The 57,671-nt window shown below is 72.0% G+C and carries 45 protein-coding genes (1 of these 45 running past the window's edge); 25 read left to right on the top strand and 20 right to left on the bottom strand.

The window, feature by feature from the left end; translation table 11 throughout:
* Nucleotides 1-637 carry the final stretch of a C39 family peptidase gene (locus tag ABT170_RS30880; RefSeq protein WP_351872825.1) on the top strand. It extends 734 nt beyond the left edge of the window, so only the last 637 of its 1,371 coding nucleotides appear in the window; its start codon lies off the left edge, out of view; its stop codon occupies nt 635-637.
* Between the two features lie 114 nt (nt 638-751).
* Here the strand turns inward: ABT170_RS30880 and ABT170_RS30875 are convergent, their stop codons facing one another.
* From ABT170_RS30875 to ABT170_RS30850, 6 genes are all read right to left on the bottom strand, one after another.
* Nucleotides 752-1,369, bottom strand: a complete 618-nt coding sequence (locus ABT170_RS30875; protein ID WP_329941004.1) for a hypothetical protein — start codon at nt 1,367-1,369, stop codon at nt 752-754.
* 172 nt (nt 1,370-1,541) lie between these two features.
* Complete coding sequence (locus ABT170_RS30870; protein WP_329941005.1) at nt 1,542-1,811, bottom strand: hypothetical protein; 270 nt, start codon at nt 1,809-1,811, stop codon at nt 1,542-1,544.
* A gap of 257 nt (nt 1,812-2,068) precedes the next feature.
* Nucleotides 2,069-2,815 carry an SDR family oxidoreductase gene (locus tag ABT170_RS30865; protein ID WP_351872821.1) on the bottom strand — a complete coding sequence of 249 codons (747 nt, stop codon included), beginning with the start codon at nt 2,813-2,815 and terminating at the stop codon, nt 2,069-2,071.
* A 212-nt stretch (nt 2,816-3,027) separates the two neighbouring features.
* Nucleotides 3,028-3,924: an RNA polymerase sigma-70 factor gene (locus tag ABT170_RS30860; protein WP_351872818.1), complete on the bottom strand. Its 897-nt coding sequence runs from the start codon at nt 3,922-3,924 to the stop codon at nt 3,028-3,030.
* Between the two features lie 362 nt (nt 3,925-4,286).
* Nucleotides 4,287-5,009 (bottom strand): VOC family protein, encoded by a 723-nt coding sequence (locus ABT170_RS30855; protein ID WP_329941008.1) that lies wholly within the window; start codon nt 5,007-5,009, stop codon nt 4,287-4,289.
* 274 nt (nt 5,010-5,283) lie between these two features.
* A complete protein-coding gene (locus ABT170_RS30850) occupies nt 5,284-5,757 on the bottom strand; it encodes a carboxymuconolactone decarboxylase family protein (RefSeq protein WP_329941009.1) in 474 nt (157 codons plus the stop codon).
* A gap of 306 nt (nt 5,758-6,063) precedes the next feature.
* Between ABT170_RS30850 and ABT170_RS30845 the strand changes: the two genes are divergently transcribed.
* From ABT170_RS30845 to ABT170_RS30825, 5 genes are all read left to right on the top strand, one after another.
* Nucleotides 6,064-6,837 (top strand): sigma-70 family RNA polymerase sigma factor, encoded by a 774-nt coding sequence (locus tag ABT170_RS30845; RefSeq protein ID WP_351872814.1) that lies wholly within the window; start codon nt 6,064-6,066, stop codon nt 6,835-6,837.
* A gap of 85 nt (nt 6,838-6,922) precedes the next feature.
* Complete coding sequence (locus ABT170_RS30840; RefSeq protein ID WP_329941011.1) at nt 6,923-9,682, top strand: helix-turn-helix transcriptional regulator; 2,760 nt, start codon at nt 6,923-6,925, stop codon at nt 9,680-9,682.
* 597 nt (nt 9,683-10,279) lie between these two features.
* Nucleotides 10,280-10,708, top strand: coding sequence for a hypothetical protein (locus ABT170_RS30835; RefSeq protein WP_351872811.1), 429 nt, complete (start codon nt 10,280-10,282; stop codon nt 10,706-10,708).
* 183 nt (nt 10,709-10,891) lie between these two features.
* On the top strand, nt 10,892-11,266 hold the full coding sequence (locus ABT170_RS30830) for a hypothetical protein (RefSeq protein ID WP_351872808.1): 375 nt from the start codon (nt 10,892-10,894) through the stop codon (nt 11,264-11,266).
* A 597-nt stretch (nt 11,267-11,863) separates the two neighbouring features.
* On the top strand, nt 11,864-12,580 hold the full coding sequence (locus ABT170_RS30825; RefSeq protein ID WP_351872805.1) for a hypothetical protein: 717 nt from the start codon (nt 11,864-11,866) through the stop codon (nt 12,578-12,580).
* Nucleotides 12,581-12,750: 170 nt separating this feature from the next.
* On the opposite strand, the gene ABT170_RS30820 is transcribed toward ABT170_RS30825, so the two are convergent.
* Nucleotides 12,751-14,022, bottom strand: a complete 1,272-nt coding sequence (locus ABT170_RS30820; protein WP_329941015.1) for a glycoside hydrolase family 18 protein — start codon at nt 14,020-14,022, stop codon at nt 12,751-12,753.
* Nucleotides 14,023-14,414: 392 nt separating this feature from the next.
* Between ABT170_RS30820 and ABT170_RS30815 the strand changes: the two genes are divergently transcribed.
* The gene (locus ABT170_RS30815) at nt 14,415-15,587 is read left to right on the top strand and encodes an acyl-CoA dehydrogenase family protein (RefSeq protein ID WP_329941016.1); all 1,173 of its coding nucleotides are present in this window, start codon (nt 14,415-14,417) and stop codon (nt 15,585-15,587) included.
* Nucleotides 15,588-15,907: 320 nt separating this feature from the next.
* Here ABT170_RS30815 and ABT170_RS30810 read toward each other — a convergent pair whose 3' ends face one another.
* The gene (locus ABT170_RS30810) at nt 15,908-16,306 is read right to left on the bottom strand and encodes a hypothetical protein (protein ID WP_329941017.1); all 399 of its coding nucleotides are present in this window, start codon (nt 16,304-16,306) and stop codon (nt 15,908-15,910) included.
* 202 nt (nt 16,307-16,508) lie between these two features.
* Between ABT170_RS30810 and ABT170_RS30805 the strand changes: the two genes are divergently transcribed.
* The 4 genes from ABT170_RS30805 (at nt 16,509) to fxsA (ending at nt 20,697) form a co-directional block, all read left to right on the top strand.
* Nucleotides 16,509-16,949, top strand: a complete 441-nt coding sequence (locus ABT170_RS30805) for an Lrp/AsnC family transcriptional regulator (protein ID WP_018490165.1) — start codon at nt 16,509-16,511, stop codon at nt 16,947-16,949.
* A gap of 70 nt (nt 16,950-17,019) precedes the next feature.
* Complete coding sequence (locus ABT170_RS30800; protein ID WP_351872800.1) at nt 17,020-18,666, top strand: amidohydrolase; 1,647 nt, start codon at nt 17,020-17,022, stop codon at nt 18,664-18,666.
* A 564-nt stretch (nt 18,667-19,230) separates the two neighbouring features.
* Nucleotides 19,231-19,998, top strand: a complete 768-nt coding sequence (locus ABT170_RS30795; protein ID WP_329941019.1) for a polyprenol monophosphomannose synthase — start codon at nt 19,231-19,233, stop codon at nt 19,996-19,998.
* Between the two features lie 96 nt (nt 19,999-20,094).
* Nucleotides 20,095-20,697, top strand: a complete 603-nt coding sequence (gene fxsA, locus ABT170_RS30790; RefSeq protein WP_329941020.1) for an FxsA family membrane protein — start codon at nt 20,095-20,097, stop codon at nt 20,695-20,697.
* 144 nt (nt 20,698-20,841) lie between these two features.
* Here the strand turns inward: fxsA and ABT170_RS30785 are convergent, their stop codons facing one another.
* The 4 genes from ABT170_RS30785 to yczE all read right to left on the bottom strand — a co-directional run bounded on the left by ABT170_RS30785 (nt 20,842) and on the right by yczE (nt 24,332).
* Complete coding sequence (locus tag ABT170_RS30785) at nt 20,842-21,216, bottom strand: RNA polymerase-binding protein RbpA (RefSeq protein WP_003959706.1); 375 nt, start codon at nt 21,214-21,216, stop codon at nt 20,842-20,844.
* Between the two features lie 263 nt (nt 21,217-21,479).
* Complete coding sequence (locus ABT170_RS30780) at nt 21,480-22,856, bottom strand: MFS transporter (protein ID WP_329941021.1); 1,377 nt, start codon at nt 22,854-22,856, stop codon at nt 21,480-21,482.
* 46 nt (nt 22,857-22,902) lie between these two features.
* Nucleotides 22,903-23,667 (bottom strand): glycerophosphodiester phosphodiesterase family protein, encoded by a 765-nt coding sequence (locus tag ABT170_RS30775; RefSeq protein WP_329941022.1) that lies wholly within the window; start codon nt 23,665-23,667, stop codon nt 22,903-22,905.
* Nucleotides 23,664-24,332, bottom strand: a complete 669-nt coding sequence (yczE, locus tag ABT170_RS30770; protein ID WP_329941023.1) for a membrane protein YczE — start codon at nt 24,330-24,332, stop codon at nt 23,664-23,666. Before yczE ends, ABT170_RS30775 begins: the two co-directional genes overlap by 4 nt.
* Nucleotides 24,333-24,435: 103 nt before the next feature.
* Here yczE and ABT170_RS30765 point away from each other — a divergent pair, with 103 nt between their 5' ends.
* The gene (locus ABT170_RS30765; protein ID WP_329941024.1) at nt 24,436-25,935 is read left to right on the top strand and encodes an SCO1417 family PLP biosynthesis transcription factor; all 1,500 of its coding nucleotides are present in this window, start codon (nt 24,436-24,438) and stop codon (nt 25,933-25,935) included.
* An 86-nt stretch (nt 25,936-26,021) separates the two neighbouring features.
* Here the strand turns inward: ABT170_RS30765 and ABT170_RS30760 are convergent, their stop codons facing one another.
* Nucleotides 26,022-27,830 (bottom strand): hypothetical protein, encoded by a 1,809-nt coding sequence (locus tag ABT170_RS30760; RefSeq protein WP_351872793.1) that lies wholly within the window; start codon nt 27,828-27,830, stop codon nt 26,022-26,024.
* Between the two features lie 38 nt (nt 27,831-27,868).
* Nucleotides 27,869-28,063, bottom strand: a complete 195-nt coding sequence (locus tag ABT170_RS30755) for a hypothetical protein (RefSeq protein ID WP_073722514.1) — start codon at nt 28,061-28,063, stop codon at nt 27,869-27,871.
* Nucleotides 28,064-28,374: 311 nt separating this feature from the next.
* Here ABT170_RS30755 and ABT170_RS30750 point away from each other — a divergent pair, with 311 nt between their 5' ends.
* From ABT170_RS30750 to ABT170_RS30725, 6 genes are all read left to right on the top strand, one after another.
* Entirely contained in the window at nt 28,375-28,767 is a 393-nt protein-coding gene (locus ABT170_RS30750; RefSeq protein ID WP_329941026.1) for an ankyrin repeat domain-containing protein, read from the top strand.
* 264 nt (nt 28,768-29,031) lie between these two features.
* Entirely contained in the window at nt 29,032-30,450 is a 1,419-nt protein-coding gene (locus tag ABT170_RS30745; protein ID WP_329941027.1) for a HEAT repeat domain-containing protein, read from the top strand.
* A 163-nt stretch (nt 30,451-30,613) separates the two neighbouring features.
* Complete coding sequence (locus ABT170_RS30740; protein ID WP_351872788.1) at nt 30,614-34,276, top strand: hydantoinase B/oxoprolinase family protein; 3,663 nt, start codon at nt 30,614-30,616, stop codon at nt 34,274-34,276.
* 187 nt (nt 34,277-34,463) lie between these two features.
* Complete coding sequence (locus ABT170_RS30735) at nt 34,464-35,990, top strand: hypothetical protein (RefSeq protein WP_351872785.1); 1,527 nt, start codon at nt 34,464-34,466, stop codon at nt 35,988-35,990.
* Between the two features lie 124 nt (nt 35,991-36,114).
* The gene (locus tag ABT170_RS30730; protein WP_329941030.1) at nt 36,115-37,044 is read left to right on the top strand and encodes a hypothetical protein; all 930 of its coding nucleotides are present in this window, start codon (nt 36,115-36,117) and stop codon (nt 37,042-37,044) included.
* Nucleotides 37,045-37,142: 98 nt separating this feature from the next.
* Nucleotides 37,143-41,957 carry a hypothetical protein gene (locus ABT170_RS30725; protein WP_329941031.1) on the top strand — a complete coding sequence of 1,605 codons (4,815 nt, stop codon included), beginning with the start codon at nt 37,143-37,145 and terminating at the stop codon, nt 41,955-41,957.
* A 143-nt stretch (nt 41,958-42,100) separates the two neighbouring features.
* Here ABT170_RS30725 and ABT170_RS30720 read toward each other — a convergent pair whose 3' ends face one another.
* Nucleotides 42,101-42,451, bottom strand: a complete 351-nt coding sequence (locus ABT170_RS30720) for a hypothetical protein (RefSeq protein ID WP_329941032.1) — start codon at nt 42,449-42,451, stop codon at nt 42,101-42,103.
* Between the two features lie 619 nt (nt 42,452-43,070).
* On the opposite strand from ABT170_RS30720, the gene ABT170_RS30715 reads away from it, so the two are divergent.
* The 4 genes from ABT170_RS30715 to ABT170_RS30700 are packed head-to-tail and all read left to right on the top strand — an operon-like array spanning nt 43,071 to nt 47,375.
* Nucleotides 43,071-45,902 carry a sensor histidine kinase gene (locus tag ABT170_RS30715; RefSeq protein ID WP_351872780.1) on the top strand — a complete coding sequence of 944 codons (2,832 nt, stop codon included), beginning with the start codon at nt 43,071-43,073 and terminating at the stop codon, nt 45,900-45,902.
* Entirely contained in the window at nt 45,899-46,342 is a 444-nt protein-coding gene (locus ABT170_RS30710) for a roadblock/LC7 domain-containing protein (protein WP_266929098.1), read from the top strand. Before ABT170_RS30715 ends, ABT170_RS30710 begins: the two co-directional genes overlap by 4 nt.
* Nucleotides 46,343-46,351: 9 nt before the next feature.
* Nucleotides 46,352-46,789 (top strand): DUF742 domain-containing protein, encoded by a 438-nt coding sequence (locus ABT170_RS30705; protein ID WP_329941034.1) that lies wholly within the window; start codon nt 46,352-46,354, stop codon nt 46,787-46,789.
* Nucleotides 46,770-47,375 (top strand): GTP-binding protein, encoded by a 606-nt coding sequence (locus ABT170_RS30700; protein WP_329941035.1) that lies wholly within the window; start codon nt 46,770-46,772, stop codon nt 47,373-47,375. The genes ABT170_RS30705 and ABT170_RS30700 overlap by 20 nt, the downstream gene beginning before the upstream one ends.
* A 159-nt stretch (nt 47,376-47,534) precedes the next feature.
* Here ABT170_RS30700 and ABT170_RS30695 read toward each other — a convergent pair whose 3' ends face one another.
* Both ABT170_RS30695 and ABT170_RS30690 read right to left on the bottom strand, forming a co-directional pair.
* Nucleotides 47,535-47,882, bottom strand: coding sequence for an Mpo1-like protein (locus ABT170_RS30695; protein WP_329941036.1), 348 nt, complete (start codon nt 47,880-47,882; stop codon nt 47,535-47,537).
* Between the two features lie 127 nt (nt 47,883-48,009).
* The gene (locus tag ABT170_RS30690; protein WP_351872775.1) at nt 48,010-48,816 is read right to left on the bottom strand and encodes a M15 family metallopeptidase; all 807 of its coding nucleotides are present in this window, start codon (nt 48,814-48,816) and stop codon (nt 48,010-48,012) included.
* A 60-nt stretch (nt 48,817-48,876) separates the two neighbouring features.
* On the opposite strand from ABT170_RS30690, the gene ABT170_RS30685 reads away from it, so the two are divergent.
* Nucleotides 48,877-49,437, top strand: coding sequence for an NUDIX domain-containing protein (locus ABT170_RS30685; RefSeq protein WP_329941038.1), 561 nt, complete (start codon nt 48,877-48,879; stop codon nt 49,435-49,437).
* Here the strand turns inward: ABT170_RS30685 and ABT170_RS30680 are convergent.
* Nucleotides 49,428-51,824, bottom strand: coding sequence for a glycoside hydrolase family 31 protein (locus tag ABT170_RS30680; RefSeq protein ID WP_351872771.1), 2,397 nt, complete (start codon nt 51,822-51,824; stop codon nt 49,428-49,430). The two genes, ABT170_RS30685 and ABT170_RS30680, sit on opposite strands and share 10 nt — an antisense overlap.
* A 219-nt stretch (nt 51,825-52,043) precedes the next feature.
* Between ABT170_RS30680 and ABT170_RS30675 the strand changes: the two genes are divergently transcribed.
* On the top strand, nt 52,044-54,020 hold the full coding sequence (locus ABT170_RS30675) for an acetoacetate--CoA ligase (RefSeq protein ID WP_351872768.1): 1,977 nt from the start codon (nt 52,044-52,046) through the stop codon (nt 54,018-54,020).
* A gap of 65 nt (nt 54,021-54,085) precedes the next feature.
* Complete coding sequence (locus ABT170_RS30670) at nt 54,086-54,976, top strand: DUF8829 domain-containing protein (RefSeq protein ID WP_351872765.1); 891 nt, start codon at nt 54,086-54,088, stop codon at nt 54,974-54,976.
* 97 nt (nt 54,977-55,073) lie between these two features.
* On the opposite strand, the gene ptsP is transcribed toward ABT170_RS30670, so the two are convergent.
* Nucleotides 55,074-56,744, bottom strand: a complete 1,671-nt coding sequence (ptsP, locus tag ABT170_RS30665) for a phosphoenolpyruvate--protein phosphotransferase (protein WP_329941042.1) — start codon at nt 56,742-56,744, stop codon at nt 55,074-55,076.
* Nucleotides 56,745-56,819: 75 nt separating this feature from the next.
* Nucleotides 56,820-57,269, bottom strand: a complete 450-nt coding sequence (locus ABT170_RS30660; protein WP_329941043.1) for a PTS sugar transporter subunit IIA — start codon at nt 57,267-57,269, stop codon at nt 56,820-56,822.
* Nucleotides 57,270-57,671: the final 402 nt, after the last annotated feature.

The raw sequence follows: 57,671 nt of genomic DNA, 5'->3' as shown, positions 1-57,671 counted from the left end.
GCGCTATTCGCAGAACGTCCACGTGGGCGAGTACCCCGAGTACGACAACGGCGGTGAGGCGTGGTGCAGCCCCACCTCCTCGCAGATGATCATCGAGTACTGGGGGCGCAGGGCCACGGCGGAGGACCTCGCGTGGGTGAAGCCGGGCCTCGCCGACCCTCAGATCTGTCACGCGGCCCGGTACACCTTCGACTACCAGTACGAGGGGTGCGGCAACTGGCCCTTCAACGCCGCCTACGCCGCCACGTACCGGGACATGAGCGCGGCCGTCACGCGGCTCGGCTCGCTGACCGATGTGGAGCGGCTGGTCCGCGTGGGCATCCCCGTCATCACCTCCCAGTCCTTCCTCAAGGAGGAACTGACCGGGGCGGGTTACGGGACCTCGGGCCATCTGATGACGGTGATCGGCTTCACCGAGCAGGGCGACGTCGTCGCCAACGACCCCGCCTCGCCCGACAACCCAGCCGTTCGCCGCGTCTACCTGCGCCGTGAATGGGAGAACATCTGGCTGCGCACCAAGCGCTACGACGCGAACGGCAAGGTCAGAAGCGGTACGGGAGGGGTCTGCTACGTCTACTGGCCCGCCAGGCCGACGCCGGGGCAGCGCCGGGTTCTGAAGTCGCTCGGCCTGCTGTGAGCCGCCCCGGCCGGGGCCCCGCCACCCCGGCCGCGGCGGCTCGCCCGCTCCCCGCCTCGCAGCCGGTGTGTGACACGGTGTGGTGCGGGATCGAGCAGTGTGATCGTCAGGTACCTAGACGCCGCGGTACAGGCCGCGGCCCGTGCGGCGGACCCGGGAGGTGCCGACCAAGCGGTCGAGGGTGCTTCGGACGGCGTTGATGCTGGAGCTGTCCGTGGCGCGGCCGAGCGCCGCGGCGACATCGCGCGCCCGTACCTCGACCTCGCCGACGCCGGCGAAGTACTCCAGGATCTGCTCGGTGAGCCTGCCGTACTGCTTCTGCCCGCCCGCATCGTGGGGGGAGGACACCGGCGCCGGGCCGTGTTCCCCGGGGGCTGCCGGGGATTCGGCCTCCTGACCGGGGCCGGGGCCAGTGCCGGGGCTCGGGTGTCCGGCCGTCGGCGGGGTGCCGGCCGGAAGCACCGCGGGCGACCGCGACGGGGGTTCCACGTGTGCAAAGGCCCCGGTCGTGTGGCCGGGGGCGGCGCCGGCGGTGCCGGAAGGTGCCGGTCCGGCGGGGGACATCAGGGTCTGAAGGGCGCCGAGAGCCCGCTGGACGGAGCTGAGATGGGCGACGACCGCGGCGAGTTCCCGCTCCAGTGCCTGCTTCTGGATCATCAGACGGGCGAGGTCCTCCTGCAGGCTCTCCGCGGTGACCTCGATGTCATGTGCCCTGTGGGTTACGGAGACCATGTGTTCCTCTCGTCCTCGACCCGTTTGTGGCCGCATCCGCGCCCGGCGTCCCCCGACATGTTGTCCGGTTCCCACGTGGGGTACTGCCGGACATCATATGCGGGTACACCCTCGCGTCGACGAGAGACCGAGGCGCCCCCACGGCGCTCCGCGCACGCCTCCTCCCGGTTCTTCACGACGTGGCCGGCCCGCCGCTCCGTGAAGGTGTCGGCGGCACGCTCCGTGGAGGCAGGGGCTCCGGGGAGGGGCTCGGCGACGGGAGCGCGTTCTCGGAGCTGACGGCCCGCAGCCGGTGCAGGGTGTCGGACACGGACTGCATCTGCACGTTGAGCAGAGCGAGCGACCGGCGCAGGTCGGTGATCCGGGACTGGAGCGAGAAGGCCTCCGCGGCCAGGGACTGCGCGGTGGCCGCGACGGCGAGTGGGGTTTCGGAGCGTTTCACAGGGGGCGGCCTTTCCGCGTGCACGGGAAACACATGGCGTGGGAGCCGGCCGGATGCCCGTACGGGCCGGTGCGGAATGCCGTGGCCGCATAGCCGAGTACGGGACAGCCTTGAGCCGCTCTCCTCGTGCGCTGGATGTCGAAGGGGGGAATTCGAGAATGGGCCGGTCGGGAATGCGCCGCGATGGCTTCCGTACGGTGAAAGGGGACCGGCCGCCGAGGCCGGGATGGCCCTGCGGCCAGGACCACCCCGGGGGCTCACGCCTGCCGGGCGGACCAGTCGGTGAAGCGGCTGCCGGTGATCTGCGCGTCGGGGCCGGGCAGGAGCGTGGTCTCCCCGAGCGCGGCGCCGAAGTACGTGGCCTGAGGATCCGTCACCACGGTGCGCGGGTCGTTCCTCGCGGCGAGGGTCTCGCGGATGAGCTCGTCCAGCCGGAACGTGTCGGGGCCCGCCACCTCCACCGTGCCGCCGACAGGAGTGCCGACAGCCGTGCGGCCCACGGCGGCGGCCACGTCGTCGGAGTGGACGGGCGTGATCCTGACCGGGGCCAGACGCACGGTGTCCCCGTCCGTCGCCGCGTCGGCGATGCCCTTCATGAACTCGAAGAACTGTGTGGCGTGGACGATGGAGTACGGAATCCCGGACGCCTTGATCAGCTCTTCCTGCGCCTGCTTGGCGCGGAAGTACCCGCTCTCCCGCAGGTGCTCGGTGCCGACCACCGACAGAGCGACGTGGTGGACCACACCGGCCTCGGCCTCGGCCTTGAGGAGGTTGGCGGTCGAGGTACGGAAGAACTCCATGACGGCGTCGTCCTCGAACGAGGGGGAGTTCGACACATCGACCACGACCTGGGCGCCCTCAAGAACCTCGGCGAGGCCCTCACCGGTCAGCGTGTTGACACCGGTGCCGGGCGCGGCCGGCACCGCCTGGTGGCCCTCGTCGCCGAGCCGGGCGACCAGCTTCGAGCCGATGAGCCCGGTACCGCCGATGACGACAACCTTCATGTGGGGAATCCTCTCGGGAGATTCTCTGGACGCGCCCGCGCGCTCTGAGATCTGTCCGCGCTTCGGCATCGACTTCTTTCCGACTTCATCGAGTAAAGACCGGAGGGCCCCTGTGTTTGTGACAGGCGCCCGGAGGAATCCCCGGACTTTCTTCTCCGTCAGGCGGGTGGGCCCGGGGAATGCGGCGGATATCCAGACGCCAGGACGAGCGCTCAGCCGTTCAGGGACGCCACAAAGGGCGACAGCTTCGCGGGGTTCATGACCCACATGATCCGGTCGATCCCCTCCGCGGACACATCCACGGACAGCAGGGCCACGGCGTCCCCGGCAGAGGAGACGAGCACGGCCGGCCGACCGTTGGCCTCCGCCCACCGCAGCTCCGTGCGGGGCCAGAAGCGCGGCGCGAACGCCACGAGGTACTTGGCGACGCGCGTACGTCCGAGTACCGGGATCCGAGAAGCGCCGCGCACCCCACCACCGTCGGAGTAGCTGACGACGTCCGCGGCGAGGACCTGTTCGAGCACCGTCAGATTCCCGGTCCGTGCGGCGTCCAGGAACACCGTGAGCAGGCGCCGGTGGTCGGCGGAGCTGACCTGCTTCCGGCGCTCGGCGGCCAGGTGCTTGCGTGCCCGGCTGACCAGCTGGCGGGTGTTGGCTTCGGATGTCTCAAGGATGTCCGCGACCAGCCGGTAGGGGTACGCGAAGGCCTCGCGCAGGACATAGGCGGCCCGTTCCACCGGGTTCAGCTTTTCGAGGAGCAGCAGGACGGCCAGTTCCAGGGCTTCGGCCCGCTCCGCCCCCACCTGGGGGTCCACGCTGGTGTCGACCGGCTCGGGCAGCCACGGACCCGGGTAGGACTCCCGCCGTACCCGGGCGGACCGGGCGACGTTGATGGCCAGACGTGTGGTGACGGTGGTCAGGAAGGCCGCCGGTTCGAGGACCTGCGCCCGGTCGGCCCCCTGCCAGCGCAGCCAGGCGTCCTGCACGATGTCCTCGGCCTCCGCCGCGCTGCCGAGCATGCGGTAGGCGATGCCGAACAGCTGTGGGCGCACGGCGAGGAAGTCCTCCGTCGCCCGGTCGAGGGAGGTGTCGTCGTCGCCCGTGTGCATGGTCGCTCCGTTCCCGCTTGATCGTCCTCATGCTACAAACCGGCGGAGCGGGGCGTCGGTTCAGCCGGGCGGACCCGGAGCGGCGAGGTCGGTCACTCACCCCGCCTCAAGGCTGTCCGGTCATCCTCGGCGGGTCACCACTGATGAGCGGTCATGGAAGCGCGACCGGGCAGCCGACAGGCCGCCCGGCCCATGACGGACCGGTCTCGGTCCGCCCGGCCCACGACGGACCCGCGGAAGGCGCACACCGTGTCCGGCGGCCCGGCGGCCCGGCAGCGCGGCAGCCCGGCAGCGCACAGGCGCGGAACCGGTCACCGATTCCTGCACGCCGTCATGGCCACAGCCATCGCGGCGAGGCCTTGCTACCGGGAACCCCGTACGGAGAACTCGTTGCCGTCGGGGTCGAGCATGAGCACCCGGTCTCCGTCGCCCCCGCCGATGCCGGTGCGCGTCGCGCCGAGCGAGACCAGACGGTCGATCTCCGTCTCCCGGTCGGCGTCGGCCGGGAGCGCCAGCTCGAAGTACAGCCTGTTCGTGCCCGTCTTCGGCGCCACCGGAGGACCACCCCACGTGATCTTCGTACCGCCGTCCGGCGATTGGATCGCGGTCTCCTGGTCCTGGTCCCAGACCAGCGGCCACCGCAGTGCCTCGCTCCAGAAGTAACCGACCTCCTGCGTGCCGTCGCAGGCCAGTGCTCCGATGAAGCCGGTGTCGGCGAGGAACCTGTTGCCCGCCTCGATCACGCAGAACTCGTTGCCGTCCGGGTCGGCGAGCACCACATGCCCTTCTTCCGGGAGTTGCCCCACGTCGATGTGTCTCCCGCCGAGCTCCAGCACCCTGGCCACCGTCTCCCGCTGATTCTCCGGGGAGGTGCTCGTCAGGTCGAAGTGCGCCCGGTTCTGGCCCGTCTTCGGCTCCTGGCTCGGCAGGAACCGAAGACGGAACCCGGAGGCCTCGGGGGGCAGGATCGCGGCGTCCTCGTCCGGACCGTCGGCCAACTCCCAGCCGAGGACCCCGGACCAGAATCGTGCCAGGCCCGCCGGCCGGGTCGCGTTGAAGCAGATCGCGAACAGTTGACTGGTCATACCCCGTGTGTCTCCGATTCCCTGACGGCGGTTGCGGCGCCCGCCGCCCCGCGGGCGCAGCCTAGAGGCGGCCGTGCGCGCCCGCATCCGGGTTTCCGCCGTGCGGGGAGCGAGGTCCTCCGCATCACGATGATCGTGCGCCTCGGTGGCAGAAAGAGTGTGACACCGTGTGAATTGGAGGGGGAGGCGGTCAGCGGTGGGCCACGTGCCTCCCGTTTCCCGCCGCAGTCCCGGGCGGGAGGCGGGAGGCACGTGTTCGGCGGTGCCGGGCGACTCAGCCGAACTGGCCGGGCTGATAGCTCCCGGCGGGCTGCTGGTTGATGACGTTGATGCGGTTGTAGGCGTTGATGACGGCGATGAGGGAGATCAGCGCGGCCAGCTGGTCCTCGTCGAAGTGCTTGGCGGCGTTCGCCCAGGCCTCGTCGGTGACGCCGCCGGCGGCGTCGGCGAGCCGGGTGCCCTGCTCCGCCAGTTCCAGCGCGGCGCGTTCGGCGTCGGTGAAGACCGTGGCCTCACGCCAGGCGGCCACCAGGTGGAGACGCTGGACGGACTCGCCCGCGTGGGCGGCGTCCTTGGTGTGCATGTCGGTGCAGAAGCCGCAGCCGTTGATCTGGCTCGCGCGGATCTTCACCAGCTCCTGTGTCGCGTGCGGCAGCGTGGAGTCCGAGACCACCTTGCCGGCCGAATTGATGTGCTTCAGGACCTTGGCCCCCAGCGCATTGCCGAAGTAGTCGAGACGGGCATCCATGGTGTGCTCCTCGCCGTAGTGCGGATTCGCACTATTGACCTGGCCGACCCCTGAACTGTGACAGGACACGCGATGTGACCCGCGGCACATTTGGCGCGTGTCCGCCCCGCCTCGGGGCCCGTGCCCCTTCCCCGTGCCCGGGACCCGGACGACGGGGCCGTGCTGTCGCCCGGGGGTACACCCGGGTTTCCACGGGCGCGCCCGGCACCCGCTCCGGACGACGGTGGCCGGGTCACCGAGCCGGGCCTCGGCGCACGACGAAACCGGCCCCGGCGGTCCAGACCACCAGGAGTGGGGAAGAACGTCATGCACTTGTCCAGCATCGACGTCGTGCCGGAGCCAGGCGCGTCGAGCGTGGGTACGACCGGGAACGCGACGACGACCACCGTTCGTCCGGGGCCCGAGACGGCGGTGCACTTCGAGAGCGTCCGGCCCCTGCTGTTCGGGATCGCCTACCGGACGCTGGGCCGTGCCGCCGACGCCGAGGACGTCGTCCAGGACGTGTGGGTCCGCTGGCAGGGCGCTGACCGGGCACGGGTGCGGGACCGGGTCGCGTTCCTCGTGACCATCACGACCCGGGTCGCGCTCAACGCGGCCACCTCGGCCCGCGCCCGTCACGAGGTCAGTGTCGGCGGCTGGGGTCCGGAACGCGGGCTGGTCTCCGTCGATCCGGTGGGGGAGGCCGAACGCGGGGAGTCGCTCGCGTGCGCGGTCCGGCTGATGATGGAGCGGCTGTCCCCCGTCGAACGTGCCGTGTACGTACTGCGCGAGGCATTCGAGTATCCGTTCCGCGAGATCGCCGACATGCTCGGGCTCAGCGAGGCCAACGCGCGGCAACTGGCGGTCAGGGCACGCAAGCGTCTCGCCGAGCCCCGGCACAGCCCGGTCGGTCCGGCGGAGCGGGACCGGCTGCTCGAAGCCTTCCTCGAAGCGGCGCGATCCGGCGACATGGCGCACCTCATCGACCTGCTCCGGGAGCTCGGTCCCCCTCCGCACCCTGGGCGATCCCCCCGGGCAACCGTGCGTTCAGCGGCAGTTGACGGGGCATCGGCGGCCTCCGACGGTGGCCGTCCCGGCTGATTGCCCGGGTCGCGCGCCCTGGTGCATGATGTGGACGACCCGAGTTGATCAGGGTCTGGCCCTCTGACCTGCGCGGTGGTGGTGGATGTCGAGCAGCGCTCCTCGGCGCGGGCTGCGTGGCCGGCGTAGCGAGTGCGGGGCGCTGGATCAGGTGGTCGCCGACGCCGGGGCGGGCAGGAGCCAGGTGCTGGTGCTGCGCGGCGAGCCAGGGGTCGGCAAGTCCGCGTTGATGGAGTACCTGGTGGGGAGCGCGGCGGGATTCCGGATCCTGCGGGCCACCGGCGTCGAGTCCGAGATGGAGCTGGCCTTCGCCGGGTTGCACCAGCTGTGCATGCCGATGATGGGGCACCTCGACCGCCTTCCCGGCCCGCAGCGCGATGCCCTGGCCATCGCGTTCGGTCTGAGCGCGGGAAACGCGCCGGACCGATTCCTGGTCGGGCTGGCCGTGCTCAGCCTGCTGGCCCAGGAGGCGGAGGAGCGGCCGCTCGTCTGCGTCGTGGACGACGCCCAGTGGCTCGATCTGGTCTCCGCGCAGACACTGGCCTTCGTCGCGCGCCGGCTGCTCGCGGAGCGGGTGGCGTTGGTGTTCGCGGTGCGTGCGTCGACACCTGCCCCGGGCGATGACCCCTTGGCGGCGCTGAGGGAGCTGGTGGTCCGGGGACTGCGCGACGACGACGCCCGGGCGCTCTTGGACTCGGTGGTCCCCGGGCGGCTCGACGAGCACGTACGGGACCGGATCGTCGCCGAGACCCGCGGCAACCCGCTGGCGCTGCTGGAGCTGACGCGGGGGCTGACCGCGGCAGAGCTGGCCGGCGGGTTCGGGCGCCCCGACGCACGGCCGCTGGCGAGTCAGATCGAGCAGCGTTTCCTGCGGCGCATCGGCTCGCTCCCGGACGCGGCGCGACGGCTGCTGCTGGCGGCAGCCGCCGAGCCGGTGGGGGACGTGCCGTTGTTGAGGCGGGTGGCCGAGCGGCTCGACATCGGTGCGGACGCCGCAGGAGCGGCCGAGGCGGCGGGCCTGATCGAGTTCGGTGCGCGGGTGCGGTTCCGGCACCCGCTGGTGCGCTCGGCGGCGTATCGCGCGGCCGACCCCGGAGAACGCCGGGACGTGCACCGCGCGCTGGCCGAGGCGACCGCTCCCGAGTTCGACTCCGACCGCCGTGCCTGGCACCGGGCCCACGCGGCGGCCGAACCCGACGAGGCCGTGGCCGACGAGCTGGAGCGGTCAGCCGGCCGGGCCCAGGCCCGCGGCGGAATCGCGGCGGCGGCCGCGTTCCTGAGACGGGCGACCGAGCTGACGCCGGATCCGGCCAGACGTGGAGCCAGGGCGGCGGCCGCCGCGCAGGCCACCTTCGACGCCGGGGCCCCCGACGCGGCACTCGAACTCCTCGCCGCCGCGGAGATGAGCCCGTTGGGAGAGGTCCAGCACACGCGGCTGGCCCGGCTCCGCGCCCAGATCGTCTTCGCGCGCAGGCGCGGCGGTGAGGCCCTGCCCCTGCTGCTCGACGCGGCCGGCCGGCTGGAACGGATCGACGACGGGCAGGCCCGTGAGGCCTATCTCGAAGCGGTCGGAGCAGCGGTCTTCGCCGGTCGCCTCCACGGGCGCATCGGAGTGCGGGAGGTGGCCGAGGCCGCCCGCGCCGCACCGCGCGGACCACAGCCTCCGCGCCCGGCGGACGTACTGCTCGACGGCCTGACGACGCGGTTCGCCGACGGGTACGTCCATGGCGCCTCGCCGCTGAAGCCCGCGCTGCGGGCGTTCCGGCGGGCCGCCGGACGCGACGAGGACGACGCCATGCGCTGGCTCTGGCTGACGTGGCTGGTCGCCGGCGACATGTGGGACGACGAGGCCTGGCATGAACTGACCACGCATGCGGTCCGGGCGGCTCGCGCGACCGGCGCGCTCAACTTCCTTCCCCTGGCCCTCGCCTACCGGGCCGCCGTCCACGTACACGCCGGAGAGTTCGACCTTGCCTCGGCGCTGATCAACGAGTCCGACAACATCACGGAGGTGACGGGCAATTCGCCCCTCGGCTACCCCTCGCTGCTGCTCGTGGCCTGGCGTGGTGAGGCCCGGGCGGCGGAGCTGATCCAGGCCGGCGCCCGGGACGCTGCCGCCTGGGGGGAAGGCCGGGCGATCGGCCTGTCCCACCATCTGCTCGCGGTGCTGTACAACGGGCTCGGCCGGTACCAGGAGGCCCTGGTCAGCGCGGAACGGGCGGGGGAGTACGAGGATCTGGCGGTCGTCGGGTTCTCCCTCGTCGAACTCGTCGAGGCGGGTGCTCGCGGCGATGCCCCCGATGCCGCCGAGGCGGCCCTGCGCCGGCTCGTGGAACGGGCGGAGGCCAGCGGCACGGACTGGGCCCTGGGCGTTCTGGCCCGGTCCAGGGCGCTGCTCGGCGACGGCCGGACCGCCGACCTGCTCTACCGCGAGGCCATCGAGCGTCTCGAACGCAGCCGGGTCGCCGTCGACCTCGCCCGCACCCATCTGGTGTACGGCGAGTGGCTTCGTCGCGAGAACAGGCGCCTCGACGCGCGCGAGCACCTGCGCACCGCCTACGAGATGCTGCGCGGTTTCGGCGCACGGGCCTTCGCCGAGCGCGCCCGTCGCGAACTCCTGGCCACCGGCGAGTCGGTACGGCAACGCGCGGCCGACATCCGGGAGGCGCTGACCACGCAGGAAGCCCAGATCGCCCGACTGGCCGCCGAGGGCAGGACGAACTCGGAGATAGGTGCCGAGCTGTTCATCAGCCCGCGCACGGTGGAATGGCACCTGCACAAGGTGTTCACCAAGCTTGAGGTCAACTCGCGGAACAAGCTTCGCGGAGCGCTGGCCCGCGCCTGACGGCCGGGAGTTCTCCCGACGGCCCGGCCCGCGGTGGACAACCGGCCCTGTCCCAGGGCGTCTTCCCCTCCACACGGCATCTTCCATCCCTCCTGTCCCACCTCTCCTGGGCTCGATCCGGGGTCGTGCGGGTCCCGGGCGGTGCGGCGAGCGGGAGCGTGTACGGCACAGCCCCGCACCAGGATTGACCGGACAGCCGGGGGAGTTGTGACAGGGCGGCCGGAAGGGCGTTCGTTCCCGCACCGATGAGCAGCCCGTGGCCCGCGGAACGAGCCCCCGCCGAACCACTGTTGACCCTGGCGCGGCCCCGCATCCGTATGTATGGTGTGACAACGTGTCACAGTGAAGGTTCGTCAGTGACGGCGTGAGGTATGCCGTCGACGGGGCCGGCCGCGCTTGGGGCGGAGGCGGTCGGTGGGGCGGGGGATCGATACTTCCCGTTTCGGCCGAGAATTCCCGTTTCGTGAGATCCGCTCGCGGCATACGCGATTGCCGCGCCCCATGGGCAGGCACTTCCCTCTTCCTCGTCCGGTTCGCCCCAGTGGCACTACGCACGCGTTCTCGAATGTCATCCCTCTCCCAAGGAGAAAAGCGTCCATGAAAAAGATCGCTTCAGCCGTGGCTGCCGTGTGCCTGACCGCGACGGTCGGCGTGGCGGCTCCGCTCCTGTCCGCGGCGCCCGCCTCGGCGGCGTCCGGGTCGGTGAACGGCCCGAGCGGCACGGCTGCCTGTTCGCACGTCTGGCTCTACTCGCAGCAGAACTACGGCGGCACCCAGTTCTTCCACGACTGCAATCAGAAGGAGATCCAGGGGTACCCGACGTCCGTCAACTCTCTCATCTACAACGGTTCGGGGAAGCTCTGCGGAATCAGTAGGGACGGAAAGCAGAAGTACGCCTTCATGAACGGCTCCTACGGCTACATCGGGACGCCCTTCACGGACAGCAACCCGATGAGGGCGAGCGCCTGGAGCGGCATCAGGATCGGCGTCGATCCCACGGGGACCCCGCTCTTCCTTGAGTGCTAGGGGCTGTCCCGCCAGGAATTGCGGGACAGCCCTTAGGGGCGGTCGGCGATAAATTCGCACGGCCCGCCCAGGAATCCGAAACCGGTGCGGTCTCCTCGCTCCCGGCGGACAGGATCGCGAGCCCCTGTCCGCCGGGAGGAACTGTCCGTACCGGACCTTCCGCAGGACCCGGAGAGGAACCTCATGAAGCGTCTTTTTTCCGCTGTCGCCCTCGCCATTCTTCCGTTGTCCGGTCTGGCGGTCGCGGGAGTGGCTGCGGTGCCGGCCCAGGCGAATGAATCCGCCGCACTCGCCGACTACGCGTATCTCTACGCGCAGCAGAACTACGGTGGAGAGCAATGGGAGAAGTGGACGAAGTACAACAGCATTCTGAGCACCGGAACGCCGGTCAACTCCGTGATCAACCACACCGGCAAGGACCTGTGCGGCTTCAACGACCGCAACCATGGCATCAACTACCGCTTCTGGAAGGGCGGTGCCTGGTCCTACGTCGGAAGCCCGTTCAGCGGTTCGAGCCCCCTCATGTGGGTGAACTGGGCCAATGTGAACGGTTGCTGAGAAGACACGGCTGACGTAGCAGGGGTCGCAGACCTCGTTACGCCTCCGAAGGTGCCGTGAAAGCCACCTGGTTGCCTCGTGCTTCTGCTTGAGAGACGGCAGCCAGGTGGCTCTGCCCGGTTCGTGGGAGTGCCGGCAGGTTCTCCTGCGAAGGAAACGCGGGATCGTATTTCCGCATCCGTCATCCACATCAGTATGGTGGTTCTCTTGACTCGCGAACACCGAAACACATTTCCCGAGCGCACATCGAAGGAGCCCGCACGGGGTTCCAGAGGACGAGTGGTCGCGCTTTCGGTCACGTTGGCGCTGGGACTGTCCGCCGCCATGATTTCCGCCATGACGGCAAGCGGATCCTCCGAGAGGCCGGTATCGGGGGATCTGATGAAAGATACGCTGCGGTCCCTGCTTCCCGGGGGAAGCGTTTCCCAGGTATCCGGATCGGGTCTTTCGGAGTCACTCGCACCGTCCGCCGGCGCGGTTTTCGATGACGGGCGCGACAGATCGATCGTCGAGGTGACGGTGTCGCGCCTGCCTCGTTCCGCCCGGCGCGTCGCGGCCGAATGCCCCCTGCGCTCGTACAGCCCGTACGACCATTGTGTGAGAAAGAGTGTCGATGGTCAGCACACCCTGGTCGTCAACCAGGGTTACGCCGACCCGTTCGAGCCCAGTGGGGCCAAGCAATGGTCCGCGCGACTGCTGTCCCGGGACGGGGTGCTGGTGTCCGTCGTGCAGAGTGACGCATCAGCCGAAAAGGCGGACTCAACTCGTCGCCCCGCACTGCCATTGACGATCGATCAGCTCTCGGACATCGCCACGTCCAAGCAGTGGGAGCCCGTCAAGGCGGCAGTGCCGCAGGCGCCGTCTCCTCCCGAACCGCCCAGCACCGGAAGGATGGCCAAGCGGGAAATCCTCCGCAATCTGGAGAAGCTGATTCCGGGGAACCTCCGGATCTCGCATCAGGAGGGCAGCCGCACAGGCTATGCCGACGTCACGGTGGATGACGGACGGGGCGAGTCCCTGCTGGCCGTGAGCGTCCAGCAGTGGAAGCCCGGACGAAAGGAACTGCTGCCCTTGTTCAGCGAGGGGAAGAGCCTTCCGGGCGGTGGGAGGATCGTGACCCGCAGGGCCCCCCTGCGGAGCCACCCCGACATCGTGCAGTGGGATGTGGACGTCCTCTACGACGACGGACGCAGGGTGCTGGTCTCGGAGCTGAACAGTGCGTCCTTCGGGACCCCGGTCACACGCGCGGCCCCTGTCCTTCCCATGGAGCAGATCGAGTCGATCGCTCTCGCGACGGTGTGGCGCGGAAACTGACGTGTTCGCCCGATGCCGGCCGGACGACCGCCGGACGACCGCCGGACGACCGCCGGCCGGACGACGACCGCAGGCGCCCGGCACCCACACCCGTCCCGGGCTGAACCCTGCACGGCGAAGGGGCGGGGAGCCCGTTCGGCTCCCCGCCCCTCACACCCGGTCCGCGGCTGTCAGTCGATCGCCTTGATCAGCTCGCCGTCGGTGGTGTCACCGCTCAGTTCCCAGAAGAAGGTGCCGCCCAGGCCCTGCTGGTTCTTGTAGTCCATCTTCGAGGCGATGGTCGCCGGGGTGTCGTAGCTCCACCAGTTGGTTCCGCAGTGGGCGTACGCGGTTCCGGCTACGGTGCCCGTCGCCGGGCAGCTGCTCTTGAGGACCTTGTAGTCCTCGATGCCCGCCTCGTACGTGCCCGCCGCCGCTCCGGTGGCCGTACCGCCCGGCTCGGACTGGGTGACCCCGGTCCAGCCGCGGCCGTAGAAGCCGATCCCGAGCAGCAGCTTCTCGGACGGGATACCGAGGCCCTTGAGCTTGGAGATCGCGGCGTCGGTGTTGAAGCCCTCCTGCGGAATGCCGGTGTAGGAGGTCAGCGGGGAGTGCGGAGCCGTCGGACCCTTGGCCTCCCAGGCGCCGAAGAAGTCGTACGTCATCGGGTTGTACCAGTCGAGGTACTTCGCCGCTCCCGCGTAGTCCACCGCGTCGATCTTGCCGCCGTCCGAGCCGTCGGCGGTGATCGCGGAGGTGACCAGGTTGCCGGTGCCGAACTTGGCGCGCAGCGCGGACAGCAGGTTGCCATAGGCGTCACGGCCGCTGGTGTCGCAGGTCAGGCCGCAGGCGTTGGGGTACTCCCAGTCGATGTCGATGCCGTCGAAGACATCGGCCCAGCGGGGGTCCTCGACCAGGTTGTAGCAGGACTCGGCGAACGCGGCGGGGTTCTTCGCCGCGTCGCCGAAGCCGCCCGACCAGGTCCAGCCGCCGAACGACCAGAGGATCTTGAGGTCGGGGTGGAGCTTCTTCAGCTTGCGCAGCTGGTTGAAGTTGCCGCGCAGGTCCTGGTCCCAGGTGTCGGCGACACCGTCGACGGACTGGTCCGCGGTGTAGGCCTTCTCGTAGTCGGCGTAGGAGTCGCCGATCGCGCACCTGCCGCCGGTGACATTGCCGAAGGCGTAGTTGATGTGCGTGAGCTTGTCCGCGGAACCGGACGTCTCGATGTTCTTGACGTGGTAATTCCGGTCGTAGACGCCCCAGTTGGTGAAGTAGCCGACCACCTTGCCGCCGGCCGCCGTGGGGGCGGCCTCGGCGGCCGGGGCCGCCTGCTGCTGGAGGGCGGGGGCCGCGCCGGCCGATGACGTACCCGCGACGCCGAGAAGTGTGGCGCCGAGAGCGGCCGTACAGGCGGCTGCGGCGAGCGCCCGGAATCGGGCGCGGGGACGGTGCAGTCTGAACATCGTGGCTCCTCGTGGGGGAGGGCTTGAGCGTGGGGGGTGCCGGGTCGGACTCCGCGCAGCCGGTGCCGGTGCGCGGCCGATCAGGGTGAGACTTGGCATGAACGCGGTAAGGCGTTCGGTGGAACCGTAGAAGGACTAGACCAGTTGGGTCAATGGTTCGGACCAATTTCCATGACCGTCGGGCCCGTCGCGCACCCCGTGACGGGAGCGCTCCGATCGGGCATACTCAACGCGCCACAGCCGCTGGCCAGCGCCTCTCGTGATCCGAGAGGGCAGGATCGGTTGGGCAGTATCACTATTCCCGGGTGTGGCCCGGGGGATCACCCGGCGGCGCCGCCCACACCCCTGCGCGCGCGACCGTCGCAACGCCCGACAGGGAGGAGAGCGCCGTCATGACCGACCGTGCCCCGCAGCTGGTGGAACGCCACCTGCCCACCGAGGAGTCCCGGCAGCTCGTCGCGCTCGTCCGCGACATCGTGTCGAAGGAGATCGCTCCCCGGACCGCCGAGGAGGAGGAAGCGGGCACGTTCCCGCGCGGGGTATTCACCCTGCTCTCCGAATCCGGCCTGCTCGGACTGCCCTACGACTCCGCGTACGGCGGCGGCGACCAGCCCTACGAGGTCTACCTCCAGGTGCTGGAGGAGCTGGCCGCCGCCCGGCTCACCGTGGGCCTCGGTGTGAGCGTCCACTCGCTGGCCTGCCACGCGCTCGCCGGATACGGCACGCGGGAGCAGCGGACCGCGCACCTCCCGGCGATGCTCTCGGGCGGCCTGCTGGGCGCCTACTGCCTCTCCGAGCCCTCTTCGGGATCCGACGCCGCCTCGCTGCGCACGAAGGCGGTGCGGGACGGTGACGACTGGGTCATCACCGGCACCAAGGCCTGGATCACCCACGGCGGAATCGCCGACTTCTACACGGTGCTGGCCCGCACCGGCGTCGAGGGCCCGCGCGGCATCACCGCCTTCCTCGTCCCCGGCGACGCCGAGGGCCTGAACGCGGCCGTCCCGGAGAAGAAGATGGGCATGAAGGGCTCGCCCACCGCCCAGCTCAACTTCGACGGCGTACGGATCGGTGACGACCGCCGCATCGGCGAGGAGGGGCAGGGCTTCGCCATCGCGCTGTCCGCGCTCGACTCCGGGCGTCTGGGCATCGCGGCCTGTGCCATCGGTGTCGCCCAGGCGGCGCTGGACGAGGCCGTCGGATACGCCACCGGGCGGCGTCAGTTCGGCCGCCCCATCGCGGACTTCCAGGGACTGCGGTTCATGCTCGCCGACATGGCGACCCGGATCGAGGCGGGGCGCGCCCTGTATCTGGAGGCGGCGCGGCGGCGCGACGCGGGGGAGTCCTTCTCGCGGCAGGCGGCCATGGCCAAACTGTTCTGTACGGACACGGCCATGCGGGTGACCGTGGATGCCGTCCAGGTGCTCGGCGGCTACGGCTACACCCAGGACTTCCCCGTCGAGCGGCTGATGCGCGAGGCCAAGGTGCTCCAGATCGTCGAGGGCACCAACCAGATCCAGCGCATGGTCATCGCCCGCCACCTCGCGGGTCCCGAGACGCGCTGACCCGGAAGTCCGGGTCCCACCTTGCGGGCGTCGCCATGATCCGGTTCCACTCCTGGTCATGGCGGCCCGGCGGGGTCCGGCCGGTGCGCTCCCCCGGCGAGGCGGGCCCGGTGGACGGGTGGTTCGCCGGCGGGCGCTCCGCGGTCCGTGCCGCGTGTGCGGCCCGCTCGCCTTCGTGGAGCCCGAGGCCGTCGACCGCGGGCACCACGCCGGACGGTCCGTCGTGGTGCGGCGCGAGAAGAGGGTGCGACCCGGCGAAGAAGCGCCGCCGGGAGAACTAGCGCGACGCGCGGGGTGGGGCGCGACGCGCGGGCGGGGCGTCAGGCGGCGTGACGCCGCATCTGCGGTACCTGCAGCGGTCGCGAGCCGGGGCCACCGGCGTGCGAGAAGGGCTGCATCCGCCAGTCGAGCCCCTGAGGGAGCGTCAACAGCAGGGCCGTCTCCTGCTCCTGGGCCTCCAGCGACTCGTCGGCCGGCCGGGACTCCGCGGCGCCGCGTCCGGTACCGGCGCACACGGTGAGGACGAAGGGGTTCCACGGGGTCGGGCACAGCGCGTGCTCCGGGAGGGTGTCCTCATCGGCCAGGAGCGCGATCGGCTGCGCGCAGTCCGGGCAGATCACCCGGTACATCTCGAATGTGTCGTACGCGTCGGGCGCGCCGTCCTCGTCAGGATCGACGGGCTCCGGTTCGGTACGTCCGGTGAGCTTCAGGCTCTGCATGGAAATTCCCCCCTCGGGTGGGCCGACAAGGCGCCACGGCCTCGACCACAGCAAGCACTTCCCGTCGCGCGCGGGCCGTAACCGCGAGCCCGTCGGCTACCCACCCGTAAACCTGTGGTATTCGTCACATGCCGCCCGCAGGTGCCTCTCTTGAGCGCCCATGGGTGTGCCGGGAGGGACCTGGGGCAATAGGTTGATCCGCATGGAGGAGCTGGACCGTCAGATTGTGGAGTTGCTCGTCAAGGACGGGCGGATGAGCTACACCGACCTGGGCAAGGCCACGGGCCTGTCCACCTCGGCCGTTCATCAGCGCGTCCGCCGGCTGGAGCAGCGCGGGGTGATCCGCGGCTACGCCGCGGTCGTCGACCCCGAAGCCGTCGGACTGCCCCTCACCGCGTTCATCTCGGTGAAACCGTTCGACCCGAGCGCACCGGACGACATCGCGGAGCGGCTCGCCGGGGTGCCCGAGCTGGAGGCCTGCCACAGCGTGGCCGGGGACGAGAACTACATCCTCAAGGTGCGGGTGGCCACGCCGCTGGAGCTGGAGCACCTGCTCACCCGGATCCGTTCGCTGGCCGGGGTGTCCACCCGGACGACCGTCGTCCTGTCCACCCCGTACGAGGCGCGCCCGCCGCGCGTCTGAGGCGCCGGGGGCGCTTCCGGTGAGGGGGGCCGCGGCGCGAGCGGCTCCCGGCAGGCGCGAGACTGGTCCCATGACCGACAGCACCGCCCCCCAGAGCGCCCCCGAACACCGCACCGTGCTGCTGCGCGGTGGAGACGTCCACAGTCCCGCCGATCCGTTCGCCACCGCGATGGTCGTCGAGCGCGGGCATGTCGCCTGGGTGGGATCCGAAGGTGCCGCCGATGCCTTCGCCGGCGGCGTCGACGACGTGGTGGACCTCGAAGGGGCCCTGGTCACACCGGCCTTCACGGACGCCCATGTGCACACCACGGCCACCGGGCTGGCCCTGACGGGGCTGGACCTCTCCGGTGCCCGCACGCTCGCCGACGCCCTCGATCTCGTACGCGCGTTCGCGAACAGTCACCCCGCCGAACGGGTCCTGCTCGGACACGGCTGGGACGCCGCGCGCTGGCCCGAGCGGCGTCACCCCTCGCGGGCCGAACTGGACGCTGCCGCCGGTGGGCGGGCCCTCTATCTGCCCCGCATCGATGTGCACTCCGCGGTGGTCACGACGGCGCTGCTGGACCTCGTCCCGGGTGTCGCGGCGATGACCGGCTACCACCCCGACTCCCCGCTGACCGGCGCCGCCCACCACGCCGTACGGTCCGCCGCGCACGGCGCCCTCTCTCGGCGCCAGCGCGCGGACGCCCAGCGGGCCGCACTGCGCCACGCCGCCTCCCTCGGCATCGGCACCGTCCATGAGTGCGCCGGGCCCGACATCTCCGACGAGGAGGACCTCACCGGCCTCCTGGCGCTCGCCGCCGAGCAGCCCGGACCGCGGGTCTTCGGGCTCTGGGCGGAGCAGGTCACCGACGAGAAGAGCGCTCGCCGGATCCGTGAGCTCGGCGCGATCGGCGCGGCCGGGGACCTCTTCGTCGACGGTTCCCTCGGCTCGCACACCGCCTGTCTGCACGAGCCCTACGCGGACGCCCCGCACACGGGTACCGCACACCTGGACGCCGCGCAGATCGCCGCGCATGTGACCGCCTGCACCGAGGCGGGGCTCCAGGCCGGCTTCCACGCCATCGGCGACGCGGCGGTCTCCGCCGTCGTCGAAGGGGTCCGGGCCGCCGCCGAGACCCTCGGGCTCGCCCGGATCCGGGCCGCCCGCCACCGTGTCGAGCACGCGGAGATGCTGACCCCCGAAACCGTCGCCGCCTTCGCCGAACTGGGCCTCACCGCCTCCGTCCAGCCCGCCTTCGACGCGGCCTGGGGAGGTACGGAGGGCATGTACGCCCAGCGTCTGGGCGCGGAGCGGGCCGGGACGCTCAACCCCTACGCGGCCCTGCTGCGCGCCGGGGTGCCGCTCGCCTTCGGCTCGGACAGCCCGGTCACCCCGCTGGATCCCTGGGGGACGGTGCGGGCCGCCGCCTTCCATCGCACGCCGGAGCACCGGATCTCCGTGCGCGCCGGCTTCACGGCCCACACCCGTGGGGGCTGGCGGGCCATCGGCCGCGACGACGCCGGGCTCCTGGTGCCCGGGGCCCCGGCCGACTACGCGATCTGGCGTACCGACGACCTGCTGGTCCAGGCCCCCGACGACCGCGTCGCCCGCTGGTCGACCGACCCCCGGTCCGGCACGCCCGGCCTGCCCGATCTCACGCCCGGGGCCGAACTCCCGGTCTGTCTGCGCACCGTGGTGTTCGGACAAACTGTCTACGTACGGCCGAACGAGTGACGTGTGACTATTTCGTACCGCCGATCGAAGGGCGTACGCCCGCTGTCGCGACCTGCGGATCTTCGGCACTGACCAGGCAATTTGGGCAAAAGCCGCAGGTCGAGCGAGTGTTGACAGAACGCGCCCAGGGGCCGGTAGGTTCGGCCGGGTCCACCACAGGACGTCCGACCGGTTAAACCTCCACGCAGTCGTCGAACGCCGCTGGGTCATGGGGTGGTGTGCCGCACCGGCGCACCACCACTGACAGCCAGGTTCAGCGTCCGCGCCTCGGGGGCGAGGGAAGGTGCGAACCGGACGGAGGGTGCGACCCGGGTGGGGCCCGGACGTTCAGTAGACAACGGCTTTCGGTCGACCCGCAGCCAGCGGGTCCCAGGTCGGCCCGAAGGGCGCCGGGCCCCGATCCGCAGCACCGCCACGGCTGCGTCGGCTGTTCCGTCCGTGGGTTCTGTCCCCAGTTCCACGGGTCTGCCCCGACCTGCGGGGGCGGCTGTGCCACCGCGTCGGAATCCGAAGGCGATGCGCTCGATATGGTGTGCGTCTGCGTACGGACTTTAAGGGGCAGCAGTGAACGACGGCGGTCAGAGGCAGTACGGCCCGCTCGGCAAGGTCTTGGTGATCATCCCGACCTACAACGAGGTCGAGAACATCAAACCGATCGTCGACCGCGTGCGCGCCGCCGTGCCGGAGGCCGACATCCTGGTCGCCGACGACAACAGCCCCGACGGCACCGGAAAGGCCGCCGACGAGATCGCGGCCGAGGACGACAAGGTCCACGTCCTGCACCGCAAGGGCAAGGAAGGGCTCGGCGCGGCCTACCTGGCGGGCTTCGGCTGGGGCTCCGAGCACGGATACGGCGTGCTGGTCGAGATGGACGCCGACGGCTCCCACCAGCCCGAGGAACTGCCCCGGCTGCTCACCGCGCTCAAGGGGGCGGACCTGGTCCTCGGCTCCCGCTGGGTCCCGGGCGGACGCGTGGTGAACTGGCCCAAGAGCCGCGAAATGATCTCCCGGGGCGGCAGCCTCTACTCCCGCCTCGCCCTCGGACTCTCGGTCCGGGACGTCACCGGCGGCTACCGGGCCTTTCGCACCGAGACCCTCAAGGGCCTCGGTCTCGGCGAGGTCGCCTCGCAGGGTTACTGCTTCCAGGTGGACCTCGCCCGCCGTGCCGTCGAAGCGGGCTATCACGTCGTCGAGGTGCCGATCACCTTCGTGGACCGCGAGGTGGGCGACTCGAAGATGAGCCGCGACATTCTCGTCGAGGCACTCTGGCGGGTCACCGGCTGGGGCATCACCACCCGGACGAACAAGGTCCTGGGCCGCAAGTCCTCCTGAGGGCCGCCCCGCGGCCCGCCCGAGGTCACGCCGCGCCCCCGGCTCCATGATCACCCTCTTACGCCGTCCGCACGCCCGTACAGGCACACTGGGAGCATGACGACCGGCACACCGCCCCCGACCCGTCCCAAGCGCTCGCGCGCCCGCACGTTCCTGCCGCTCGGCATCGCCGCCTGGCTGGTGCTGGAGATCTGGCTGCTGACCGTGGTGGCCGGCGCGGCGGGCGGGCTCACCGTCCTGCTGCTCCTGGTCGCCGGTGCCTTCCTCGGGGCCGTGGTCATCAAGCGGGCCGGCCGCCGGGCCTTCCGCAATCTCACCGAGACCCTCCAGCAGATGCCGGGGCAGCCGGGCGCCCCGGCCGCCGGGCCCGCGGCTCCTCCGGGCACCAGGGGCAACGGCTTCCTGATGCTGGGCGGCCTGCTCCTGATGATCCCCGGCATGATCTCGGACGTGGCCGGGCTGCTCCTCCTGGTGCCGCCGGTCCGCACGATGCTCGGCCGGTACGCGGAGCGGTCCCTGGAACGCCGGATGCGGGCCGCCTCGCCCGGCAGCCTCTCGGACGCCTTTCAGCAGGCCCGTATGCACCGGCCGGACGGAAAGGTCGTTCAGGGAGAGGTCATCCGGGAGGACGGCACTCAGGCGCCCTCGGGGCCCGACGGCGACGCCTCCCGGGGCCCGCGCCCGCCCCTGACGCCGTAGCGCGTCCCGCCGTGGGGGTGTCACCGCGACACCCCCACCGTCCGGGCCGAGGCCGAAGCAGATGCAGGAGCACAGCGGAAAGCCGCGGGCCGTGACACAGGAACTGTGTCACGGCCCGCGGCTCTTCGATGCGGTGTTACGCGGTCAGGCAGATTTCCTGCTGTCCCGCGGATGCACGGCGATGTTCATGGCTCCGGAGCGCAGAACCGCCAGCCTCTCGGCCAGCACCTCCTCCAGCTCCTCGCGGGTGCGCCGCTCCATGAGCATGTCCCAGTGCGTACGCGCAGGCTTGCCCTTCTTCTCCTCGGGGCCATCCCCGTCCACCAGGAGTGCCTGGGCGCCGCACGCCTTGCACTCCCACTCCGGCGGAATTTCCGCCTCTACCGAGAACGGCATCTCAAATCGATGTCCGTTCTGGCATGCGTACTCCACCGCCTGGCGCGGGGCCAGATCGATGCCGCGGTCCGTCTCGTAGCTGGTAACCACGAGTCGCGTGCCGCGGAGAGCTCGCTCACTCATGAATCGTGCCTCCCGGGCTTGTCGCCCACAGGACAGGTGTCGCTGTCGTCGTCATCCGGTCAACGTCCGGTCGGCGGTAAAGATTCCCGTTGCCGGTCATGCGTCGCCCGTCGTGCCGCTGCTTTTCAGGGTTGAGTACCCACCATTGCCCGGTTTGTCACATCTGGCGGAAGGTGTCACTCAACGGTTTGGCTGTTTCCACTCGCAGTAACGGTCCTCCGGGCAGGCCAAAGGCGTACACTACCGGCCTTTCAGTTCAACGTCTAAATCCTCTCCGGAACAGGATTGCCTGCGGCAGCCACGGCCCGCCGTACCGGGACCCTCGCGAGCAGCACGGAACCGAGCACGAAGAACACGACCAACGAGATGATCGCCTCCCGATAACTGCCGGTCAGCTGGTACGCCACGCCGAAGACCAGTGGCCCCAGCCAGCTCAGACCGCGGTCGCTCATCTCGTACGCCGAGAAGTACTCGGCCTCCTTCCCGCGCGGCACCAGATGCGAGAACAGGGAACGGGACAGCGCCTGGCTCCCGCCCAGCACCAGGCCGATCGCCGCCGCGAGGGCGTAGAAGAAGAGCGGCGCGTCGGCGGGCAGGAAGTACGCGGCGACCAGGATCAGCGTCCAGACGACCAGCGAGGCCAGAATCGTGCGCTTCGCGCCGTGGATCCGGGCGAGCCGACCCATCCCCAGCGCCCCCGCCACCGCGAGCACCTGCACCAGCAGCACCGCCGTGATCAGGGTCGTCTGGTCCAGGTCCAGTTCCTCGGAGCCGTACACCGAGGCCTGCGAGATCACCGTCTGCACCCCGTCGTTGTAGATGAGGTACGCGAGCAGGAAGGACAGGGTGAGCGGATGGCGGCGCATGTCGCGCAGGGTGGCCATGAGCTGACGCCAGCCGGAGCCGACGGCCCCCTCGCCGTCCGGTGCCACCCGGCGGTCGCGCAGCCGGCGCAGCGGGATGATCGTGAAGGCGCCCCACCACACACCCGCCGAGGCGAGACAGATGCGTACCGCGTCGGACTCCGCGAGACCGAAGGATTCGTGGCCCGTGTAGAGGACCAGGTTCAGCACCAGGACCAGTGCGCCCGAGGTGTAGCCGAACGCCCAGCCGCGCGAGGAGACCGCGTCGCGCTCCTCCGGCTCGGCGATCTGCGGCAGATAGGAGTTGTAGAGCACCATCGACACCGAGATCGCCGCGTTCGCCACGATCAGCAGGAAGGCGCCCAGCAGATAGCGGTGACCGTCCAGGAAGAACATCCCGGTCGTCGCCGCGGCGCCGACGTAGGCGGCGGCCGCCAGCAGCGGTTTCTTGCGTCCCGTACGGTCCGCGGCGGCGCCCACGATCGGCATCAGCACCACGGCCACCACGACGGACGCCGAGACGGCGTACGCGAACAGCGACCCGGCGCGCACTGGTATGCCCAGCGGATGGACGAAACCGTCCGGGTCCGCGGCGGCCTTGGCTATAGACGTGAGATACGGGCCGAGGAAGACCGTGAGCACGCTCGTGGAGTACACGGAGCAGGCGAAGTCGTAGAAGTACCAGCCGCGTTGCTCACGCAGCCGGGCGGCAGCCGCCCCGGCGTCCGGCGGCGGCAGCTCCGCCGGATCGGTCTTCCCTGTGGTTCCGGTGCTCAACCCGCGCCCCCTCGATCGACCCCGTACGGACGTGGACGGGCCGGCGTCAGGACCAGGCCCCCCGCTCGTTCAGCACCGTTCGCAGCGTCTCGATGTGATCGGTCATGATGCCATCCACTCCGAGGTCCAGGAGCGCCGCCATCCGTTCGGGTTCGTTCACCGTCCAGACATGGACCTGGAGCCCGCGCGCATGCGCGGTGCGGACGAAGTTCCGGTCGACGACCCGGATGCCGTTCTGGCGCTCGGGGACCTGCGCGCACACGGCGCCCGCGCGCAGCGCCGCCGGGATGCCGAACGCGCGAAGCCGCAGGCCGAGGACCCCGCGCACGCCGTACGACGTGGCCAGCCGCGGACCCGCCAGGCGGTGCGCCCTGGCCACCCGCGCCTCCGAGAACGAGCCGACGCACACCCGGTCCCAGGCGCCGGTCCGGCGGATCAGGGCGAGGAGCGGCGCGAGCGCGGACTCCGCCTTCAGATCGACGTTCCAGCGGGCCTCGGGAAACTCCTCCAGCAGTTCCTCGAAGAGCGGCAGCGGTTCGCTGCCCGCCACCCTGGCCCTGCTCACCTCGCTCCACGGCAGCTGCGATATCCGGCCCCGCGCGTCCGTCACCCGGTCCAGCGTGGCGTCGTGGAATGCGACGAGCCGCCCGTCGGCCGTGGTGTGCACATCGGTCTCGAAGTAGCGGTATCCCGCGGCGCTCGCCCTGCGAAAGGCGGCCGCGGTGTTCTCCACCCCGTCCGCCGTCCCGCCGCGGTGGGCGAACGGGATCGTCGTGGGGTGGTCCAGATAGGGGTGGCGTGCTGAGTTCACTGCGGCAGTATGGACTGCTCCGGTGTCGTGGCGGCAACGTCCCCGGGGCCCTCGGCCGGCGCGGGGACGGCGAACACCCGCAGGAAGATCTGGGCGAGGGGGCCGATCGTCAGCGCGTAGAGGACCGTGCCGACGCCGAGCGAGCCGCCGAGCAGGAAGCCGGTCACCACGACGGCCACCTCTATCGCCGTGCGGACCAGCCGGATGGAATGACCGGTGACCCGGTTCAGTCCGGTCATCAGCCCGTCGCGCGGGCCGGGGCCGAACCGGGCCGCGATGTACAGCCCCGTCGCCACCCCGTTGAGCACGATGCCCGCGAGCATCAGCGGGATCCTCGCCGCGAGCCCGTGCGCCTCGGGCAGCAGGGCGAGGGTGCCGTCCATGGCCAGGCCGACCACGAAGACGTTCGACACGGTGCCGAGCCCGGGGCGCTGCCGGAGCGGGATCCAGAGCAGCAGGACGACCGCGCCGACGATGATCGAGACGACGCCGATGGATATGCCGGTCAGTTCGGCGAGGCCCTGGTGCAGTACGCCCCACGGCTCCAGGCCCAGCCCGGCACGTACCAGGAGGGCCGCACTCGCGCCGTACAACGCCAGACCGACGTACAGCTGGACCAGCCGCCGCGTGAGGTGGGTTCCGCTCGGGGTGGTGGTCCTGAACAAGTGGTGCCCCCTGATGTGGTGGTTGTGGACTGCTTCATGGTTACTCTGGGGCGGGGGATTGGCCACCAACCATGGCCAATCCGAGGAAGGTGGACTGATTTCGATGGTGCAATGGACTTCGACGGTGGGGGCCGCGCAGCTCGCCCGGCAGCTCCAGGCCCAGCAGCCCCGGCCGGCCGGACCGGGCAGCCGCAGGCCGCCCGCCTACCGGGCGCTCGCCGACGGGGTGCGGCTGCTCGTCCTCGAAGGCCGGGTCCCGGTCGCCGCCCGGCTGCCCGCCGAACGCGAACTGGCCCTGGCCCTGGCCCTCAGCCGGACCACGGTGGCCGCCGCCTACGAGGCCCTGCGGGCCGAGGGATTCCTGGAGTCCCGCCGCGGCGCCGGCAGCTGGACCGCGGTCCCGGCGGGCAATCCGCTGCCGGCCCGCGGACTCGAACCGCTGCCCCCGGAGTCGCTGGGCTCGATGATCGATCTGGGCTGCGCCTCGCTGCCCGCCCCCGAGCCATGGCTGACCCGCGCCGTCCAGGGCGCGCTGGAGGAGCTGCCTCCGTACGCGCACACCCATGGTGACTACCCGGCGGGTCTGCCCGCGCTGCGGCAGATGATCGCCGACCGCTACATCGAGTGCGGCATTCCGACGATGCCGGAACAGATCATGGTCACCACCGGCGCCATGGGCGCGATAGACGCCATCTGCCACCTCTTCGCCGGACGCGGCGAGCGCATCGCGGTGGAGTCGCCCAGTTACGCCAACATCCTCCAGCTGATGCGCGAGGCCGGCGCCCGACTGGTGCCGGTGGCGATGGAGGAGGGGCTGCGCGGCTGGGACATGAACCGCTGGCGGCAGGTGCTGCGCGATTCGGCCCCCCGGCTCGCCTATGTCGTCGCCGACTTCCACAACCCCACCGGCGCGCTGGCCGACGAACAGCAGCGCAGGGCCCTGGTCGACGCGGCCCGCTCCGCCGGTACGGTCCTGGTCGTCGACGAGACCATGAACGAACTGCGCCTGGACGCCGACACCGGGATGCCGCGCCGCGTCTGCGCCTTCGATCCGGCGGGCAGCACCGTCGTGACCGTGGGCTCGGCGAGCAAGGCGTTCTGGGCCGGGATGCGGATCGGCTGGGTGCGGGCCGCCCCGGATGTGATCCGCAGCCTGGTGGCCGCCCGCGCGTACGCCGACATGGGCACACCGGTACTGGAACAGCTCGCCATCAACTGGCTGATGCGGACCGGCGGCTGGGAGCAGGCGGTGGAGGTCCGGCGCGGCCAGGCCCGGGAGAACCGCGACGACCTGATCGCCGCGCTGCGCCGGGAACTGCCCGACTGGGAGTTCGAGACGCCGCGCGGCGGGCTGACCCTCTGGGTACGTACGGGCGGCCTCTCCGGGTCCCGGCTGGCGGTGGCGGGCGAGCGGGTCGGCGTCCGGGTGCCGTCCGGTCCCCGGTTCGGCGTGGACGGGGCGTTCGAGGGCTATGTGCGGCTGCCGTTCACGGTGGGCGGCCCGGTGGCGGACGAGGCGGCCGTGCGGCTCGCCGCCGCCGCCGAACTGGTGAGGTCGGGTGCGGGCGCCGGGGTGGAGACCCCGCGGAGCTTCGTGGCCTGAGCGCCCCGGCCCCGTCCCGTACGGCATCGCACGGACGGCGGACCCGGAGACCCGCTGTCCGCCCGGCGCCTTACGGGACGGGGGCGTCATCCCTCTGCGACCGCGTGCCGTGGCTTGCCCGCCGGCTCCGGCGCCCCGGCGCCCCTCGGTACGGCATCCCTCGACACCGCCTCGACGGGCACCGTGCCGAGGGGCCCGGTCCCGACCGGAACCGCTTCCACCGGAATCGCTTCCACCGGAATCGCTTCCACCGGAATCGCTTCCACCGGAATCGCTTCCACCAGAACCGCTTCCACCGGGACCGGTTCTTCCGCCGGAGCCGGTTCTGCCGGGATCGCTTCGACCGGCACGGACACGGGCAGGGGTTCGGCGGCGTCCGCGTCCGGCGGCGTCTCGTGGCCGGGCAGCAGATCCAGCACCGCCCGGCGGTGCGTCTCGCTGGTGGCGTCGTCGTGCGGGTCCGGTGTGGCCGGCACCTGGAGCCGCAGCACCGGACCGGTGCCGAGCCGGGCGTACCCCCGGCCCGCCGGGACCTCGGCGGCCGGGGTGGTGTGCGGCCGGACGCCCAGCACGGACTCGGCCTGTTCGTGCGAGGCCGGGCCGAGGACGACCCGGGCCCGGGTGTGGGTCCGTACGGTCTCCGTGAGGCTGTCCAGGCAGTCGAACTGGTCGGTCATGACCACGATGACCCCCGCCGCCCGGCCGTGCCGCAGCGGCACCTGGAGCAGTTCCTGCGGATCGGGCCGCCCGTCGGCCGCCGCGAGGGGCCCGAGGGCGCTGGGCCGGTCCAGCAGGATCCAGAGCGGGCGCCTGATGTCGTCGGGGGCGGGATGCCCGGCCTGCCGCGCGCGGTTGGCGGTGATCAGGCGCCGTTCCGTCTCGTGCGCGGCCCATTCGAGGGCCGCCAGCGCTCCGGAGAGCCCGCACTCCACGGCGAGGACTCCGGCCCGCCCGGTCAGACAGCCGTACTCACCCGTTCCGCTGCCTTCGACGACGAGGACGTCGCCGTGCTGGAGGGCCTGGAGGGCGATGGAGCGCAGCAGGGTCGTGGTGCCGCTGCCGGGCTGCCCGACGGCCAGCAGATGCGGTTCCGTGGAGCGGGCGCCGGTCCGCCAGACGACGGGGGAGGCGTCACGGGTCTCCTCGCCGTCCCGTACCGGCACGGTGCGCCGGACCGCGTCCGCGTCGGTGAAGCCGAGGACCGTCTCGCCGGGGGAGGTGACGAAGCGCTGGGCCGCGATGGAGGTGGGCAGTGGGCCGAGCACGGTCATCACGAGCTGGTTGGTCTCCTCGTCCCAGGCGAAGCGGTACTCGCGGCCACGGCCCGACTTGGCGTGCAGCAACTGCTCGATCCGGGCCCGTGAGGACTCCTCGCCGTCGGTGAAGTACGCCGGGTACGAGACCTGGAGGCGGGTGAGGCGCCCGTCGCCGTCGAAGGTGTAGCCGCTGAAGACCTTTTCCCAGTCACCGCCGTGGGAGAACAGCGGACCGGGGTCGTCGGCCACGGAGAAGTAGGGCACGAGCGCGTCGTAGAGCGACTGCAGCCGCCCGGTCTCCGCCTCGTCGGGCCCGGTTCTCACCGGGGTGCGTTCCCGGCCCATCCACGCGGCAGCGCCCATCACCGTGATCACGGCCAGTCCGGGCCCGTACGGGATGAGCGCCACCACGAGTACACAGGCCGCACCGAGGAACAGCATGGGGCCGCGCCGTTCCTTGGGGGTCGCCACCCACCTCCGCCGGCCCGCCACGGCCAGCAGCCGCAGACCACGGGTGACCGTGATCAGTGGTTGGAGCACGTCGGTGGCGCTGTCGGCGGCCGTGCGCGCGAACTCTCGACTGCGAGCGATCGAAGCGCTGCCGCTGGTCAGAATGCGGGGGAGTGGTCGCCGGGCCACAGCTGTCTCCTGAAGGGGGTGGAAGCGGTCGCGGAGCGTCAGAACTTGATCCCGCCCAGCAGGCCGGCGAGGCTCGCCCCGCCCGCTGTGATGCTCGGAGCGATGGCGGTGCCGGCCAGATAGAAGCCGAACAGGGCACAGATGAGGGCGTGCGACGCCTTGAGTCCGTCCTTCTTGAAGAACAGGAAGACGATGATGCCGAGCAGTACGACGCCCGAGATGGAAAGGATCATGAGTGTTCTCCTGGTTGGGGGGACAGTCACCATGAGTCCTTCCAGGCTCACAGGAAGTATCTATACGATAAAGAGGACAATCAGGTGAAAAGCCGTGATTTTCACCTGATTGGCAGACGGAAGTTGGTTGCCCGGAGGGGCATTTCGGCTCCCGAGCCGGGCAGGAGTCACTCGCGGTGATGTGTTGCCGCATCCGGGCCGGGTCATGTCGGACCCGGAGCAGTACCCTGTCGATTCACTCGTACGGCCCTGTGCCGTGCACCCCACCTGGTCAGCGGCAGCATGAACGGTTATGGAAGGCGGTCCGTCCGATGAGCGAAACCCCCGATCCCGAGGTGGTCGAGCTGGCGGCCAAGGTCTTCGACCTGGCCCGCCGCGGTGAGACCGACGCGCTCGTCGCGTACGTCGACGCGGGCGTGCCCGCCAACCTCACCAACGACCGGGGGGACTCGCTGCTGATGCTCGCCGCCTATCACGGGCACGCGGCGGCGGTCACCGCCCTCGCCGCCCGCGGCGCCGACCCCGGCAGGGCCAACGACCGGGGGCAGACACCGCTCGCCGGAGCCGTCTTCAAGGGCGAGCGGACCGTGATCGAGGCGCTGCTCGCCGCCGGCGCCGATCCGGCCGCCGGAACGCCGTCCGCGCTGGACACGGCGCGCATGTTCGGCAAGGCCGACCTGCTGGAACTCTTCGGTGCCCGCTGAGGCGCCCGCGGGCCAGCCGTGCGGCATGCCCGCCGGTATGTCCCGTGACCGGTCCGTCGTAAATGTGGTCGCGGTGGCGAAATGGCTGGGTCATCATGACGTCGCGGGTCCGCTCCGGACCACCGACGAGAGGCAGAGGAAGATGGTCTACACCAGGCAGAAGACGGCGGTCGGCCGATCATGTTGCTGCGCGGCATAGTGCCTTCGGGCACGTGGAACGGCACAGTCCCGGTTGCGTCGACAGCTTGATGTGAGGCATTTTCCATGTTCGATCCGTTCATAGCGCCGAGCGGCACCCTGCTCGGCCTGTTGCAGAGGGGCCGCGGCGACGGCACGCTCCACGCACTCGCCGCACCGCGCCCCGAGGCCCTCGCGGCCCTCAACCACTGCGTCCTGAGCGATCCGCGGCACGACTGGCAGGTCGAGAACCGCTCCCTCTACTACGCCCGCCTGTACCTCGATCTCGACGGCGGCATCGAGGAGATCGAGCGGCACCTGCGCGATCCCGAGGACCACCTCGACACCGAGGACTCCCGTACGGGCCTGGCGCTCGCGGTCCTGGGGCACCTCGCCTCCTACGGACGCGAGGACGCCCTGGCGCTGCTGCGGCGGTACGCGGCCACCGGGGCCAACTGGGCCTGGGCGCTGGACGAGCTCGCCCTGCGCGACGACGACGCGGGACTGCGCTCACTGGCCGTGCCCGTCCTCGGCCGCTTCCCGGCCACCGAGGAAGGCGCCGCCGACCTGGCCGTCGCCGTACGTGACGCCTTCGAACCGCGCCCCTGGCGGCTGTGGGCCGACGATCCGCGCGACGAGGTCGGCGCCCGGGTCAGAGCGGCCACCGAACAGGGCTCGTTCGACCGGTGGCAGCGCCAGATGCGCCCCGGCGGCCCGCGCCCCGGCTGGAGCGTCCAGGCCGTCTTCGACTGGGCCCAGCAGGCACTGGAACGCGGCAGCGAACTGCACGTCCCGGCCGCCCGCTGCCTCGCCGCGGTCGCCGGCCCCGACGACCGGCCGATGATCGTCGAGGCGGCCCGCAGCGGCCCCGAGGGCGCCCGCTGCGCCGCGCTGCACTATCTCGTCGAGGCCCAGGACCCGGCCGTGCTCGACCTCATCGAGGCCGCCGCCCTCAGCCCCGCGCGCTCCGTCGCCGAAGCGGCCGTCGCCGCGTTCGAGCGGATGCCCGGTGAAGCCGCCGTGGACCGGGCGCGGAGCTGGGCCCACCGGCCCGACGCGCTCGGCGCCTCGGCCGCCGGGATCCTCGCCTGCCGGGGAACGGCCCAGGACGCCCCGCTCGTCCTCGGCGCCCTGCGCGAAGCCGTACGCGGCGACGGCGCCGACGCCCGGCGGCTGTGGACCCTCGTCGACGGCACCGGCCGCCTGGGCATCGCCTGCGCCGCACCCGTGCTGCGCCATGTCTACCGCGAGACGTCCTCCTCGCACCTGCGCGGCCGGGCCGCGCGGGCGCTGGCCGCCACCGACCCCTCCTTCGCCACCGGATTCGCGGTGGAGTGCCTGTGGGACTGCGAGGAGACCACCCGGGAGCTCGCCGCGCTCCACGCCGAGACCGGGGACATCCGGGTCGCCGAGCGCCTGCGCCGACTGGCCGCGGACCCGGCCGAGGAGGCCGAGGTGCAGACCGCGGTACGCAGCAGGATCGGGCCCGACGCACCGGCTGTCTGACCCGCGCGAACGCCCGGACGCGCGCGCCGGGCGGTGACCGCCCGGGCGGGATTCCGGTCACCCGACGGGGGAACCCGGGCACCGGAAGCGTCGGGAGGGGACTGCGCCACGCCCTGCGAAGTCCTTGCCCGCCCGCCCCCGCGCCCCGGGCCAGAATGGCGGAATGACCGGACGCTGGGAGTTCTGGATCGACAGGGGCGGCACCTTCACCGATGTGGTGGGCCGTCACCCCGACGGCCGTCTGATCACCCGCAAGCTCCTCTCGCACGACCCCGGCCGCTACCGCGACGCGGCTGTCGCCGGGATCCGGCTGCTGCTCGGTCTGGGCCCCGCCGACCCGGTGCCCGCCGACCGGATCGCGGCCGTGAAGATGGGCACCACCGTGGCGACCAACGCCCTGCTGGAGCGCCGCGGCGAACCCACCGTCCTCCTCATCACCCAGGGCTTCCGGGACGCGCTGAGAATCGCGTACCAGAACCGCCCCCGCCTCTTCGACCGGCATATCGTGCTCCCCGAGTCCGTCCACGACCGGGTGATCGAGGTCCCGGAGCGGATCGACGCCGGGGGACGGACCGTCAGGCCCCTGGACCTCGCCCCGGTGGCGGAAGGGCTGAGAGCCGCGTACGCCGACGGACTGCGCAGCGCCGCCGTCGTCCTCATGCACGGCTACCGCCACCCCGCCCACGAACGGGCCGTCGCCGACGCCGCCCGCGAGGCGGGATTCACCCAGGTCAGCAGCTCCCACGAGGTCAGCCCCCTGATCCGCCTCGTACCGCGCGGCGACACCACGGTCGTGGACGCCTACCTCTCGCCGGTCCTGCGCCGGTACGTCGACGGGATCGCGGCCGAACTCCCCGGAATCCGGCTGATGTTCATGCAGTCCAACGGCGGCCTGCGCGAGGCCGCCCGCTTCCGCGGCAAGGACGCCGTGCTCTCCGGACCGGCCGGCGGAGTCGTCGGAATGGCCCGCACGTCGCAGCAGGCGGGATACGACCGGGTCATCGGCTTCGACATGGGCGGTACGTCCACCGATGTGTCGCACTACGCGGGCGAGTTCGAGCGGGAGCTCGGCACCCAGGTGGCCGGGGTCCGGATGAGCGCGCCCATGATGCGCATCCACACGGTCGCGGCGGGCGGCGGGTCCCTCCTGCACTTCGACGGCCGCCGCTACCGGGTCGGCCCCGACTCGGCGGGCGCCGTTCCCGGCCCGGCCTGCTACCGGCGCGGCGGACCGCTCACCGTCACGGACGCCAATGTGATGCTCGGCCGGGTCCAGCCGGCCCATTTTCCCGCAGTCTTCGGACCGGACGGGGACCTGCCCCTCGACGCGGACCTGGTGCGCGAGCGCTTCGACGCCCTGGCCGCCGAGGTGGCCGGGGCGACCGGGAACCGGCCCACCGCGGCCGAGACCGCCGCGGGATTCCTGGAGATCGCCGTACTGAACATGGCCAACGCCGTCAAGAAGATCTCCGTGCAACGCGGCCATGACATCACCCGCTACGCCCTGACCGCCTTCGGCGGAGCGGGCGGCCAGCACGCCTGCGCGGTCGCCGACGCGCTCGGCATCGACACCGTCCTCGTACCGCCGCTCGCCGGGGTGCTCTCCGCGTACGGGATCGGCCTCGCCGACGCCACCGCGATGCGCGAACAGTCCGTCGAGGCCGAGCTGGACGAGCCCGTCCGCGAGCGGGTGGACCGGCTCTGCGCCCGCCTGGCCGGCCGCACCCGTGCCGACCTCCGTGCCGACGGGATCCCCGACTCCGCCGTCAGCACCCGGGCCCGGGTGCTGCTGCGGTACGCGGGCACGGACGCGGCGCTGCCCGTCGCCCTGGACACCGTGGCCGCCATGACCGAGGAGTTCACCTCCGTCCACCGGGCCCGCTACGGCTTCACGACGGACAAGCCGCTCGTCGTCGGGGCGGTCTCGGTGGAGGCGACCGGAACGGCCGGGCCGCACACCCCGTACCGGCCCGGCGCCGCGGCGGGCGGGGGCGCACCGCGGCGCCGGGACACGGTACGGATGTACGCCGACGGCCGATGGCGGCGGGTCCCGCTCTTCCGGCGGGAGGACCTGCGCCCCGAGGACACCGTGACCGGCCCCGCCGTGGTCGCCGAGGACGATGCCACCACCGTCGTCGACCCCGGCTGGCAGGCCGCCGGCAGCCCGACCGGCCATCTGGTCCTGACCCGGGTACGCCCGCGCCCCGACCGGACCGCGGTCGGCACCAAGGTGGACCCGGTGATGCTGGAGGTGTTCAACAACCTCTTCATGTCGATCGCCGAGCAGATGGGCGTGCGCCTGGAGAACACGGCCCACTCCGTCAACATCAAGGAGCGGCTGGACTTCTCCTGCGCCCTCTTCGACGCCGAGGGCAACCTCATCGCCAACGCGCCGCACATTCCGGTGCACCTGGGCTCGATGGGGGAGTCCATCAAGGAGGTCCTGCGGCGCAACGCGGGAACGATGCGCCCCGGCGACGTGTACGCCATCAACGACCCGTACCACGGCGGCACCCACCTGCCCGATGTGACGGTCGTGACGCCGGTGTTCGACATCGACGGCGACGGGGACGACGGCGGGGACGAGGGCGAGGGCCGGGGCGGGGCCGGGGGCGCGAGGGCCACGCTGCGATTCCTGGTCGCCTCGCGCGGGCACCACGCAGAGATCGGCGGCATCACCCCCGGCTCCATGCCCGCTTTCAGCCGCACCGTCCAGGAGGAGGGCGTGCTGTTCGACAACTGGCTCCTGGTACGTGACGGCCGGCTGCGCGAGTCCGAGACCAGGGAGCTGCTCACCTCCGCCCCCTACCCCTCGCGCGCCCCGGAGACCAACCTCGCCGACCTGCGCGCCCAGATCGCCGCCAACGAGAAGGGCATCACCGAACTGCGCCGCATGGTGGACCGGTTCGGAGCGGACGTCGTCGAGGCGTACATGGGCCACGTCCAGGACAACGCCGAGGAATCCGTACGCCGGATCATCGCCGGGCTGGACGACGGCTCCTGCCGCTACGAGACCGACAACGGCGCCGTGATCGAAGTGGCGCTGAGAGTGGACCGGGCCGCCCGCGGCGCCGTACTCGACTTCACCGGCACCTCGCCCCAGCAGACGGGCAACTTCAACGCGCCCACGTCCGTCGTCATGGCCGCCGTCCTGTACGTCTTCCGGACCCTGGTCACCGAGGACATCCCGCTCAACAGCGGCTGCCTCAAACCCCTGGAGGTACGCGTCCCGGAGGGCTCGATGCTGTCCCCCGTCGCTCCGGCGGCGACCGTCGCGGGCAATGTGGAGACCTCCCAGGCCATCACCGGGGCCCTCTACGCGGCCCTGGGGGAACAGGCCGAGGGGTCCGGCACCATGAACAACGTCACCTTCGGCAACGACCGTGTCCAGTACTACGAAACGGTCGCGAGCGGCTCCGGAGCGGGGGAGGGCTTCGACGGCACCGACGCCGTACAGACCCATATGACCAACTCCCGGCTCACCGACCCCGAAGTCCTGGAGTGGCGCCTGCCCGTCCTGCTGGAGAGCTTCGCGGTGCGGGAGGGGAGCGGAGGGACGGGCCGGTGGCACGGCGGCCGGGGCGTGGAGCGCCGGATCCGCTTCCTCGAACCGGTCACACTGGACCTGCTCTCCGGGCACCGGCGCGTCCCTCCCTACGGCATGGCGGGCGGCGGACCGGGTGTGCTGGGAAGCCAGCACATCGAGCGCGCCGACGGAAGGACCGTCACGGAGCTGAAGGGCTGCGACACCATCGGGCTGGAAGCCGGGGACGTCCTGGTCCTGCGCACGCCGGGAGGCGGCGGATACGGGCCGCCCGCCGGGTGACGCGGCTCCCGTTCCCCGCCGTGGGCGCGGCGGTCCCGGTACGCTGCGCGGGCCGGTTCCCCGCCGTGCGCGCCGGTCGTCCGGTACGGTGCACCGGGCAGCTCCCGGCTCACGGAACACCCCGGCCGGGGCGGTCGCTTCTGCGCCGTTTCGACCGTTGTCAGTGCGAGGACCTAATCTGTCCCACGTGACTTCGCCTGCCTACACGGACAACGCTGCGCCCCAGCTCAGCGCGGGGCCGCGGCCCGCCCCGGGCCCCGCCGCCGACGAGGGGCTCTCACGGCGGCTGCGCGCGCTCGCCTGCACGGCGCCGCTGCACGATCTCGACGTCCGCAAGGCGAACCTGGCCGGTGAGTACACGGTCTACGCGATGGCGGAGGTCGCCCTCGCCGCCATCGACCTGGTCACGCTCAACATGGACTTCGACACGGGTGCCGACCACGACCAGATAGTGGCCAGACTCCTGCCCCGGGTGGGCGCGCAGGCCCCGCGGCGCCCCGTCGCCGAGCACGAGCGGGTCGCCCGCTGGGTCCTGGAGAACCTGATCAACGTCGGGAGCGTCGACCGCGGATTCCGCGCGGTGTACGGCACCTTCGGGCCGGACGGCGTCTACGTCCGCCGGGACTACGACTTCAAGCTGATCGAAGAGGTCCCGGGGTACGGCGGCACCGTCTACCTCCGCGCCACCGACGAGGCGGTCAACGTCCTCGTCGGCGCCCTGGACACCGACGTCACCAGCGCCCAGATCGCCGCCGAGGTGAAACTGGAGGTCCTGATCAGCCGCGGCCGTCTCGCCGATGCCCAGCTCGCCGCCGAGCAGGCCCGCTACCGCACCGTGCAGTACGCGCAGACGCTCCGCAGGACCCTGGAGGCGACCCGGCGCAATGTGCGCGCGGTCGACTGGCTCAACACGGTCCCGGACATGATCGACGAAGCCCTGGACCACGTGGCCGACCGCTACCGCCACGAGAACGCGATCCTCACCAACATCCGCAAGGCGCGTGACGAGGCCGAGGAGCCCGAGCACAAGCGGCGTGCCGCCGAGCTGGTCGACATCGTCAAGGACTGCATCCGCCGCCACACCCAGCTCCAGTCCCGGCTGCTGGAGGCGGGACCGCTGTTCCGCGCCGAACAGGACCGCCAGGCGTTCGCCGCCCCCACCGCCCGGATGGGCCTCGACCTGTACGGCCAGCTGGTCGCCCCGCTGCTCCCGCTCCCCGTCGAACAGTCGATCCGCGCCACCGACGCCTTCTTCGCGCACGGGACCGGACTGCGCACCCCCACGTCCGTGCGCGTGGGAGACCTGGTCGACATGCTCCTCACCCCGCCCCTGGAGCGGGAGCACCTGGGCGCGGAGATGCCCGAGCCCGATCTGATCGCCACGCCGGACGACAGCCGGTTCAGCGAGGACCAGCTCGCGAGTGCCATGACCCTGCTCGACCTGGAGCACGACGCACCGCGCCGGCTCTCCGGACTGCTCGCCGAGGCCCGGCTCAGCGATCCCGAACTGCCGTACCTGGTCGCCCTGCTCGCCGTCCACGCGGCCAGCCCGCCCGTCGGTACCGCCTACCGCCAGGGCGAGCGGCGCCTGCTGTTCGCGGTCGACGACGGTACGGAGCTGGACGACCCGGAGTTCGGCGGCGCCGACCTGATAGTGGGCACCGCTCTGCTGGACGCGGCCGGCATGGCCGCCGACCGCAAGGAGGCCTCATGACCGCCGCCCCCCGCCCCGCGCCACCCGGGCCCGGACACCGACCCGTAGGACCCGCGCCCCGCCGTGCCGTACGACTCGGGCCCCGCCCCGTACCGAAGACTTTCCGCAGCAAGGAGCCACGGCCGTGAGCGACCACCACGCCGAGCACACCGACGTGTGGGGCGAGCCGTCCGGCACGCATGCCACGCACAGCACCGACCCCGCGCCGGCGGCCGATACGGTCACCGGCGCGCCGGTGACCCCGGCCGACGCCGCCGACGCCGCACGGCTGGTCTCCTTCGGGCTCCAGCCCAAGCTGCTCCCCGCACGCGATGCCGAGTACGCCGAACTGCTCCGCCGCTACCGCGAGGAGCCCGCGTTCGCCCGGCTCGCCGACGCCGTCGCCACCGGGCTCGGACTCATCGTCCTGGAGGTGTCCACCCGGGCCGGCATGGCCGTGACGGCGGGCGAGGACTCGGTCTTCGCCGTACGCATGGGCGACTACGCCCGCCGCGCCTCCTCCGACGCCGCCGACCGCTTCCTGCACGGCCTCGCCCACCTCGCCGTCGCGGCCATGGCCTTCCCCCGCCCCGAGGACCTCGCCGACGACGCGTACATCGGCCGCATCACGGTCAACGGGGTCGACGCGTTCGTCCGTCAGGCCTGCCACCGGCTGGAGGAGCGCGCCGAGGAGCAGGGCGACAACAGCGACCCGGCCACCGACGCCCCGGGACTGGAGGCCGGGTGGCGGATCTACGCCCGCCGCAGCGCCACCGGAGCGACCAAGGACGCCCGGCGGCTGGCCGGTTCCACCACCGGCATCATCGGCAAGGCCGTCGCCTTCCTCACCGACTCCGGCTTCCTCCAGCGCACCGGGGACGACGCGGGCGGCGCCTACCGCACCACCGCCCGCTACCAGCTCCAGGTACGCGACATGGCGGGCAGCGCCGCCATGGCCGAGCTGCTGGACCTCGGGGTCGTCCCCGTCACCGACGGCACGGCCACGCTGCTGCCCCCGCCCGACCCCGACAGCCTGGAGCTGGCCGCCGACGCGGGCCTGCCCTTCCACGCCTGAGGCCGACCCGTAACCGCCGCCCCGCACCCGCCGCCCCGCCACCGCGCTCCGCAACCGCCGCTCCGCACCCGCTTTCCGAACGACGAGAGTCCGCCGCCATGTACGAGTTGTCCCGGGTCCGTCTCTACTCCATCGGGCCTGCCGGTGCGCGCTACGCCGACACCGTCCTCGACCTGCGCGGAGTGGGCGAGCCCGTACCCGACCCCGCGCCGGCCCAGGCCGAGTTCTTCGAGGAGGAGCCGGTCGGCCCGCCGCGCCGTCCGGCGCCGGCGGGTGTGCTCTTCCTGGAGAACGGCGGCGGCAAGTCCGTCCTGCTCAAGCTGATCTTCTCGGTGATGCTGCCCGGCCACCGCAACACCCTGGGCGGCGCCAGCTCCGGCGTCCTGCGCAAGTTCCTGCTCGCCGACGACTGCGGCCATGTCGCCCTGGAGTGGCAGCACACCCTCACCGGCGAATGCGTCGTCGTCGGCAAGGTCAGCGAATGGCGGGGACGTCAGGTCTCCAACGACCCGCGCAGGTTCGCCGAGGCCTGGTACTCCTTCCGACCCGGCCCCGGACTCAGCCTGGACAGCCTCCCGGTCGCCGAGGCCACCTCCGTGGTCCGCCCCGCGGAAGGCGCCTCCGGCGCTCAGGGCAGGCGCCGCACCATGAAGGGCTTCCGCGACGCGCTGATGGACGCGGGCAAGTTCTACCAGCACCTCGACGTGCACTGGGAAGAGATCCACGACCGCTGGAACGAGCACCTCGGCGACCTCGGCCTGGACCCCGAACTCTTCCGCTACCAGCGCGAGATGAACGCCGACGAGGGTGAGGCCGCCGGGCTCTTCGCGGTCAAGAAGGACTCCGACTTCACCGACCTGCTCCTGCGCGCCGTCACCGACACCCGCGACACCGACGGTCTCGCCGACCTGGTCAGCGGCTTCGGGAACAAGCTGGGCCGCCGCGCCGAACTCACCGCCGAACGCGACTTCACCGCGGGCTCGGCCGATCTGCTGGGCCGGATCGTCGAGGCCACCGCCACCCGCTCCCGCACCCGCGACATCCACGCCGGTGCCGAACGGCGCACCCGCACGCTCGCCCGCCGCCTCGCCTCCCGTGCCGCCGAGGAACGAGGCCGCACCGCGGAGCTGGCCCAGCAGGTCACCGCCGCCGCCCACACCGTCACCGAGGCCGAGGCGACCCGGAGCCACCGTGCCCTGATCGCCGCCGAACTGGCCTACCGGCACGCGTCACTGGCCCTGACCGCCGCCGAGAAGGGCGCCGCGGCCCAACGTCGCGAGCTGGGCGAGGCCAGGACCCTGCACGCCGCCTGGCAGGCCGCCGAAGCGGTGCTGCGCCACCGGGCCGCCGCCGACCGTTCGGCCAGGGTCGCCGTCGCCATCCGCGAGGCAGAACGCGACGCCGCCCCCGCCCTCGCCGCCCGTGCCACGGCCGCCGCCGATCTCGTACGGGCCCTGCACACCGCCGCCGAGGACGGCGAGCGGGTGGCCAACGAGGAGGAGGAGCGTTCCGACACCCTCCAGGCCACCGGCGAGCGGGCCCACCGCGATGCCACGATCGCCGCCACTGAGGCCCAGCGCGCCCGCAGCGAAGCCGGACACCTGCGCCAGCGGCTGGCCGAGGTCGAGCAGGAGACCACCGAAGCGGTCCGGGCGGGCTGGCTCGACAACACCGCGCCCGACGCCGACCCGGCCCGCGCCGCCCTCGCCGCGAGCGACGCCGAACAGTCCGCCGTCGCCGCCTGGGACACCGCCCGGGACGCCGCGCGAGCGGCGGCCGACCTCGCCAGGGAGGCGGCGGCCGACGAGAGCCGCGCCGAGCTCGCCGCGGCACGTGCCGCGGACGGGGCGAAGGCCGCGGAGCAGTCCTACGAGGACGAACTCGGGGCCGCCGCATCGATCGCCGCCGACGACCGCCTCGCGGACCTGCTGAGCCTGCCGTCGGCCACCGGAGTACCGCACCCCCGCCGGGGCGCCCGCACCCCCGGCGCGGGGACGGGCAGCGGCACGGAGCCGGGCGAGCCGTACGCCACCGCGCACCGGGACACCACCGGGGCCCCCGAGGACGACGGCCGGCCCACCACGGCCGCCGCCGGCCGCCGGGCCGGCACCACGACCGCTGTCGCCGAGGACACCGCCGGCACACCGCAGCCCCTGACCGCCGAGGAGTTCGACCGGAGCGCCGACGAGCTCCGCGACCTCCTCGACCAGGGCATCGCCGGGGCCGAACGCAGGCTCTTCGACCTGCGCACCGCCGCTGCCGACGACGCGCGGATCCTCGGCGCGCTCGGCGACGGCGGTCTGCTCCCGCCGGGCCCCGACGTCCTGGCCACCGTCGAATACCTCGGCGAGCACGGCATTCCCGCCCTGCCCGGCTGGCGCTACCTCGCGCAGGCCGTCGACCCGGCCGACCACGCCTCGGTGCTCGCCGCCCGCCCCGAGCTGGTCGACGGCGTCGTCATCACCGACCCCGACTCGCACGCCCGTGCCCGTGAGGTCCTGGGGGCCGCGGCCCTCCTGCCCCGGTCCGCCGTCGCCGTCGGCACCGCCGCCGCGCTCCTCGCGCCCGTCCCCGCCCCCGGCACGGGCGGGCACACGGACGGCGTCTTCCTCGTCCCGCCGAACCCGGCCATGCACGACGAGTTCGCCGCGGACGAGGAGCGGCAGGCGCTCCGGAGCAGGGCCGCAGCCCGCGACGAGGACATCCGGACCCTCGCCGCCCGGCTCGCCGGCGACCGCTCGCTCGCCGCCCGGATCGGTTCCTGGCGCGCCGACTGCCCGCCCGGGACGCTCGCCGAGCTCGCGGACGCCGCCGCCACCGCCCGTACCGCCGCCGAAACGGCCGAAGCGGCTCTCGCGGAGGCCCGCTCGGTCCGCGCCGAGGCCGACGAGGCCGCCGCCGACACGGCCCGCGTCCGCGACGAACGCCAGGAGACCGCACAGCGCGCCCGCCGTGCCGCGGACGCCCTCGCCGGGCTCGCCTTCCGCCTCCGTGAGCGCGCCGGGTGGCAGGTGCGCCTGCGTGAACTGGTCGACGAGGCCGCCGAATCCGAAGCCCGCGCCACCGTGTATCTGGACCGGGCCCGCGCCGCCGACGAGGACCGCAGGGCCGCCCAGCGCGCCGGGGACGACGCCCGCCGCACCGCACGGGCCCTGCGCGCCGAGCGGGCCGAGATCGCCGGTGCCCCGGAAGTGCTCCCGGAGCCCGGACCGGACACGGTCCGTACCGCCCTGCCCACCCTGCGCGAGGCCTACCGCGCCGCGTCCCAGCTGTACGAGAAGGTGGGCGTCGGCGCCGACCTGCGCGCCGAACAGGCCCGTGCCGAGAGCGACGAGAGCGCCGCGCTCGCCGAGCTCGACCGCCTCACCAACAAGGTCCGCACCCGCGCGGCCCAGCTCCTCGAAGGAACCGACGGCGCGGACGGCCCCTCCCGCCAGGCGGCGGCGGCACGGGCCGAATCGCTGGTCCAGCTCCTGGAGACCCGGGCCTCCACCGCCAGCGAGCAGCTCGGCCGGCTGCGCGGCGAGGCGGAACGGCTCGCACCGCGGGACGACGAGCCGCACCACACCGAGCTGCCCGACGAGCTGTCCCCGGCGGACGCCGAACAGGCCCAGGGGCTCCTGCGCACGGCCACGTCCGAACGGGCCGCCGCCGACGGAGCCCTGGACACCGCCCGCGCCGCACACGCCGAACTGCTGCACGCCCACCGCACCGCGGAGGACTCCGCGGGCGGCTTCGACGAGACCGCGGCCCTCCTGCGCGACCTGCTCCGGGACAACGGCGCGGACGACCCCGCCGAAACCCCCGACACCTACCCCGGCAGCCTCGACGAGGCCCGGCAGTCCGCCGCCGAGGCCCGCCGCTCCCTGCGCGGCTGCGCCACCGACCTCTCGGCGGCCGAGAGCGCCGTACGGGAGGCGAGCGACATCCTGGTACGGCACGCCAACTCCACCCGCTACGAGCAGGTGCGCACCCCCGCCCGCCAGCAGATCCGGGAGCTCCCCGCCGCGGCGCTGCCGGAACACGCCGAGAAGTGGGCCGCCGCCTTCGCCCCCCGGCTGCGCGTCCTCACCGACGAGCTGGTGCAGCTGGAGCGCAACCGCGACTCCATCGTCGACCGGCTCCGCGGTCTGGTGGAATCCGCCCTCACCACCCTCCGCTCGGCCCAGCGGCTCTCCCAGCTGCCCGAGGGACTGGGGGAGTGGTCGGGGCAGGAATTCCTCCGCATCCGTTTCGAGGAACCCGACCAGGCCACACTCACCGAACGCCTCGGCGAGGTCATCGACGAGGCCACGCACGCCGCACTCAAGAAGAACTCCGACCTGCGGCGCGACGGAATGTCCCTGCTGCTGCGCGGAGTCGAGGCGGCCCTGCGGCCCAAGGGCATCGCCGTGGAGATCCTCAAGCCGGACGCGGTGCTCCGCGCCGAGCGGGTCCCGGTGGGACAGATGGGCGACGTGTTCTCCGGCGGCCAGCTGCTCACCGCCGCGATCGCCCTGTACTGCACCATGGCCGCGCTGCGCAGCAACGACCGCGGACGCGACCGCCACCAGCACCGGCACGCGGGGACGCTCTTCCTCGACAACCCCATCGGCCGCGCCAACGCCACGTATCTGCTGGAGCTCCAGCGCGCGGTGTCGGACGCGCTGGGTGTGCAGCTGCTCTACACGACCGGCCTGTTCGACACGACGGCGCTCGCCGAATTCCCCCTGGTCATCCGGTTGCGCAATGACGCCGACCTCAGGGCGGGCCTGAAGTACATCAGCGTCGAGGAGCACCTGCGTCCCGGGCTGCCCCAGCAGCACCCGGACGGCGAGGTGGTGCACGGCGAGATCACTGCGACCCGGATGTTCAAGCGGAACGCGGCCCCGGAGGGGGCGGGCGCACCGGCTCCGGAGCCGGCCGCGGGCTGACGTCCCGGACGGGCGCACGGGACCGCACGCACGGGCGGCGGGCGGTCTCCCGCTGCGCGGAGCCGCGTGCGCCCGTCCGTACCCTCGCGCGCACGGGTAGGGACATGGGGCCGGTCCTCCGGATCAGGACCGGCCCCGGCACCTCAGGCCTGGGACAGATCGCTCGCGCCCCGGTGCTCCCGTCGTATCCCCGTACCGTCCAGCTCCGCCGTGCGCGCCGCGCGCCGTGCCCGGCGGCGCTCGCGGCGCATCCGCCGCGCCGTGCTGCTGGGCACGGACACCACACCGTTGCGCTGATGCCACACCTGACGGGTCACCCACACATCCAGCACCGACCAGGTCGCGACCACCGTGCTGGCGACCGAGCTGAGTACCATCGGGAAGGCGAGCCAGGAACCCGTCAGCGTGCACAGAAAGGCCACCATGGCCTGGATGAGCGTCAGCGACATGATCAGCACGGCACGCACCGCGGCCGTCCGCACCGCATCAGGCATTCGCCGCTTCGACGCCGGCTCCTCCACCCACAGCTGCCGCGGAATCCTCGCCCCTCCCGCGGCCCCGGCCGCCGCGGCGCTGGCCGGCCTTCCGGTTCTCCGGCGCTCGTCCGTATTCAAGGACCTTCAACTCCCCACCACTGTCCGACTTCAGGGTGGCTGCCCGGCTTGTGCCCGTTCTACGCGGGCGGAGCGAGTCCATCGTGCCGCGCAGGCCCCACAGCGCCATCTTCCCCCATACAGAGGGACGTATGAACACTCGTGAAGATTCCCGCAGAAAGGCCCCAGGGAGCCCGGACGGTCACGGAACGAGGAATTCCAGCCAAGTGCCACGCCCGGGTATACGGCGCTCTGTCACACAACCGCTGTCGCTTTCGCGAAATTCATCTCAGGGAATACCGGGACAACTCACGATCAACTCGCGGGCGGGCGGCCGAAAATCTTCCGGAGGTGTCTTCGAGTTGCCTGTGTGTCAGTAGTAGGCTCGCGCCGTTTATTGACGCAGGACCGACGGTCGTCGACACAGAAACGACCGACGGACCGTCGGGGCACGGGCGACGGACGTCGAGCGGGACCGACGGAACACACCCCCGCGTGCGGGGTCGATCTGGGGGAGGCCATGCGCTTTCGCGGGAAGTCCATCCGCAGGAAGATCGTGGCGTTGCTCCTGGTGCCGCTCGTCTCCCTCACGGGCCTCTGGGTCTTCGCCACCTTCCTCACCGGCCGCGAGGCCAACCAGCTGATGAGCGCGAGCGCCATCGTGGAGAAGGTCAGCCACCCCCTGGAGGAGACCGTCCGGGCCGTCCAGGGCGAACGCAGACAGACCCTCGCCTTCCTCGCCGACCCCCGGGCCTCCGACGCCCTGCCCCTGCTGCGCCGTCAACGCGCCGCCACCGACCGGATCGTGGCGGAAGTCCGGCTCAGCGCACAGCGGCAGGACATCCGCGACGCGCTGCGCCCCGCCGCCGAGACCGAACTCGACTCGATCCTCAGCGCCGTCGACGGACTCGACGCCCTGCGCGACTCGGTCGAGAACCGCACCATCAGCCGCACCCAGGCCCTGGACTTCTACAACGGCCTCGTGGACCCCTGCTACCGCTTCCTGAACGGTCTCCACCGGATGGAGAACGTGTCGATGGACAAGCAGGTCCGCGCCCTGGTCGGCATTTCGCGGGCGCGGGAAATGCTCTCCCGCGAGGACGCGCTGATCAGCTCCGGACTCAGCGCGGGCCGTCTCACCGCTCCCGAACTGCGCGCGATATCCGACCTCGTGGCCAACCGGAAGCTCCTCTACGAGATCAACCTCGAACTCCTGCCCTCATCGGAACGCCGACGCGTCGAGCAGTACTGGGGCAGCCCCGACACCGAACCGCTGCGCACGGCGGAGAGCCGGCTGATCGACGCCGGACCGGCGAAGGAGCCGGGCACGGTCGACGCCGAACGGTGGCAGCAGGTGGCCCCGCCCGTGCTGGACCGGCTGGCCAACGACTCCACCGAGATGAGCAACCGCTTCCAGGACCGCGCGGAACCGGCCGCCTACCGCGTCCTCGTCCAGGCCGGTGTCGCGGGCGTCCTCGGCTTCCTCGCCCTCCTCATATCGGTCTTCGTCTCCGTGCGCATCGGCCGTGAGCTGGTCCGTGACCTCTCCCGGCTCCGCAAGGACGCCCACGAGGTGTCCGGCGTACGGCTGCCGAGCGTGATGCGCCGGCTCGCCGCCGGGGAACACGTCGACGTCGAGACCGAGGCCCCCCGACTCCAGTACGAACGGGACGAGATCGGCCAGGTCGGCCAGGCGCTCAACACCCTTCAGCGGGCCGCCGTCGAGGCCGCCGTCAAACAGGCGGACATGCGCCGCGGTGTCTCCGAGGTGTTCGTCAACCTCGCCCGCCGCAACCAGGTGCTCCTGCACCGTCAGCTGACGCTGCTGGACACCATGGAGCGCCGTACGGAGAACAGCGACGAACTCGCCGACCTGTTCCGCCTCGACCACCTGACCACCCGCATGCGGCGCCACGCCGAGGGCCTCGTGATCCTTTCCGGGGCCGCCCCGTCCCGGCAGTGGCGCAAGCCGATCCAGCTGATGGACGTGGTCCGGGCCGCGGTCGCCGAGGTGGAGGACTACGAGCGCATCGAGGTCCGTCGGCTGCCGCGGATCGGGGTCGGCGGTCCCGCCGTCGCCGACCTCACCCACCTGATCGCCGAACTCCTGGAGAACGCCACGGTGTTCTCCCCGCCCCACACCGCGGTCCAGGTCCACGGGGAGCGCGTCTCCAACGGCTTCACGCTGGAGATCCACGACCGGGGGCTCGGCATGGCCCCGGACATCCTGCTGGACGCCAACCTGAGGCTCGCCGAGACCCCCGACTTCGAACTCTCCGACACCGACCGCCTCGGCCTCTTCGTGGTCAGCCGCCTCGCCCAGCGGCAGAACGTCCGGGTCTCGCTCCAGAAGTCCCCGTACGGAGGGACGACCGCCGTCGTGTTCATCCCGGCGGCGCTGCTGACCGACGCCCCCGACACGCACGGCACCGGTTTCCGCCTGGACCGCCGGGCCGAGCGGGCGATCATCGGTGGCCGCCCGGCGGACGACGCCCGGAGCGGGAAGGACGGCGCACGGGGGAGCGAGGACCGCAGGGCGGGCGGCACCGGCAGGTCCTCGGCGCTCTCCCCGGTCCCCACCGGCCTCACCGACCCGGCCGTGCTCGACGGGCCCGTCGAACTCGAAGGCCCCGTCGGACCGCTGGACTTCGTGAACGGCGCGCTCGACCGGTCCCTCGACCCGGCGCTCGGCCCCGTGCTCGACGGCGTCCGCGATCTGGAGGACACCGAGAGCGAACGCGGAGGCATCTTCCGCTCCCGGGACCTGCACCAGCAGACCCGCGACCACGGCGGTGAACCCTCGGCGGACGTCCGTCCGATGCGGCCGGCCGGTCCGGTGCCGCTGCCCCGCCGCAAGCCTCCGACACTCGTCGCCGACCGGGGGCGCCGGGTGGACGACTCCGGCCGCGCCACCCACTCCACCGACGAGGACGCCCCGGCATCCTCCGGGACGCGTTCCGGTCCCACCGGCCCGGCCCGCACCACGACCGGCCCGGTCGCGCACAACGGCACGCCACGCATCCCGAAGACCCCCCGGGCCGCGGCGCCCCCCGAGTCCTCGTACGCCTCGCGGTTCCCCGGCGAACCGGCGGCTCCGGAGACCGTGGGCGGACTGCCCCGACGGGTCCGGCAGGCGAGCCTCGCCCCCCAGCTCCGCGGGGAATCCGCGGGAGGGCCGCCGCACCACGACCCCGTGGACGCCGACGACGTCGAGCGCGACGCGGACGAAGTACGCACTCGCATGGCCTCGCTCCAACGGGGCTGGCAGCGCGGCCGCCGGCAGAACGCCGAGGACGCGTCCGGCCCCGGCGATACCGCACCAGGAACCACTCCGGGAGGGGACGGTCGATGACCGCACCGAACGCCGCAGCACAGGACTCCGTACGTCAGGGGTCCGGCGAACTCAACTGGCTGCTCGACGAACTCGTGCAGCGCGTCGCCAGTATCCGTAAGGCGCTGGTGCTCTCCAGCGACGGTCTGGCCACCGGTACCTCGCAGGATCTGACCAGGGAGGACAGCGAGCATCTGGCCGCGGTCGCCTCCGGCTTCCACAGCCTGGCCAAGGGCGTGGGCCGGCACTTCGACGCGGGCCGGGTGCGCCAGACCGTCGTCGAGCTCGACGAGGCGTTCCTCTTCGTCACGGCCGCGGGCGACGGCAGCTGTCTCGCCGTCCTGGCCGACGCCGACTCCGACGTGGGCCAGGTGGCGTACGAGATGACGCTGATGGTCAAGCGTGTGGGCGCCCATCTGGCCAACGCCCCACGGACCACCGGTCTGTCCGCCGGAGGGTGAGGGGATGGCATGAGCGCCGACTCCTCCCGGGAGACCGTCCCCGGATCCTCTGACGCCCCCGGTGGCCCCCCGTCCTCACGCTGGTACGACGCGGACGCCGGACCGGTGGTCCGTCCGTACGCGATGACCCGGGGGCGCACCAGCAGCGCGTCACGCCACCGGCTCGACCTGATCGCGCTCGTCGTCCCCGAACCGGCGGCCGACGACCCCGGCCGGGACCAGACGCTCTCCCCGGAGCACGTGGAGATCGTCGAACTCTGCGCCGACATGCCCCAGTCGATCGCCGAGCTCTCCGCCGGCCTGGACCTTCCCGTAGGGGTGGTCCGGGTGCTGGTGGGCGATCTCGTGGAGGACGAGCTGGTGCACGTAACCCGTCCCGTTCCGCCGGCCGAGCTGCCGGACGTGAACATTCTTCGCGAGGTGATCAATGGCCTTCGGGCGCTCTAGCCGCAAGAAGCGGCCCGTTGAGCCCGTTACCCTGAAAATCCTGGTGGCGGGCGGATTCGGTGTGGGCAAGACGACCCTGGTGGGCGCGGTCAGCGAGATCAGACCGCTGCGTACGGAGGAGAGGCTGAGCGAGGCGGGCCGTCCGGTGGACGACCTGGAGGGTGTCGAGGGCAAGACCACCACCACGGTGGCCATGGACTTCGGACGCATCACGCTCCGCGAGGACCTGGTGCTGTACCTGTTCGGTACTCCGGGCCAGGACCGCTTCTGGTTCCTGTGGGACGAGCTGGCCCAGGGGTCCCTGGGCGCGGTCGTCCTCGCGGACACCCGGAGGCTGGCGGACTGCTTCGCGGCGGTCGACTACTTCGAGCGCCGGAAGATCCCGTTCACCGTGGCCGTCAACTGCTTCGAGGGTGCCGACCGGTTCCCCGCGGAGACGGTGCAGGCGGCGCTCGACCTCGATCCCGGGGTGCCGGTCCTCGTGTGCGACGCACGCGAGCGGTCCTCCGTGCGTGACGTACTGGTCAAGGTGGTCGAGCACGCGCTGGCCCGTGCCGACCGGCCCAAGGAGCCCGTCACCACCTGACAGCCGCGAGGCGTGCGGCCCGTCCCCCGGCGACGGCGCGGGGGGTACGGGCCGCACGCCGTCCGCGGCAGGAGAAGGCGCGGCCGGTACGGCGGGGGCCGCGTCGTCGCATGCCTCCGTCCCCGTCCCGCTCGCCCGCCGCCGCTCTCCGGTCGCCGCTCAGCGGTTCTCGGCGAGCCACTTCTCCGCGGTCTCCGCCAGCTCCCGGTCCCGGCCCGCGAGCATCATGCGGATCATCTGCACATCGCCGCGCAGCGACCACGCGGGATGCCCGAAGCTGGCCGGGTTGTTCCTCTCGATGAGGAAATGCGCCGGCCAGGCGGTGCCGTACCCGATCAGGGGCAGGGCCGCCGCGTAGCGCTTCCGGCCACGCGCCAGCCCGTAGACGGCGATCGTGAGACCGGTCAGCGTGCCGGTCAGATGGACCCAGCGGGTCGCGCTGCGGGAGTGCATCGCCACGTAGTAGGGCCAGAACTCCTCGTACGAATCGAACGTCTGCTGTGACATACGGGCACCGTAATGGCTGACGCGGCAACCGGATACGGCTGTTCCGCGTCCGAGAAGAAGAACGGGCGGCCGGAGCCCACGGGGGTGGTCCCGGTCGCCCGTTCCCCCGCGCCTCCCGGGGCCGGCTTCAGTGCCCCGCGACGGACCGCCGGGCCACCGGGAAGTCGAAGTACGTGTCCGGAAACAGTTCCGGTGCGAAGGTGTAGTGCCACCACTCCTCGGCCAGGTTCACGAAACCGGCCCCGGTCAGCGTCCGCTTCAGGAACTGCCGGTTGGCGCGCCGCACTCCCTGGATCCTCGGGTCGTCCGTGTGCGACAGCGTGTCGAAACAGTCGTAGCCCGTGCCCATGTCCACCGAACTGTCGGGGAAACGGTCGCTCTCGGGCGCGTAGCAGGGAGCGAGGGGTTCGCCCGGCAGATACGGCCGCGTCCGCAGGGCCGGCAGCCTCACCACGGTCAGATCGACCGTGCTGCCCCGGCTGTGGCCGGACTTCTCCGCGATGTAACCGGCCTCGAACAGCCGGGACTTGTCCACCCGCGGGTAGAACTCGCCCTCCATGACCCGGTCGTCGGGATCCTTCGCCCACCGTACGAAGTGGTCCACCGCACGCTGCGGCCGGTAGCAGTCGTACACCTTCAGCGAGTAGCCCCGGCGCAGCAGCCGTGTCTGCGCCGTGTGCAGCGCGCGGGCGGCGGGCCGGGTCAGAATGCAGACCGGCTCGCGGTATCCGTCCACCGGTTCGCCCATGAAGGTGTGGGCGGTCGGGTAGCGCATCTCCTGGATGATCGTCGGGTCCACGGACCGCAGTGCGACGAACTCCTCGGGAGCCTCCGGTTCCGGCGCGGCGCGGGCCACCGGGGCGGCGGCGGTCGCGACGGACAGCGCGGCGGCAGTGGCCGCCAGGGCACGGAGAACACGGCGGATTTCCGTCATGGGCACATCGTCCATCAGCTCCCCGCCCCGCGCGGAAGACCGATCGGATACAGTCCGCCCGTGTCCGAGCCCAGGAACAGCCCCGCCGATCCCGCGCGGCCGGCCCCGCAGGGGAAGAACTCCCACTGCGGCAGCTGCGGAGCCCCCTACCGTGACCTCCGGTCGGCCGACGACTGGCCCCGCACCTGCACCCGCTGCGGTACGACCGCCTACCGCAACCCGCTGCCCGTGGCGGTGGCCCTGCTGCCCGTCACCGACCGGCACGGCACCGGACTCGTCGTCATCACCCGCACCATCGAGCCCCGGAAGGGCGGCGTGGCGCTCCCCGGCGGCTTCATCGACCACGCCGAGGACTGGCGGCACGCGGTCGTACGGGAACTCCACGAGGAGACCGGCATCCAGGCCCCCGAACAGGACGTCCGCCTCGCGGACGCCCTCAGCGCCCCGGACGGCCACCTGCTGCTCCTCGGTCTGCTCCCGCGGCGTCCCGCCGCCGCTCTCCCGCCCTCCGTACCGACCGACGAGACATCCGGCCACCACATCCTGCGCGCTCCGCGGGAGCTGGCCTTCCCCCTGCACACCGAAGCGGTACGCGCCTGGTTCGCGGGCCGCTACGGCTGACCCGTCCCGCCCGCCGCCCCCACCGCTCCCGTACCGGCGAGACCCCGCACCCGCACGGGCCGGGTCACCACGCCCTCCCCGCCGTCCCGCTCGACCACCACACGCCCGTCCGCCAGCCGCGTGGTGTACCGCTCGACCTCGGCCGCCTCCCACCCGTCACCCGCATCGGGCACGACCGGACCACCCCCGCTGCGTCCCGGCGGCGGAGCCCACACCTCCAGCTCCGTCCCACCGTCCGCGCCCCGCACCGGGATCACCGCACCGGCCCGCGCCAGCACCGGAATCCGGGACAGCGGCGCGTCCACCAGGACCTGGCCGGGCCCCTCGTACGCCGCCCCGGTCGCCGTGTCGTACCAGCGCCCGCGCGGCAGCCGCACCGCCCGCCGGTCCGCCCCGGGCTCCAGCACCGGTGCCACCAGCAACGCGTCGCCCAGCAGGAACGCGTCCTCGCAGTCCCGCAGCGCGCGGTCCCCCGGTGCCCCCCACCACAGCGGTCGCGCGTACGGGGCACCCGTCAGCCGGGCCAGCTGCGCCAGCGTCACGAAATACGGAAGCAGCCGCTCCCGCTCCGTCAGCGCCGCCCGCGCGTGCTCCAGCACCTCGGGCCCGAACTCCCACGGCTCCCGGCGGCCCGCGTCGATCGCCGCGTGCGTACGGAACAGCGGCAGATACGCGCCCAGCTGGAACCACCGCAGATACAGCTCCGGCGAGGGCGAGCCGTCGAACCCGCCCACATCCGGTCCGGAATACGGCACCCCGCACAGCCCGAGACCCAGCACGAGCGCGAGCGAGGCCCGCAGCCCCGGCCATCCGGTCGCCACATCCCCGGACCAGGTGCCCCCGTACCGCTGCATCCCGGCCCATCCCGACCGCGAGAACAGGAACGGCCGCTCCTCCGGCCGCAGGCGGAGCAGACCCTCGTAGCCGGCGCGCGCCATCGTGAGCCCGTACACATTGTGGGCCTCGCGGTGATCGCCGCCGCGGCCCTCCAGACAGTGCCTGGCCGAGCGCGGCAGGGTCGGGTCCCCGAAGGGCGTGAAGGACACCGGCTCGTTCATGTCGTGCCAGACGCCGGAGAAGCCCTGGGCAAGCCGTTCCGCGTACAGAGATCCCCACCATTCCCGCACAAGCGGATCAGTGAAGTCCGGGTACCCGCCGGCCCCCGGCCAGGCTTCCCCGACCACCACCCGCCCCCGGGCGTCCCGGACGAACGCCCCCCGCTCACCGACCGCCGCACCGCTGTCGAAGAGCGGCAGCCCGGCCTCCGCCTTCACGGCGGGATCCACGATCGACACCAGCCGGACCCCCTGCGTACGCAACTCCTCTGCCAGCGCGGGCAGATCGGGGAACGCTCGGCGATCGACCGTGAACACCTGATGCGCGTCATAGTGATCGATGTCCAGATGCAGGACGGACAGGGGGAGCCCACGGTCCCGGTAGCCCGCCACGACCCGGCGCACCTCCCGCTCGTCGCCGAAGCCCCAGCGGGCGTGCTGCGGCCCCAGCGCCCACGACGGCGGCAGCGCGGGCGCCCCCGTCAGCGCCGCCCAGCCCCGAAGCACCCGCGCCGGCGTCCCCGCCACCACCCAGCAGCGCAGCGGCCCCCCGTCCATCCGAACCTCGCAGGTCCCCTGCCGGTCGTGCCCGGAACCCGCCCCCACCTCGCCCTCTCGCAGGGTCACCCGCCCGTCCCAGGTGTTGTCGTGGAAAGCCAGATGGGTCCCCGCGTCCGAGACCACGACCTGCACCGGCATCGTCAGATACAACGGATCGTCGCCGGGGCCGAAGCGCCCGCCCGGGTCGGTGTTCCACAGCCGGTACACGCCGTCGCGCAGCCGGGGCCCCGACGCCCGTCCGCCGAGCCCGAAGAACCGCGCGTCCGCCGGCACCTCGGACCGCTGCACCCACCGCGCCGGCCCCCCGCCCACCGGCTCCCACCAGCGCGGCGGCAGCTCCCGCCGCAGCACCACCCCGCCCGGCGTCCGCAGCTCCACCGCCCCGTTCCGTGACACCGCCACCGTCAGCCGCTCCGAGACGACCTGCCAGCCACCGTCCTTGTCCGGCTCCAGCCCGGCCCGCGGATCCGGCTCGGGCGCCGGACCCGGCAACGCGTAAGACGGCAGCGGCTCCGCACCGTCCCAGGCCCAGAACACCGCGCCGCCCACCGAGACCCGGATCCGCAGTTCCGAACGGGCGAACCGCACCACACCGCCGCCGGGTCCGGGTTCCGCACCCAGCACCGACCCGGGAACCCTGGCCCGCTCCGCACCGCGCCCGGGGAGCGCCCGCGCGTCCGCGCGTCGATGCCGCCAGGCCGAGCGCACCGTGCGCAGACCCCGTACCGAACCGAGCAATTTCACCGAGCGCACCAGGTCACGACCGTCCATGCGGATCACCCTGCCACCCGGTCACCCCGAAGAACTCTCCGTTCAACTTCCGTTCACCCATGGCCGGAGCACATAGCCGGACAAGCAACCATGGGCGGGCAACCCTGGTGCCCGGGACGATCACATGGCATCGTCCGTAGCAGGTGCTCACGCGCACACCCCAGCCCGTGTGCGCCGCCACGCCCACCCCGCGTACCCGTACAGCCAGGGAGCCGACCCATGACCTCAGCCGCGAACGACGCCCCCCTCTGGCAGCCCGGCCCCGACCGCATCGCGGCCGCCGCCGTCACCCGCTTCCAGAGCTGGGCCGCCGAACGGTACGGAGCCCCGGCGCAGGGCGGCTACCCGGCACTCCACCGCTGGTCCGTCGACGAGCTCGACACCTTCTGGCAGGCCCTCGCCGACTGGTTCGACGTACGCTTCTCCACCCCGTACGAGTCGGTCCTCGGCGACCGCACCATGCCCGGTGCCACCTGGTTCCCCGGCGCCACCCTCAACTACGCCGAGCACGCCCTGCGCGCCGCCGAGGACGCCTCCCGCGCCGACGCGCCGGCCCTGCTCCACGTGGACGAGACCCACACCCAGGTGCCGGTCAGCTGGTCTGAGCTGCGCCGCCAGGTCGGCTCGCTCGCCGCGGAACTCCGCGCCCTCGGCGTCACCCCCGGCGACCGGGTCAGCGGCTACCTCCCCAACATTCCCCAGGCCATCGTCGCCTTCCTCGCCACCGCGGCCGTCGGCGGAGTCTGGACCTCCTGCGCCCCCGACTTCGGCGCCCGCAGCGTCCTCGACCGTTTCCAGCAGGTCGAACCCGTCGTCCTGTTCGCCGTCGACGGCTACCGCTACGGAGGCAAGGAACACGACCGGACCGGGACCGTCGCCGAGCTGCGCGCCGAACTCCCCACCCTGCGGGCCGTCGTCCACGTCCCCCTGCTCGGCACCGCCACCCCCGAAGGCGCCCTCGAATGGTCCGCCCTCACCGCCGCGGACACCGAACCGGTCTTCGAACAGGTCCCCTTCGACCACCCGCTGTGGGTCCTCTACTCCTCCGGCACCACAGGCCTCCCCAAGGCCATCGTCCAGTCCCAGGGCGGCATCCTGCTCGAACACTTCAAGCAGATCGGCCTGCACTGCGACCTCGGACCCGAGGACCGTTTCTTCTGGTTCACCTCCACCGGCTGGATGATGTGGAACTTCCTCGTCTCCGGCCTGCTCACCAGCACCACGGTCGTGCTGTACGACGGCAGTCCCGGATATCCCGACGTCAGCACCCAGTGGCTCGTCGCCGAACAGACCGGGGCCACCCTCTTCGGGACCTCCGCCGCCTATGTCATGGCCTGCCGCAAGGCCGGCATCCACCCGGGCCGCGACCACGACCTCTCCCGCGTCCAGTGCGTGGCCACCACCGGCTCCCCGCTCCCGCCGGACGGATTCCGCTGGCTGCACGACGAAGTGGCCGACGACCTGTGGATCGCCTCGGTCAGCGGCGGCACCGACGTCTGCAGCTGCTTCGCCGGAGGGGTCCCCACCCTCCCCGTACACATCGGTGAACTCCAGGCCCCCTGTCTGGGCACCGACCTCCAGGCCTGGGACCCGGCCGGCAAGCCGCTCACCGGCGAGGTCGGCGAACTCGTCGTCGCCCAGCCCCTGCCCTCCATGCCGATCCACTTCTGGAACGACCCCGACGGCAGCCGGTACCACGACAGCTACTTCGACATGTACCCCGGCGTCTGGCGCCACGGGGACTGGATCACCCTCACCGACCGCGGCTCGGTCATCATCCACGGCCGCTCCGACTCCACCCTGAACCGACAGGGCGTACGGATGGGGTCCGCCGACATCTACGAGGCCGTCGAGCGGCTCCCGGAGATCCGCGAATCCCTCGTCATCGGCCTGGAAGAGCCCGACGGCGGGTACTGGATGCCACTGTTCGTGCACCTCGCCGAGGGCGCCACCCTCGACGACGACCTGCGCGAGAGCATCCGGCGGACGATCCGCGAGAACCTCTCCCCGCGCCACGTACCCGATGAGGTCATCGAGGTCCCCGCCATTCCGCACACCCTCACGGGCAAGCGCATCGAGGTGCCGGTCAAGCGGCTCCTGCAAGGCACGGACCTGTCCAAGGCGGTCAACCCGGGCTCCGTCGACAACATCGAACTCCTCCACTTCTACGCGGACCTGGCCCGCACCCGCCGCTGACGGCCCGCTGTCAGACCTCCTGGTTACGCTGAGTGAGCAATGACGCACAGTGCACAGGGGGACACATGGCGCACACGAAGTACGGCACATCCATGCGACGCGCGCTGCGCCGCGAAGCACCCAGCACCATCGGCCTCCTGGTCGACGAGCAGGACTTCGCGGCCATGCGGCGCTACCGCACCTTCACGTTCGACGACCACGCCGTCTACCTCCAGCAGGTCGAAGGCCTCCTCAAGTCCTTCGCGGCACAGGGCATGCACGCCACGGTCGCTCTCTTCGACCCCGAGGACTACGCGGAGTTCTGCGCGGAATCCGGCCTCGACCCCGACGCCCCGGCCAGCCGCAGCCGTTTCACCGCCGAGGTCGCGGGAGCCGGCGCCACCGTCCGCTACAGCGGCCAGCCCCTCGACGAGCTCATCCCGCTCCTGGTCACCCGGTCGGTCCGCCGGGCCACCTGGGAGTACGCCACGCTCCTGCTGGCCGACCTCGGCGAATGCGCGGACTGCGGCCAGGACGTCGGCCGCGCCGCCTTCGACCGGGCCTCGCACCTGCTGATGCGGCTGCTGGAGACCGCGGGAGAAGGCACGCACCATCTCGTCTGCAGCACCCCGACCGACGGCGAGCAGCTGCTCGCCGTCCTTCACACCGAGCGTGATCCGAAGGGTCCGGCCGGCCTCGAAGCATCCCAGGGGGCGGAGTTCGCCACCGTGCTCGCGGTGGCCGTCGCCCTGGAAACGCGCGGGGGAGTGGTCCTGCGTACGAGCACACCGGGCGCCCCCGACCGCGTCCACGGCTGGAGGCTGACCGCGGGCAGCCTCCTCCCGCTCACCGCGGGCGAGGTCTTCAGCGCCTACTGCACCGACGCGGACACCGGCGAACCGATCGCCCCGGAGTCCGGTGTGGAGTACCGCGCGGGCTTCGACATCGGTGCGGACGCTCCGGAAGCCCACCACTGACCCGCGGCGCGGACGCCGACGGACAACGCGAGGAGGGGCTTCCCGCCCACTGACGGAAAGCCCCTCCACCACACGGTCCCGGCCGGACCGCACGGACCTACTCGCCCGACAGCACCGCCTGGGCGGCGACCCGCGCCTCCTCGGCGGACTCCGCCGAACGGGCCGCGGAAGCCGCACGCTCGCACTGCGCGAGCGTGTACTTCGCCAGCGTCGCGCGCACGTAGGGAATGGACGCCGCACCCATGGAGAGCGAGGTGACACCCAGACCGGTCAGCACACAGGCGAGCAGCGGATCGGCCGCGGCCTCACCACAGACACCGCAGCTCTTGCCCTCGGCCCGCGCGGCCTCCGCGGACATCGCGACAAGATCCAGCAGAGCCGGCTGCCACGGGTCCTGGAGCCGTGACACGGCGCCCACCTGACGGTCGGCGGCGAAGGTGTACTGCGCCAGGTCGTTGGTGCCCAGCGAGAGGAACTCCACCTCCTGCAGGATCGACCGCGCCCGCAGAGCCGCCGACGGAATCTCCACCATCGCGCCGAACTTGGCCTCCAGCCCCGCCTCGCGGCACGCGTCCGCGAACGCCTTGGCATCGATACGGTCGGCGACCATCGGAGCCATGACTTCCAGGTACACCGGCAGCCCCTCGGCCGCCTTCGCCAGCGAGGTCAGCTGAGTACGCAGCACCTCCGGGTGGTCCAGCAGGCTGCGCAGCCCACGGACACCGAGCGCCGGGTTCGGCTCATCCGCCGGGGTGAGGAAGTCCAGCGGCTTGTCCGCGCCGGCGTCCAGCACCCGCACGACCACACGGCCCTCGGGGAACGCCTCCAGGACGGCCCGGTAGGCGGCGACCTGCTTCTCCTCGGACGGAGCGTGCTGGCTGTCGTCCAGGAAGAGGAACTCCGTCCGGAACAGACCGACGCCCTCGGCGCCCGCCTCCACCGCCGCGGGCACGTCGCCGGGACCGCCGACGTTGGCGAGCAGCGGCACCTTGTGCCCGTCGGACGTGGCGCCGGGACCGCTCGACGCGGCCAGCGCGGCCTTACGGGCAGCGGCCGCGCTCTCCATCTCGGCACGCTTCTCGTCGGTCGGGTGGACGAAGATCTCGCCGGTGCTGCCGTCCACCGCGATCACCGTGCCCTCGGCCAGCTCACCGGCGCCGGGCAGCGCCACCACGGCCGGAACGCCGAGCGCCCGCGCCAGGATGGCGCTGTGGCTGGTGGGCCCGCCCTCCTCGGTGACGAAGCCGAGCACCAGCGTCGGGTCCAGCAGAGCGGTATCGGCGGGAGCCAGGTCGCGGGCGATCAGCACGTACGGCTCGTCGCTGTCCGGGACACCGGGCATCGGCACGCCGAGCAGCCGGGCCACGATCCGGTTCCGGACGTCGTCCAGGTCGGCGACCCGGCCCGCCAGGTACTCGCCGGCGTTGGCGAGCAGCGCCCGGTAGGCGGCGAACGCGTCGTACACGGCGCGCTCAGCGGTGCTGCCGACGGCGATACGCCGTTCGACATCAGCCATCAGCTCGGGGTCCTGGGCCATCATGGCCTGGGCCTCCAGTACATGCTGAGCCTCGCCACCGGCCAGATTGCCGCGCGCAATCAGGTCGGCCGCCACCGCTTCCACGGCCTGCCGGGCACGCCCCTGTTCGCGCTCGGCCTCCTCCGCGGGAATCTGTTTGGCGGGCGGCTCCAGCACCGCCGTACCCATGTGCCGAACCTCGCCGATCGCCACACCGTGGCTCACACCGACGCCTCGCAGCGTTGTCTCCATTTCACCCGTCTCCGATTGTGCGGTGACCGTGTCACCGCGGTGGATGTCCGACTGGCCGTTACTGCGCCGAGCGCGTCACTGCCAGCTGAACAGCGTGTCGCCGACCTTCACGTCGCCGTCCTCGCGGACGTCGGAGAGGGAATCGGCCGTGGCTTCGAGCGCGACGATCGGGCAGATGGGTGACTTGCCGGCGGCCTCGACGCCGGCCGGGTCCCAGCGCACGATGCCCTGGCCGCGCGTCACGGTGTCGCCCTTGTTCACGAGGAGCTCGAAGCCCTCGCCGTTGAGCTGGACGGTGTCGATCCCGAGGTGCGTCAGCACACCGTGTCCCTGCTCGTCCACGACGACGAACGCGTGCGGGTGGAGGGAGACAACGATGCCGTCTACCGGCGACACGGCCTCGGACGGCTCACGCACGGGGTCGATGGCGGTTCCGGGACCCACCATCGCGCCGGAGAAGACCGGGTCGGGCACCGCGGTGAGTCCGATGGCGCGTCCGACAAGAGGGGACGTCACGTTGGTCATGGGGAGCCTCCCAGGGGGTGGAGATTCATGTGGTCGCCGCCGCGGCTGATGAGGGGCGGCGTACTGCTCAGCAGCGTAAGTCATATGAAGTCCCGGTTCCGCCCGAGACCTACCGGTTGGCGGACCTCGGGTGCACCGGAAACGATTTGCCTCACCTACCGGCGGCCTGTACTGTCGTACTCCTGCCTGACCCCAACGCGACATTGAGTCGAGGGTCGGCGGCGACGATTAAGCCCTGACTGTAACCCGGACCGAGCTTCTGCATGTCTGCAGGAGGTTGGTCAAGGGAAAGGAAAAGGACTGATAGAGTCGGACTCGCCGGAAAGGGAAACGCGAAAGCGAAGAACTGGAAAGCGAAAAGAGTTTGACCCGCTTCGACCGGGAATCGGACACGAAAGAGTC

This window comes from Streptomyces sp. NPDC001787 (assembly GCF_040297465.1).
Lineage (GTDB): Bacteria > Actinomycetota > Actinomycetes > Streptomycetales > Streptomycetaceae > Streptomyces.
The sequence above is the reverse complement of the archived record's forward strand: the minus strand, read 5'-3'. Positions and strand labels throughout refer to the sequence as shown.

What these genes read in the sequence shown, in the direction of transcription:
- ABT170_RS30875 (WP_329941004.1), bottom strand. Translation starts at nt 1,369, where the DNA reads ATGGTCTCCGTAACCCACAGGGCACATGACATCGAGGTCACCGCGGAG.
- ABT170_RS30865 (WP_351872821.1), bottom strand. Translation starts at nt 2,815, where the DNA reads ATGAAGGTTGTCGTCATCGGCGGTACCGGGCTCATCGGCTCGAAGCTG.
- ABT170_RS30860 (WP_351872818.1), bottom strand. Translation starts at nt 3,924, where the DNA reads ATGCACACGGGCGACGACGACACCTCCCTCGACCGGGCGACGGAGGAC.
- ABT170_RS30855 (WP_329941008.1), bottom strand. Translation starts at nt 5,009, where the DNA reads ATGACCAGTCAACTGTTCGCGATCTGCTTCAACGCGACCCGGCCGGCG.
- ABT170_RS30850 (WP_329941009.1), bottom strand. Translation starts at nt 5,757, where the DNA reads ATGGATGCCCGTCTCGACTACTTCGGCAATGCGCTGGGGGCCAAGGTC.
- ABT170_RS30845 (WP_351872814.1), top strand. Translation starts at nt 6,064, where the DNA reads ATGCACTTGTCCAGCATCGACGTCGTGCCGGAGCCAGGCGCGTCGAGC.
- ABT170_RS30840 (WP_329941011.1), top strand. Translation starts at nt 6,923, where the DNA reads ATGTCGAGCAGCGCTCCTCGGCGCGGGCTGCGTGGCCGGCGTAGCGAG.
- ABT170_RS30835 (WP_351872811.1), top strand. Translation starts at nt 10,280, where the DNA reads ATGAAAAAGATCGCTTCAGCCGTGGCTGCCGTGTGCCTGACCGCGACG.
- ABT170_RS30830 (WP_351872808.1), top strand. Translation starts at nt 10,892, where the DNA reads ATGAAGCGTCTTTTTTCCGCTGTCGCCCTCGCCATTCTTCCGTTGTCC.
- ABT170_RS30820 (WP_329941015.1), bottom strand. Translation starts at nt 14,022, where the DNA reads ATGTTCAGACTGCACCGTCCCCGCGCCCGATTCCGGGCGCTCGCCGCA.
- ABT170_RS30815 (WP_329941016.1), top strand. Translation starts at nt 14,415, where the DNA reads ATGACCGACCGTGCCCCGCAGCTGGTGGAACGCCACCTGCCCACCGAG.
- ABT170_RS30810 (WP_329941017.1), bottom strand. Translation starts at nt 16,306, where the DNA reads ATGCAGAGCCTGAAGCTCACCGGACGTACCGAACCGGAGCCCGTCGAT.
- ABT170_RS30805 (WP_018490165.1), top strand. Translation starts at nt 16,509, where the DNA reads ATGGAGGAGCTGGACCGTCAGATTGTGGAGTTGCTCGTCAAGGACGGG.
- ABT170_RS30800 (WP_351872800.1), top strand. Translation starts at nt 17,020, where the DNA reads ATGACCGACAGCACCGCCCCCCAGAGCGCCCCCGAACACCGCACCGTG.
- fxsA (WP_329941020.1), top strand. Translation starts at nt 20,095, where the DNA reads ATGACGACCGGCACACCGCCCCCGACCCGTCCCAAGCGCTCGCGCGCC.
- ABT170_RS30785 (WP_003959706.1), bottom strand. Translation starts at nt 21,216, where the DNA reads ATGAGTGAGCGAGCTCTCCGCGGCACGCGACTCGTGGTTACCAGCTAC.
- ABT170_RS30765 (WP_329941024.1), top strand. Translation starts at nt 24,436, where the DNA reads ATGGTGCAATGGACTTCGACGGTGGGGGCCGCGCAGCTCGCCCGGCAG.
- ABT170_RS30755 (WP_073722514.1), bottom strand. Translation starts at nt 28,063, where the DNA reads ATGATCCTTTCCATCTCGGGCGTCGTACTGCTCGGCATCATCGTCTTC.
- ABT170_RS30750 (WP_329941026.1), top strand. Translation starts at nt 28,375, where the DNA reads ATGAGCGAAACCCCCGATCCCGAGGTGGTCGAGCTGGCGGCCAAGGTC.
- ABT170_RS30745 (WP_329941027.1), top strand. Translation starts at nt 29,032, where the DNA reads ATGTTCGATCCGTTCATAGCGCCGAGCGGCACCCTGCTCGGCCTGTTG.
- ABT170_RS30740 (WP_351872788.1), top strand. Translation starts at nt 30,614, where the DNA reads ATGACCGGACGCTGGGAGTTCTGGATCGACAGGGGCGGCACCTTCACC.
- ABT170_RS30725 (WP_329941031.1), top strand. Translation starts at nt 37,143, where the DNA reads ATGTACGAGTTGTCCCGGGTCCGTCTCTACTCCATCGGGCCTGCCGGT.
- ABT170_RS30720 (WP_329941032.1), bottom strand. Translation starts at nt 42,451, where the DNA reads ATGCCTGATGCGGTGCGGACGGCCGCGGTGCGTGCCGTGCTGATCATG.
- ABT170_RS30715 (WP_351872780.1), top strand. Translation starts at nt 43,071, where the DNA reads ATGCGCTTTCGCGGGAAGTCCATCCGCAGGAAGATCGTGGCGTTGCTC.
- ABT170_RS30710 (WP_266929098.1), top strand. Translation starts at nt 45,899, where the DNA reads ATGACCGCACCGAACGCCGCAGCACAGGACTCCGTACGTCAGGGGTCC.
- ABT170_RS30705 (WP_329941034.1), top strand. Translation starts at nt 46,352, where the DNA reads ATGAGCGCCGACTCCTCCCGGGAGACCGTCCCCGGATCCTCTGACGCC.
- ABT170_RS30700 (WP_329941035.1), top strand. Translation starts at nt 46,770, where the DNA reads ATGGCCTTCGGGCGCTCTAGCCGCAAGAAGCGGCCCGTTGAGCCCGTT.
- ABT170_RS30695 (WP_329941036.1), bottom strand. Translation starts at nt 47,882, where the DNA reads ATGTCACAGCAGACGTTCGATTCGTACGAGGAGTTCTGGCCCTACTAC.
- ABT170_RS30690 (WP_351872775.1), bottom strand. Translation starts at nt 48,816, where the DNA reads ATGACGGAAATCCGCCGTGTTCTCCGTGCCCTGGCGGCCACTGCCGCC.
- ABT170_RS30680 (WP_351872771.1), bottom strand. Translation starts at nt 51,824, where the DNA reads ATGGACGGTCGTGACCTGGTGCGCTCGGTGAAATTGCTCGGTTCGGTA.
- ABT170_RS30675 (WP_351872768.1), top strand. Translation starts at nt 52,044, where the DNA reads ATGACCTCAGCCGCGAACGACGCCCCCCTCTGGCAGCCCGGCCCCGAC.
- ABT170_RS30670 (WP_351872765.1), top strand. Translation starts at nt 54,086, where the DNA reads ATGGCGCACACGAAGTACGGCACATCCATGCGACGCGCGCTGCGCCGC.
- ptsP (WP_329941042.1), bottom strand. Translation starts at nt 56,744, where the DNA reads ATGGAGACAACGCTGCGAGGCGTCGGTGTGAGCCACGGTGTGGCGATC.
- ABT170_RS30660 (WP_329941043.1), bottom strand. Translation starts at nt 57,269, where the DNA reads ATGACCAACGTGACGTCCCCTCTTGTCGGACGCGCCATCGGACTCACC.